This is a genomic window from Anabaena sp. AL93 (assembly GCF_001672085.1).
In the GTDB taxonomy this organism is placed as follows: Bacteria; Cyanobacteriota; Cyanobacteriia; order Cyanobacteriales; family Nostocaceae; genus Dolichospermum; species Dolichospermum heterosporum.
In genome coordinates this window covers 1-46264 of sequence record NZ_LJOU01000045.1, presented here as the reverse complement: position 1 = coordinate 46264, position 46264 = coordinate 1, and the positions used below count along the sequence as shown (strand labels likewise).

Genomic DNA, 46264 nt, shown 5'->3' with positions numbered 1-46264 from the left:
CCCCTACCTCCCCTACCCCCCCTGCTTGCCTTCACCCGTCATTTTCGGGTTGACAGACTACTAGGTCTTCTGGACGAGAACCTGCACGGGGGGCATCGGCGGGGACTCCGTGAGGGTCCATTACGCCTTTAGGTAGGTAAACAAGTTCGCGCAGTGGTGTCACCATTGGATCGTTTGTAACTTTATAGGGTAATCGTCCCAGGGCTACACTATCGTAATTAAGTTCATGGCGATCATAAGTGGCTAGTTCATATTCTTCTGTCATGGATAAACAGTTGGTGGGACAGTATTCCACACAGTTACCACAGAAGATACAAACTCCAAAATCAATACTGTAGTGTTTGAGCTTTTTCTTTTTAGTGCCTTTGTCCATTTCCCAGTCAACGACAGGAAGATTAATGGGACAAACACGCACACAGACTTCACAAGCAATACACTTGTCAAATTCATAGTGAATGCGACCGCGAAATCTTTCCCCAGGAATCAATTTTTCGTAGGGATATTGAACGGTAACAGGTCGCCGTCTCATGTGGTCAAAAGTAACAGATAATCCTTGACCAATATAACGACCTGCTTGGACTGCTTCTTTGGCGTAATCACCAACTTGTTTGAGGAACTTTAACATTGTTTATGACTCTACTTTTGTCAGGTGATTGGTAATTGGTAATTGGTAATTGGTAATTGGTAATTGGTAATTGGTAGAATACTGATCCATTAGCCATTACCTATTAGCCATTACCCATTACCCATTAGCCATTACCCACCGAAGGCGAAGGGAAAGGCTAGTTTGAAGGCTGCGGTTAATAGGAGATTTACCAAGCCTATTGGTAAGAGAAATTTCCATCCTAAGTCTAGCAATTGGTCAATCCGTACCCGTGGTACTGTCCAACGAATGAGGATGGCAAAAAATACTAGTAAGTAGGCTTTAATCACGGTCATGGTAATGCCTATCACCGCTGTGACTACCTGAATGGCTGGGTCACTTTCGCTGACTCCTAACCAACCAGTGATCATCTCCAGGGGTATAGGACAATGCCAACCACCAAGGTACAAAATTGCTACTAGTAAGGCAGAAAGTACCAGGTTAATGTAGGAACTGAGGTAGAAGAGGGCGAATTTCATGCCTGAATATTCAGTTTGATACCCGGCAACTAGTTCTTCTTCTGCTTCTGGTAAGTCAAAGGGTAGGCGCTCGCATTCCGCTAGGGCGGCTATCCAAAAGATCACGAAACCTAATGGTTGTCGCCAAATATTCCAGCCGAGAATGCCAAAGTTAGATTGCTGATTAACGATGTCAACGGTACTAAGACTATTGGACATCATGGCGATCGCTAGTACACTCAATGCTAAGGGAATTTCATAACTGATGGACTGCGCTGCTGCCCGTAAACCTCCCAACAAGGCATATTTATTATTGGAGGCATAACCCGCCATTAATAAGCCAATGGGCTGAATACTCGATAATGCAATCCACAAGAATACGCCCATACCGACGTTAGCAATGATAATATTCTGTCCAAATGGCACAATTAAATAGGACAGAAATACTGGTAAAACGACAATAATTGGACCAATGGTAAATAGCCAAGGATCTGCTTTAGCGGGGATGATATCTTCTTTAAATACCAGCTTCAGACCATCTGCCACAGGCACTAACAATCCAAATGGTCCTTGGTATTCAGGACCAATCCGTTGCTGTGCTGCCGCAGAAATTTTCCGTTCTAGCCATGTGGCCACTAGGACACCTACTGTAGCCCCAATCAGCATCAATACCATTGGTAATGGCATCCATAGGGCTTTGGCCGCTCCTGGGGGTACGCCTAAGTCCTTGACAGATTGAATAAAAGTTCCTTGGAGGTCAATTCCTGGATTCATGTTTGCTGCTCTTTAAGTCAACGTGCTGATGAACTGTGAAGGATGAAATCAGTTATTCTAATTTTCATCTTTTGTCTTCAGCTTTAGTAATAATCTCTGCTGAGATGATGACCGATTGAAGTTCAATACATTTGCCAATTCATGAGTCTAGTATATCCTTGGATGGTTTTCACCATGAGACTCCACAAGACAACTTCTACTTATGGTTGGGATTGGGAATTGATGATTGGTGGGTGAGGAAATGGGCAAAAGTTTCCCCATTAAGTCGTTAAACAAGACAAATTAGCCGCTTCCCAGTTGGTAACGGTTGTCTATGGTCTACAAATTGTCTGATTTTCCCACACTGGCTGCTGTTGTCAAGTTGCCAATTTTAGCGGGTTTTGATTTTGGACGACAAGCCTCAATGGTAGATAGGACAGTTATCAATCTGCCCACTAGAGGACTTGAATTGAACATCCAAAATCTAGAGTTAATTTATTTGTTAGTTAACGTTGGTCAATGGGAGTGTAGGCGATTTCGTGACGACCGTTGTAAATTTGGGTAGGACGGAAAATCCGGTTTTCTACCAGTTGTTCTTTCCAGTGTGCTAACCAACCTGCTACACGAGCGATCGCAAATACTGGTGTAAACAAGTCTGTAGGAATTCCCATTTTCCTATACACTAAACCGGAATAAAAGTCAACATTAGGATAAATCCCTCTGTCACCCAGTTTTTCCGAAACTACCCGTTCCATTTCCACGGCTATTTCATAGTATTCGTCATAGCCAAATTTATCAAACAACTGCTCTGCCAAGCCTTGTAAGATTGTTGCGCGGGGATCTTTGACTTTGTAGACACGATGCCCAAAGCCCATAATTTTAGCTTTGCGTTTGAGAAGATCATCCACATAGGGGACAACATTCTCTACAGAACCAATTGCTTCCAACATCTGAATTACTTCTTCATTCGCTCCACCATGCAATGGACCGCCTAAAGTACCCACCGCACTAGCAACGACAGCATAGGGATCAGTTAAAGTAGAAGCTGTGACTCTAGCACTAAATGTTGAAGCATTCATTGTATGTTCAACATGAAGAATTAAGCAGATATCAAATATTTTGGCTGCTAAAGGATCAGGTTCTTTCTCGTTGAGCATATACAGGAAGTTAGCCGCATAGCCTAAATCATCTCTAGGCTTAACCGGGTCATTACCTTCTCGCATTAACTGGAACGCTGCTACCATTGTGGGAATCGTCGCTATTAAACGAACAGCCGCAGTCCGAATATAGACCGGATTATGTAAATCCCGACGAGAATAGAATAAACCTAAAGCAGCAGCCGAGGCTTGAAGCGCATCCATCGGATGACCGCTTTCAGGGAAACATTTCATCATGTCCCGAATGCGGTATTTGATGCGTCTGTGGAAGAGAACTTCATGCTCAAATGCTTTTAGTTCTTCCTTGTTTGGTAATTCACCCCAAATTAACAGATATGCAGTTTCTAGGAATGTACTTTTTTCGGCTAATTCCTCAATCCTGATACCACGATATTCTAGAATTCCTTTCTGCCCGTCTACATAACTAATACTCGACTGGGCTGCGGGAATGCCTTCTAAACCAGGCTTGTATTCGCATACCGTCATGGCAACACCATTTACTTTGTAAAATATCTGCTCACGCTAACTCACCAGAGACTATTTTCACCACAATAATTGCAGATGTAACAACTATTACAGCAGGTACTTGGGTGATGTCAACCAAAACATTTGACTACGACCCCAAGCTGAACCATCATCTGGTAGTTTTATTCCCATCATACCTGCTTTTTTGAGGATGAGGCTCTCTTTTGCTTCTCCCCACAGGAGAATTTCTGCCCAATGGCTTAAACTAGGCTCATGACCGACTAATGCTAGGTTGGTTTTCTGGGGATAATTCCTGGGTTGAAGCCATTCTTGCCACCAATTTTGAATATTACCATCAAAGCCAAGATGATCTGATGCTTCTAATTGGGAACTCAATCCAGCCGCAATGAGTATTTCTGCTGTTTGGTAAGCGCGGACTAGGGGACTGGTAAGAATTAGATCAAAGTGTAATTCTAGCTTTAGTAATTTTTGAGCTATTTTCTCGGTTTTTTGTCTTCCTTCTGGGGTGAGTTGTCGTTCTTCGTCTTTTAGGTTCGATTGATGTTCTTCGGCAATGCCATGACGGATTAAGTATAGTTCCATGTTTTTAGTTGGGTGTTTTTTATATGATTTTTTATTTCGCGCAAAGACGCAAAGAAGCAAAGGCGCAAAGAAGAGGGTAAAATTAGTAATTTCATATTAATATCTATATCAAAAGAATCTATATCTCTCATATTTTAGCCTTTGCTAATAATCCATATAACATTTCAATCCGTTTGTAATTAACTATATCAATAATAGTTACTTTTTTAGATTGAAATTCAAAAATGATTCGATATATTCCTACCTTGGCAATAAAATCATTATCTGAGCTTGAATTCAGTTGAGAAACTTCAATTTCTGAACAATCAGGAAATTTTTCTAGACAACTAATAGCATGACTAATCTTGTATTTCTCTTGAGTTGGTAAAGTATCAAGTGCTATTTGTGCGTTATCATCTAAAACTATTTCATTTTTGTTTAGCTGTTGATTTTTAGAGTCAGTAGAAAGATCGCAATACTCATCAGATAAGTGTTGAACTTCATTGAAAAAATTAGTTCCTCCTTCTACTTTTTCCAATATGTGCTTAATCTTTGCAAATATTTCATCTTTTTTTTCTGTTGGTTCGTCGTTTAACACAGAAACTAATATTTCTTGAAATTTCTGATTCCTTTGTGCTGTAGTTTCCTGAGTATTTTCGGTCATACTAACCATAATTTGCCCGAAAACCTGTAAAATTGCTATTTCTTCAGTTATATGAGAAATCCATTCTATCAATAACTTAACAACCAACATTATAAACGTAGGTAAAACCTCCGAATCTAGCTTCTGAATATAACCGTGAGCCAGACGATTACGCTTTTCTAAGTAAGCTTGAATAATATCAAATTCAGAAATTGATAACTCTCCCAAAGAGTACATTGATTTTATTAATTTTATGGCTGGTAAGCGTTCAATAGGAATTGATACATCAAATGCTCTTTTCCTTAATGCTCTCTCAAAAACACTCCAAAGAAAAAGAAAAGCAGGTTCAATATTATTATTTTCAATAAGCTTGCTAACTTGACGAAAATGGTCAGTTATTTCTTCCCAAGAAGGTAGTTCTTCCGATGTTCCTAGTAATGATTCTGCTTGTATATCTTCAGGTGTCACCAATAAAAAACGCCAGCCTGGATGTCTACTTACTTCTTCTGCTACAAATTGTAAACGCTCAACTGAAACTGGACGAATACTGGTTTTTACTTCAATTATTAAACCTATTAAACCAGATTCATTTTCATTCTTAGTAGCAAGAATATCGGGTTGATAATTATCCAAATCAAAGGGTAATTGATCTGCTTTCGGGTTTTGTATAACTGTAAATCCTTGATCACGATACTTCTTGATCAAAGATTCAACTTTCTCATCATGTAAACTTTTAGTATTGTCTATCATAAGTATTTTTCCAATGGTTGAGATTCACTTACTTTGACATAAACACATTCTTTACCAATCATGACACCTTGCTGCAATAATAAAGGTAAATTAGTTATATCAATTGGCTCAGATAAAAACCGACGATGACTCTCTACATCTGATATTAGTCCATCATCTTCATAAACTAACTCATTGAGTGCATCCTGAATGGGTTTAATAATGTTATCGGTGTCAAGTAGATTCAGATCACCATAATTATCACGACAAAGATAAATTAGCGTTAACTGTAAATTAGCATCTTTAATTGGACTGCTACCCGTCCAAACCTTTTGGGCTTCAGCACGAACAACAGTTTTCAATTCATTACGTCCTTTTGAACTTCCTTGTGATGAAACAGGCCCTCTGGGAATGAGAAATTCACAATATATTATTGACATTCCCAGTCCATCTCTTGATTATAACTTAATAAACTTAAAGCACCTTCCACAACTAATTCCTCAAATCTTTGGCATATCTCTAAATTATACCAAATTTATACCTGTTTCTTTGACTATATAGTTTCAAAAATAAATCAAATAAGTCGAGTTGATAGACGTACTGTATAGCTGAAGTATCAACAATAACGATAGAGATGAGCTTATCCCTATAGTTGATCATTTGGCTAAATCTGTATTGAAAATTATCTGAAAATGAAATATTCAACTCATCATGGCGATCGCCTAACTTGTACAATGAAAGATAGATTGTTGCGAATTGTATAGTTAAGGATTATAGCTGTCATGACTGCCGCTGTTTTCATCGAAAATCTCAAAAAAAGCTACGGTAATCTAGTTGCAGTCCAGGATGTTTCCTTTCAAGTCCAACCTGGAGAAATTTTTGGGTTACTTGGACCCAACGGGGCTGGGAAAACGACCACTCTCCGGGCTTTATGTACCCTAACAACGCCTGATACTGGGAAAATTGAGGTTTCCGGCATTTCTGTCTTAAATCACCCCAAGTTGGCTAGGCAAAAGCTGGGTTATGTAGCCCAAGAGGTAGCTTTGGATAAGGTGCTAACTGGACGGGAGTTACTACAATTACAAGCGGCACTGTATCATCTTCCTGGTGCGCTGATTAAACAGCGAATTAATACTATTTTGGATTTGCTGGGGTTACAAGAATACGCAGACAAAAAAACTGGCACTTATTCCGGTGGTTTACGCAAGCGGTTAGATCTAGCGGCTGGTTTACTTCATGCGCCGGATGTGTTGGTATTAGATGAACCAACAGTAGGATTGGATATTGAAAGTCGGGTTGTAGTCTGGAATTTCTTGCGGCAATTACGGGCTGGGGGAACTACTGTGGTAATTACCAGTCATTATTTAGAAGAAGTTGATGCTTTAGCTGACAGGGTGGCAATTATTGATAGAGGTTTAGTTATTGCTAATGGTACACCTTCTCAGTTAAAAGATCAGGTGGGGGGCGATCGCATCACCTTAAGAATCCGTGAATTTTCACCTCTAGAAGAAGCCGAAACCGCCAAAAACCTGTTAGCAGCCTTACCTTTTGTTCAAGAAATCATCATCAACAGCGCCCAAGGTAACTCTCTAAATTTAGTAGTTACTCCGCAAAATGACGTTTTGATCACGATTCAACAGGCGTTAAATCATGCCAATTTACCAATTTTTGGCATCGCTCAATCTCGTCCTAGTTTAGATGATGTTTACCTAGCAGCCACCGGAAAAACCTTAATGGATGCGGAATTAGCCGCTGTAGCCAATCGTGATCCCAAAGCGGAGAAAAAGCAAAATATGAGATAGAGAAAATAGAGAAAATAGCCAGGGCTGTTTCATTCTAAACATAATCCGCCCGGAACTAAGTAGGTGAACACAATAAAACCAAACTGTGTAAAGAAACGTAAAATCGCCCAAAACCTCTTTACTCTTGCCTTTTGCCTCTTGCCTCTTGCCCTGCCATAACGACAATTTTCAACGCCAACCTACTTAATAGGGTAGCGTGGCGTAACCCATAGTTCAGTTCTGGAAGAGACAATCCTACCGTATACTTGGCACAGGTAAGGTAGTATGGGAGAAAGTTAGAGGGTATTTGAAAAGTCTAATTTATTACTTGCAAGGGCAACTAGAAGTCGCGGCTACACAGACGAAACCCACCTTCGTGGGTTCAAAGACCTTGATTTTTCCTTAGTCCACGCAGGTGGACTTTGTTTGTGTAGTAGCGATTTCTAATCGCCGGAAACCTTTCAAACATCCTCTTATGGATTATGGAAACTTATGGTTATCCCATAAAACGAAAATAAACTGATTTTAATTATATTTACATTTACTTATGAAAAAGTTGCAAATTGACTTTAACCATCAAGCCATACATAATAGTCGAGAAGATGGCTATCTCAAATTTCAACTTAATCAACAAACTGGTGCTGTTTTATCCATTGCTCATACGCAGGAAGCAATTATTGTACCTGTGACATCGGTTACGGCTATTCCGAATATGCCTGCTTGTATATTAGGATTGATGAATTGGCGCAGTCATATAATTTGGGTAGTTGATTTACCGAAGATGTTTAATCTAGAATGTCTTGATCACCGGTTGCATCAGTATAATATTATTGTTATTCAAATAGAATCAATGATTTTAGGTTTAGTTGTCCAAGAAATTAAAGGTACAACCAAGTTTATTGCTGATGATATCCGTTCCCCTGTGGGACAAGTAGCATCTAGTTTAGTACCTTACTTATGTGGTTGTGTGGTACAACAAGAAGAAATTTTATTGGTATTAAATGCAGTACATATTTTAAGTTCAGATGTTTTTTGTATTAACTAATAATTAATACTCGAAAAAAGTGGTAATTTTTTATTTTATAGTTGTGGTGTGAGGAATATATGTTGAATAAGACTGATATCAAACAAAGTAGCAATTCTCAAAATAAAGCATCTTTAATTTCTCCAGCTAAAGTTGTTGATAATAGAGGAAAAAGTTCCAGCTATCAGAGGTTTTGGTATGAGGGATTAGAATATTTGCGACAATTTAATTTGAGTACCAAATCTATAATTTTGTCTATCGCTATTGGTACTTTACCAGTTTTGGGAATTGGTGCGATCGCTTATATGTTTGGTAGTAAGTTAATTACAAAGCAAATTATTACATCCCAAGAAAATACAGCAATTAATTTAAGTGATAAAGTTAATAACTTTATTGGACAACGCTATGGAGATATTCAGATCCTATCTAATATATCTTTTTCAAGTCCGATGAAAGCTCGCAAAAAAGCAGGAACAGAAAAATCTAGGCAAATATCGAAAGTTGATACCAGCACAATTAATATAGAAACAAAAGCCTCCTTAGATAGCTTGATCAAAAATAGTAATGTTTATGATAGTGTAGCCATATTTGATCTTAATGGACAAGTGATGATGCAATCATCAGGAGAATCTTTAACTCCAGAAAAAAAACTGACCTATTTTCAAGAGGTAATTAAACAGAATATTCCTATTATTAGTCAACCAGAAATAGTTAAAAATATCGGCACAGTGATTTACATAGCTGCACCAATTAAGGATGCAGTGGCGGGTAATACTATTGGTATAGTCAGAACCCGTTTGCCTATAAAGGCTTTAAAAAAAGTAATCAAAGGTTATATAGATGAGACTCATCAATATTATTTTTTAGATGCAACAGGAAAAATTTTAATTAGTTCTTATGAGGATGTATTAGATGAAAAATTGGTCAATATATATCCGAGTTTAACTAATGTTTTGAGTGCAAAAAATATTGATACATTTACAGCCATTGCCAAAAATAATCAAAAACAGCAACTTATTAGTTACATACCATTTTCCCAAATATCAGGTTTACCGGATATTAAGTGGCAATTAATCGTAGAAAAAGATATAGCGATCGCATTTAAGCAACAAAGAGAATTTTTGACATTAACTGCTAGTACAACACCATTAATCGCATTATTAATGACGTTGCTTGTAGCTTGGTTAAGTCAGCGGATTAATGCTAAGATTGCTAATACATCCATTACAGAAGGTGAGGCAATTCAGGAGCAAATAAATCTAAGTGTATTTAACAAACAAGAAGATCAAGCAAGAGAAATTGAATGGTTAAAATTACTGCTAGAGGTAACTAGAAAAATTCGGCTAAATCTTCAGTCCGAAGCTATTTATCAAACAGCAATTTCTGAAGTTAGTCATATTCTAAAAACAGATAGAGTTATCATTTATAAACTCCACCGGAAAACTCAAGCTGTCAAAGTAATTGCTGAATCGGTAATTGATGATTGTCAAAAAATGCTCGGTGTATATAACAATGATTCCCACTGGCGAGAACTTGGCAAAAATCATCAATTTGAGGCCATATCAGACGTTGAACAAGAGGTAAATTTAACTAATAGTTATATCGAGTGGTTAAAGAAGTTTTCTGTACAAAGTAGTTTAACAGCACCAATTTTAAGTCATGGAGAAATTCAAGGATTCTTGATTGCTCATCATTGTCATCATCCTCATGTTTGGCAAGTTGAAGAAATTAATTTTTTAACCCAAATTGCTACCCAAGTCGGCTATGCTTTAGAACAATCTCATCTGTTAGTAGAGATTAGAAAATTGAAAGCTAATAGTCAAACAAATATTAATCAAGACTCTCTAGAACTTCAGAATTTTCAGGATAGTATTCAGCCAATTGTTAACCAAATTCAACAAGCTGTTAGTGAAGTAAATGGTTATTTAGAAAAATTCACCACAGAGGCAATCATAGAACCTGAAAAAATGCACCAAAGCTTAGAAACTATTGAAAATATGACCATTGCTATTCAATCTATCGCTGATATAGCACAGCAAGCTGCAATCATTGTTAATGATGCTAACCATACAGCTACTAAAACTGGAGCAGAGATGGATTTAACACTGCAAAATATTGGCTATGTCCAAGAAACGGTTGATGAAATAACTAAAAAAGTAAGACGTTTAGGGGACTCCTCTCAACAAATTTCTCGTGTGGTTTCCATAATTAATCAAATTTCCATGCAAACTAATTTATTAGCAATTAATGCGGGAATTGAAGCTGCAAGAGCCGGAGAAGAAGGTCAAGGTTTTGCAGTGGTCGCTGAAGAAGTTGGCGAATTAGCCGCCAGAAGTGCAGCCGCTACTCAAGAAATTGAGGAAATAATTGCCAAAATTCAACAAGAAACAGGTGAAGTATTAAAAACTATGTCAATGGGAACTAATCAAGTTACCCAAAGCAGTAATATTATTGAAAATGCCAAGCATAATTTACAACAAATCGTTGATGTATCTCAGCAAATATATACCTTAGTTCAGTCAATTTTAAGTTCTACTCAATCTCAAGTTCAAACATCACAAATTGTGAGTCAAACTATTAAAGATATTACCCTTGTATCAGCACGTAATATTCATAATTCGCGTCAAGTTTCCCAATCTTTACAAAAAGCAGTAGATATTTCTCAAGAGTTAAAAGATACTATTGAGACTTTCCCACCTAATTGATATTCTCATTTGTTCTGAATTAATAAATAATGACTAAGGACTAATGACTAATGACTAAAGATAAAGAATTGGAAATCCAGATGCAATTTCTGGAAGAAGCAACTGATTATCTCAATACTTTAGAAGGGGTATTACTGGAAATTGACATCAGCAAACGTATTGAATTAGAACATATCAACGCTGCAATGCGAGCCGCCCATTCTATTAAAGGTGGAGCAGCAATGATGGGATTTCGCGTATTAAGTGATTTAGCTCATAAATTGGAAGATGCCTTTAAAGTTTTAAAGACTCAAAAAGATTCTTTGGAACTTGATACTCATTTACAAAGTTTATTACTATCTAGTGTTGATTGGCTACGACAGATTGTTGAGTTACTGGCAAAGGGTAATAATCTGGATGATAGTTGGTTAAGAAAATTTTGTTATCCCGTTTTTGACGAACTTTATGAGCGTTTAGGTGAACCGACTCCAGAAAATATCACAACTTTGCTATCATCCGAAGATGATACAGAAATTATCCCTTTATTATTTGAAACTGAAGTTGAAGAGTATTTACAACACCTAGAAGCTAGATTAAAAAATAGTAATAAATCGGGATTAAGAGCAGAGTTGGTAATGATGGCAACTGAGTTAGGTGGGTTAGGAGAAATGCTGCAATTAACAGCTTTTACCCAACTATGTCAATCAGTTAGCCATTATTTAGAAACTTACCCTGATAGTTGTTTAGAAATTGCTAATTTAGCATTAAAAGCATGGCGACAATCTCAAAATTTAGTATTAAGTAATCAACGAGATAATTTACCAACTAGAATTGATTTTGGTGAAGTTATTCATGATCGTCCTCTGATTTTAGCAAATCAGCAAGATCATTTATTGTATAAATCAGCTATTTCTGATTTTGATTTATTAGAAAATGTTGAATTATCTCCAGAAAGTGCTGATAGAGTATCAACCTCAGAAAATATCCCCATAGATTATAAATATACTGAACGTAAAAGTGATATTAATTCACCGCCTAAAGAAAGGGAAAACCAGGAAAATACAGTTAGAGTTCCTAGTAAACATTTAGAAAAAATTAATGATTTATTTGGAGAAGTTATTATTCAACGTAATGGGTTAAATGTGCAAATGGAAAGATTACGTAAATTGGTGCGTAATCTCAGTCAAAGAGTCCAAATTCTTGATCAAGAAAATCAAGAACTGCGAACAGCTTACGCAAAAATAATAACTCATAATCATGGTAATCAAGAAGTAGAAAATAATTTTATAGAACAAGATAGCTATCAAAAATTGAATTTATTATCTCAAAATGTGATGGAAACTATTGTCCAAGTTGCAGAAGTTACCAGTGATATCCAATTAAGTGTGGACGATACAGACCAAATAGCAAGAAAACTAAATAAAACTTCTAAACAATTACAAAGACAATTAACCCAGGTGAGAATGCGTCCTTTTTCCGATTTAGTAGAACGTTTTCCTAGAGCTATTAGGGATTTAAACGTTGAGTATGGAAAAAATGTGCAATTAAAAATTGAAGGTGGAAATACTTTAATTGAAAGAGGTATTTTGGAGGCTTTAAATGAGCCTTTAATGCACTTGTTACGCAATGCTTTTGATCATGGAATTGAAGATCCTATTACTCGGAAAAAGCAAGGAAAAAGTGAACAAGGTTTGATTGAAATGAAAGCTGTCTATCATAGTAATCGCACGATTATTACTATTCGTGATGATGGTCAAGGTATTTCTTTAGAAAAAATTCGTCACCGCGCCTTAAAAATGGGTTTGGACGATTCTTTATTAGCGAGCGCTAGTGATGAAGATCTACTATCATTAATTTTTGAACCAGGATTTAGCACCTCAGAACAGGTAACAGCGTTGTCTGGTCGGGGTGTAGGCATGGATGTAGTCCGTAATAACCTGAAATTAGCGCGAGGAGATGTGAATGTTGACACCCAAGCTGGAGTGGGGACGAAGTTTACCTTATCAGTACCATTTACCCTGTCAGTTGCGCGGGTTTTATTGGTTGAGAGCGATCGCTTGGTGTTAGCATTTTTTACAGACGTAATTGAGGAAATTTTCTTGCTAGAACAGGAACAAATCTTCTCCCAAAACGGGAAAGAATTTATTAACTGGCAAAACAATCAATTACCATTACTGCGTCTCAATAGTTACTTTGAATTTAATTGCTCCCGCTACAATAACCTGGAATTAGAAACTCTGCCGATCATTAATGCTATAAGTGTATTGATAGTCAAACATGATCATCAACAAGTCGCAGTTCAAGTAGAACGTTGCTGGGGTGAACAAGAAGTAGCTATTCGTCAAGTAGAAGGTAATATTCCCCTTCCCAGTGGTTTTAACAACTGTACAATTCTGGGTGATGGTCGAGTAGTTCCCCTCATTAACACTAATGATTTAATATCATGGATTACAAAAAATGAACGTCCCCACATCAGTAATAAATTACCAACAACAAGACTACAAACTGCATTCCTCAAACCGCCAAAAGTACCCACTATCAATCAACCTAGTCGCCAAAAAGGCATAATTTTGATTGTTGATGATTCCATTAATGTCCGTCGTTATCTAGCACTAACCCTGGAAAAAGGTGGATATCAAGTAGAACAGGCTAAAGATGGTCAAGAAGCTTTAGAAAAGCTAGAAAGTGGTTTGCAAGTCCAAGCAGTGATCTGTGATATTGAAATGCCTCGTATTGACGGTTATAGCTTTTTAGAGCGAATCAACAACAATACAGAGTTGAGAAATATTCCTGTCGCTATGTTAACCTCCCGTAGTAGTAGTAAGCATCGTCAGTTAGCTATGCAATTAGGAGCAAAAGCTTATTTTTCTAAACCGTACAATGAGCAAGAATTATTACGGACATTAGAAGAAATAATTTTCCAGATTGCAGAAACAACATTAATTCGTAATTCGTAATTTGGAATTCGGGCGTTGCTGAATCGAGGTATGAAATTTCCAAATTGAACCTTTAAAAATCTTACCTTTGCGTCTACTCTTCGAGATCACGAAGCGTGATTGCGCCTTTGCGTGAGACTAAAATTCATACCCTTAATCAGCAACGCCGGAATTCGTAATTCGTAAGTAGGTGAACACAATAAAACCAAACTGTGTAAAGAAACGTAAAATCGCCCAAACCCTCTTGCCTCTTGCCTTTTGCCTTGTCATAACGACAATTTTCAATGTTAACCTACTTAGAATACAACAAAGTAATTTTCAACTTGAACATTCTTGCTTTTTTTACACCAATGATTCAGTCCACACGAAGTTTATGGCATTTTGGACAAACGGTACTGGGTATTATATTCCGCCACCCCATTACTGGTACAAGTATTATTCCTATTTTACCTGATGGTCAGATTGTCCTCATTAGGAGAAAGGATGATGGTCGTTGGTCATTACCTGGTGGTATGGTGGATTGGGGAGAAGATGTTCCTCATGCAGTCCGTCGGGAATTGATAGAGGAAACAGGGTTAGAAGTAGTTAAAATCCGCCGTTTAGTGGGGGTTTACTCTTCACCAGATCGTGATCCTCGGATTCACTCTATCTGTATTACTGTTGAAGCTGAAGTTCAAGGAGAAATGGCAGTCAAAGATACTTTAGAAGTTATGGAAATTCAAGCTTTTCCTCCTAGTTCTTTGCCAAAACCAGATATGTCTCATGATCATTTTCGTCAGTTACAAGACTACTTAAATGGTTTAACAACACTTGCGTAAAAGATGGAAAATTTAAAATTCTGGGTTGGGAAATTAACTCTAAAGTCTATAATTGGAAATTGCACAACTTAGACACCTAAATTAGTAAGTTAAAATAAATGAATATTTTATTTCGTAACTCCCGAATAAAACTTAGTCAAGGGGTATTGTTTTGGCGTGAAGTTGGTACAGGAATACCCGTAGTTTTTCTACATGGTGCATGGAATGATGGTAGCGAATGGGTATCCACAATGGAATTATTAGCTGAAAACATCCATTGCTTTTCACCTGATTTGTTAGGTTTTGGTGAATCAGCAAATCCTAAAATTCACCATTCCATAGATTTACAAGTCGAGTGTTTAGCTGATTTTTTAAAAGCTTTAAAATTAGAAAAGGTCTATTTAGCTGGTAATTCTCTAGGAGGTTGGATTGCGGCTAGTTATGCTTTAAAATATCCAGAACAAATATCTGGCTTAATATTGTTATCACCAGAGGGTGTTGCAGCGGAAGATAAAAAAGAGGAATGGCAAAAAAAACGGCGGTTATTTAATTGTTCACCCTTAATAATTAAATTTTTACGCTTAATTATGCCTTTTATCAAATTGATTGGTTGGGAGGGAAAAATTGCTAGAGATTTAGAATTAAGACAAACATTGTTACAATCTTCCACAGCTTGTCAATTACTTTTTAATCGCCAGCAACCAGAAATAGCAGCAGAATTATTAGAAAAACGCTTACCGGAAATCAATGTTCCCTGTTTGATTTTGCAAGGTGGTCAAGATACACAATCTGCTATATCAAAAAGTAATACTTATGCCCGATTAATTCCCGAAGTTCAGTTACATAATATTGCTCATGGAGAAAGTAATTTACCAGAAACTTGTGCCAGTGTTGTCGCTGAAGCTATTTGGGATTTTATTAATCAGTAGTCAGGAGTCAGGAGTCAGGAGGAAGAATTGGTAAGATTTTTGGAATAATTGAACGCAGATAAACGCAGATAAACGCAGATAAATACTAAATTGACTCTAAGTATCGGCGTAATTTACTACTAAACCAATCAATAACTGTGACTACTACTAATAGCACTAACATCATGGTTGTGGCTTTGGTATATTCAAAACCATCTATATAGCTTTTTAATTGAAATCCTATTCCCCCAGCACCAACTACTCCTAAAACTGAAGCAGCACGAATGTTATATTCAAACATCCATAGGGTATAACCTAATCCTAAAGGTAATATTTGCGGCAATATCCCATACTGAGCAATTTGTATTTTTGATGCTCCAATTACCTGTAAAGACTCTAAGGAATGATAATCTACTGATTCTATCGCTTGTTGATAAAATTTAGCAAGATAGCCAATAGTATATATTGATAATGCCAATGTTCCAGCGGGTGCGCCTAAACCTGTAGCAGCTACAAAGATTAAACCTAAGATAATTGAAGGTACGGAACGCACAGCATTTTGCAGTAAGTTTGCTATCCATCTTAACCATAAAGGGGCGATATTATTAGAACTGGCTATGGCAATTGGTAAGGATAAAACTGCACCTATGGATGTTCCCCAGACGGACATCTGCACGGTTTCAATTAATCCTTTAATGGCAATGTCTAAAACTTGCAAGTTGGGAGGAAATAACCGAGAAATGAAGTCTGTGATAAAAGGCCAGCTATCTTTTAATAATTTCAGATCAACTTTTAATCCTTGTAATGCCCAAGTGTAAACTCCTATCATTAATAGGAAGACAAGTGAAGGCATAAACCAAGGATAACGATGAAAAATTTGTGAATTAGAAAATTTTTTCATTTTTTAAATTACTCCATATAATTTTAATTATTTTATTTAGGGTTTGCTGATAGCGCAGCGTGGCGTTAGGGAACACCAAAAAATAAATTACCCAATTTTGTGGGATGGGCATCCTGCCTGTCCTTGATGATTAGCAGGCAAGATGCCCGCACCACAAGAAATTTTTGGGTATTTTTTTAATTGGAAGTCCCTTAGAGGATGTTTGAAACCCACATTCAGCATGAGTAAATATACTCAAAATATTTTCCCCAGCAGGTTATTTTGTCAAAAAAAGAATTTCATAAAACAGCTAAAACCCAATCATAATAACCACTTTATGCTTTTTGCCATACATGGAGGTATTCAATGAATTTAATCTCAAACCAACTAATTTATTGACATTATTCTCAATAAACTTGATTCTAACTTTAAGTATATCGGCGATGGCTACGCCGCGCCGAAGGCATCGCCCTAATATAGAATTGCGTGTCATTGTCTGAAAGCCTTGTTATCATTGGGTTATGGATAATTCCGAAAATTCAAAAAACACCTGCTGAATGTGGGTTTTCAGCAAACCCTATTTAGATAAGTAGGTGAACACAATAAAACCAAACTGTGTAAAGAAACGTAAAATCGCCCAAAACCTCTTCACTCTTGCCTCTTGCCTCTTGCCTTTTGCCTTGCCATAACGACAATTTTCAACGCCAACCTACTTAGTTGATAAAAATCGCTGTTGTAAATTTTCACATTTGCCATCATAAACTACTTTTCCATTATCTAAAATAATCGCTCTTTGAGCGTATTCTTTAGCTAGAGCTAAGTCATGTAAAACGGTAATTATAGTTAATCCTTGTTGATGCAATTCTGATAAAGTTGCCATGACTTGTTGTGAGGCTACCACATCTAAACCTGTGGTGGGTTCATCGGCTAAAAGTATTTGTGGAGATTGCATTAATGCTCTAGCGATCGCTACTTTTTGTTGTTGTCCACCGCTTAATTTACTAGTTTTTTGATATGCTTGTTCTTGCAAACCTAGTTGTGTTAATAATTCTAAGGCTAATGGGCGATCGCGTTGCCCAAATCCCCATAAAGTTTGCCTCGTTTTTCTCACCCCCAACCTGCCACACAAAACATTATCAATTGCTGATAATTGGCGAATTAACCCCCCTCCCTGAAATAGCATTCCCACATCTCGACGGATTTGCGGTAAGTTTTGCTCACTTACAGACACACCATTAATTTTAATTTCCCCCTTAATCAAGGGAACTAAACCCACAAGTGATTTTAATAATGTTGATTTACCTGCCCCATTCAATCCTAGCAAGACTACAAATTCACCTTGATCAATTTGGCAATTAATATTATTTAAAATTGGTCGCTGTAGAGATGAAATATAACCTGTTTGCAAATGACAACATTCAATAAAATTCACGTTACTTGTGGATAAATGATAATTTGTAATTACTTGAGAGTCAAGAGTCATAGCTAGTTTTGTGAAAGTTTCATCAAAAAATCATAATTTCGTCAGAATTAAGAATTTTATTGGCAATATTCCTAATTCCTAATTCTTAATGCTGACCTCTAAAGTATTATTCCATTCCCGCATTTTTTAGTGCTTCTCGCACTGGTTGAAGATGACGATTATGATCAACTCTTACCAATTCTGTGGAATTATATAAACTGCTTAGTAATTGATTATTTTCTGATTTATTTAACTTCAACAAAGCATTAATTAGCTTTTCTCTTGTAACAACTGGAACATCATCATCAATGGCAATACCATGAGCCGGAACACCGGAAATTTTATGTAATATCCTGACTTTATCTCTATTTTCAGCCGCCAAATAGGGAGGGAAAAGAGCATATTCTGAGACTACAGCTACATCCGCTTGACCTCTAATTACAGCATCTAAAGCTTTACTATAATTTCCACCATAACTAACTTTACCAAAGAAGCTTTCCAAGCGATCGCGGTTAGGCACGAAACCCTGTTTTACTAACTCACTCACTGGAAAAAGAAACCCGGAACCAGATGTAGGAGAAGTAAAAGCAATAGTTTTTCCTCTGAGTTGTTCTAAAGTTGCTTTTGGAGAATTTTTACTTTTCAATTGGCTGTTACTAGGAACAACAAAAATAGAATTATAAGTATATCTACCAGAGTAATTTTTGCGAACTTCTGCCAAATATAACCGAGAATTTGCTAATTGTTCAGCCTTTAAAGCCGGACGACTACTTAAAAATGCTACATCAGCCCGATTCGCTCTTAAAGCTTCTACTGCGGCTGTCTCATCACCTACTTGCGCTTTAACGGGTATGCCTAATTCCTTAGACAAAAAGGCAGCTACATTATTAGCTTTATTTTGCAAGTCAGTAGAATCAGAGCGAGTGGGAAAAACTATAGTTAAAGGGTTGATTTTCTGAGCAATTAAGCGTGGTGCTGGTTGATTTTGCAAAGGGTTAGCTATGGCTAGATGCGGAGAATCCAAACCGCTCAACACTATTCCTGTCAATGCTAACAATCCGCCACCAACACCCCAAAAGCTTTTTTTACCCACTACCATTTTTTTACCCCACTAAGAATTATGTTCAATACTTTTGCAAATTACTTGCAATTAACTCCATCAAAAACTATAAACTTTTTAAGAATAAAAGTCAATAAGCAAAATTTTTTTACCCTGACTTTCCGTACTTCATTATGTAATATGCGTAAGGTTCTAAAATCTCATTAACAATAGTTAAATAAATAACACAAATTACCAATAAACTTAAGTATTAATATATAGTATAATGGCTATTAGAGACTTCCAATTAAAAAAATATCCCAAAATTTCTTGTGGTGCGGGCATCTTGCCCGCTAATAATACGAGGACACGTGAGTTAGGAGTTCGGAGTTTCTCCTTCGGAGACGCTACGCGAACGGAGTTATGATTTTTTCAACGAGAGAATAAGGGCTTGAGACTCCTACGTGGGGTGAGTTTTCCACAAATTATCGTTATGTCGAACTCACGTGAGGACCGGCAAGACTTGTACTGAGCTTGTCGTTAGCGTAGCGTGGCGTTAGCCATAGTATGCCCATCATCCCACATCCCACAAGATTGGATAGCTTCGCTATCGCACAACTATAATCTAATAATATGCTCTTAGTTTTATCCTAGATGCTATTTATCAGATAGATTATTCATAATGGCTATATGATAAGCTTGAATTATATAAAATTAATAATACTTTTGATATTTATAAGTTTTAGCAATTGCCTTTAGATTTTCTTAATAATTAATTGATAATCTTTTCTATTTATCAACGAGGTTGCTATAAGTAGGTTAGCATTGAAAATCGTCGTTATGGCAAGGCAAGAGGCAATCATGCAAGAGTGAAGAGGGTTTGGGCGATTTTACTTTTCTTTACATAGATTGGTTTTATTGTGTTCACCTACTCAGAAATGATCTAATTTGAGCGATCGCCAAAATTACCTAGAGGCAGAGCCTCATCAACTGCATTCCTAGTCAGAGACTAGGAACGAGATGTGGTAGGGATTTGAGCTTAAGTTGACACCAATGAAGCTCTTGCTTTACCCCTACAAATATAGGTTTTTCCTGATTGTTCACAACCGCAGATGCCCGTATCCGTCTTAAGCGTCTTTATCCACAAATAGAAAAATGACAGACCACTAGGGTAATATTATCAATCGCCCAAGTATCATCACCCGTATTGGTAAAATTAGTTTGTTGCCAACGGAATTGAGTATGATCAGTTTTAGCTGCATCGGGTAAAGCGATCGCTTGGGGAGTCCAATTAGTGTATTTAGTGGCGTAATTACTAGCTAATAAGGTGGTTAAAGTCGTCCAAGTTTGACCGCCATTGGTGGAATAGGAAACTAACACATCTTCCCCTGCTTCTGGTGCATCTCCTGTGGTTGATATTACATCTTCATCACCATAGGTAGAGCCTTCGTAACTGAAAGGATTTCCCGCTGTATATTTTTGTCCAAAAACAAAGTCAAACTGTAACGCTTTTGTGTCAGTGGTATTTAAAGATTGGGTAGTAGCATAACGCTGATTTGTTTGATTTAGCTTAGAAAGATAGGTTTGGTAAGTATTAGCATAGTCATCACCCCAAGTCCCTCTTTCTTGACGGAGAAAGTCACCTGCACCATCGCCGTTGTAGTCTCCTACAATATCCGGTAATGATATTTACGCCTGGATCAGACCGTAAAGAATCTTGATAGGGATCTCCATTAAAATCCCCTGTTTGAATTATAGCTGAAAAGTCATTAGCAACAGAGGACGGGTAATTAGTATTTACAGTATTAAAAGTACCATCACCTTGAGAAAGATAAGTCGTAACTAATTGGTTATCATAACTCCATTGGAATTTTTGTTGACGAAGAAAATCTGTTTTACCATCACCATTAAAGTCTCCCGTAATCAAGTTAGCAAAGGAATCTTTTAATAGAGATAGAGATACATCTGGCAGAGGAGTGACAATTGCAAAGGGTTTACCAGTAAAATAAAGGGCTTCGCCATTACCGATGGTAGTTCCATTATCTTTTTGTGCTTTTAATACGTCTGCACCTTTGATATCCGCCCATACATTATTGGAGTTGGTGACTACACCAACATTATCAATTGCCCAATTATCTAGGACATAACTAGGTTGTGACCATTTAAACCGAGTAGATTGAGTTTGCGCTTTCGTCGGTAAGTCTATAACGACATTATGCCAGTTTCCGCCCTCTGACTTAGAAGTAAAGCTATCCAACAATACCCAGGTATTGCCATTATCAATAGAATATTCCAGTTTAATGGCCTTATTGTCGTCTACAGTATCTCCATTGGTTGAACCATTGGCAACTGACTGAACACCACTTACGTTATTAATGGTGCTGTTACCACCTAAAATTAAACTAAAACTTAGGTTTCCACCTTGACTAAGATCATAAGGCTGTGAAATGGCATAGCGATCGCCTGTGGTATTGAAAAATTCTAACGCTCCATCTGCATCAGTATTAAGAAAGCTAGTCCCGATTTTACCACCACTAACTTTCCAATCTGTCTCTACTTGAGCATCGGTAAATAAAGCAGAAGTAGGAATAATTTGATTACTTACTCCAGTATAATTCCATTGCAGTTGAGGTGTGCTAACTCCATTTAAACTTTGTGCATCTAATTCAACTTTATAGAGTTTTCCAGCTACTAAATCAATGGTATTTGTACCTGATTGGGTAGTAGGAGTGAAAACACTGCTATAGTCATTTTTGTAAGCTACAAGTTTACTACTCCAAGAATTTACTTGAGATTGATCAGGAGATACAACACCTCGAAAATAACCATTGTTGTGATTAGAACTTTGATCCACAATGGTTTTTAATCCTTGAGGATGATCACCTGCTAAATTAATATTATTAAAAGTTTCAACTTTTAAGCCTTGGGTAAATCCGCTTGCATAATTAGCGATCGCTCTTTCAGGAGATAACCCCACATTATAGAGGGCTACTTCATCAATTACGCCATTAAAATAATTACCATCACCCGTAAGCCTCACAGTATCGGATAAACGGGTATCTTGTTTCATGTAACCAATACCAATATCCTCACTATGGACAGGTATGCTGGTAAAGTTGGTGGTGACAGTCCCAAATGATGCCCCATTGAGATAACCTGTTAAGTTACCTTGATCAAAACTCAAGACAACGTGATATTTATTGTCTTTAACTACTTGAGTCGCTAACCATTCTCCTGCATTTCCAGACCATGCACTGAGTTTTAATTGATCACCATCGAGATAAATATTGAGACCACTTCCTGTGCCACCTTCTTCATAGATAACCTGTTTACCTGTGAGATCATCGGCTTTAAACCAAAGTTCAATACTCCGGGCGGTGGTAAACTTGAGAACCGGAAATTTGTTGTTGGGAAGCACTGCAACCGCTTAAGGCTTTCCATAGACCTGTATTCCGATCTACGACATAAGATAATACAGCTTTTTTAGACATGGAATTTTATGTGGATTATCCACAGACTAGAAGGTATAAAAATTGTAAAATATCCTTTTAGCATAGATACAAGAATTTAAGAATTACTCAATTATTCTTAACGCCCCTTCTGATTAATGAAGGGGATATGGGGTTTTTACTTACATCCTAAAGATTGACGAGTATCTACACCAGTTTTAGAATTTACACCACTGGCATTAACACAGAGCTTTTTCACCTGTAGCATATCTAAAATTGCATTGGTAAAATCAGCACCAGTGACATCAACTGCATCAAAAGTAGAACGCAACATCATCGCCTCTGTAAAAACTGCATCACTTAAATCGGCATCTTTGAATCTTGATAAATAAGCAATTCCTTGACTAAAATCCACACCATGAAAATTTACAGTATCCAATAAAACACCGTTAAATACAGCACCACGTAAATCAGCAGTGCTAAAATTAGTATTTTCTAATTTCACGCTTGTAAACTCAATCCCAATTAAACTTTGTCCAGAAAAGTCCTTCCCCCCGACTCCCTTATTTACAAGAGAATTAGTAACACTAGAAGAACTTGCTGCTTGCGCTGATAAGGGAAACACAAACAACACTAGAGCTAAAATCACACTAGCCAAGATTGAGCGATACTTCATAATTTTTGCTTAATAAATCTCAACAATTCCACCATTAATCATTAAACCGCAGGAAGGATGCAGAAGTGATTTTCTGCTAAATTAACAACGATCTCGTAGGATAGATAAATGTTGAGATGCGATCGCACGTAAACGTCAATATAAATAACTACCTGTGGCTAATCAAGAAAATATTACCTCGTTGCCAGTTGCTCATGGGGAAACCCCCCAAAATTTCCCTGCTTCCCAATCTCTGACACGAACCCCTTTATATCAAATGAGTGTAGAACTCAAAGCCAGATTTACCAGCTTTGGGGGCTGGGAAATGCCCATACAATATAGCAGTATCACCCAAGAACACCATGCCGTTAGGAATACCGCTGGAATGTTCGATATTTCTCACATGGGCAAATTTACCCTCCAAGGTAAAAACCTGATTTCCCAACTGGAGTATTTAGTTCCCTCCGATTTAAGTCGGTTACAACCTGGACAAGCACAATATACCGTATTGCTTAACCCCCAAGGCGGAATCATTGACGACATCATTATTTATTACCAAGATATAGACAGCACTGGTACGCAAAATTTAGTCATCATCGTCAACGCCTCAACTACCGACAAAGACAAAAAATGGCTATTGGCACATCTTGATCTTGATGTAGTCCAATTTCAAGACCTATCACGGGATAAAATCTTAATTGCCGTTCAAGGACCAACAGCAACTCATCATCTGCAATCCCTAGTCACAACAGACTTATCACCCATTAAGGCTTTTGGGCATTTAGAAACGACCATTTTTGGCAAACACGCATTCCTCGCCCGCACAGGTTACACTGGCGAAGATGGTTTTGAAGTGATGGTGGATGCCTCCGTTGGGATAGATTTGTGGCAAAGTTTATATAATGCTGGTGTTATTCCCTGCGGACTTGGTTGTAGAGATACCCTTCGCTTAGAAGCTGCAATGGCACTTTATGGGCAAGATATTGACGATACCACCACACCGCTAGAAGCTGGCTTAGGTTGGTTGGTACATTTAGATACCAAAAGTGATTTTATTGGCAGAGAGGTTTTAATCCAGCAGCAAGCCCAAGGAATATCTCGTAAACTGGTCGGTTTGCAAACACAAGGACGCAATATTCCTCGTCATGGCTACCCCGTATTATCATCTAAACAAGTCGTAGGAGAAGTGACAAGTGGTACTATCTCCCTGACACTCGGTTATCCCATAGCCTTAGCTTACGTTCCCACCCAATTAGCAAAGCTTAAGCAGCAGCTAGATGTGGAAATTCGCGGTAAAGCTTACCCTGCGGTGGTTGTGAAACGCCCATTTTATCGCTCAAAGAATCGTGTTATTAACTGATAATCTTTGAGGTTTTTGAGGAATAATGTCTTTTAGGTTACTCTTGTAACACTATTTTTTTAACGTGGAAGAGAAAGTGATATGTCTTTAGAATATCCCCAGGATTTTCGCTACTTAGATTCCCATGAATATGTTCGTTTAGATGGAGAAATTGCCACTATTGGTATTACTGCGTTTGCTATAGAACAATTAGGTGATATTGTCTTTTTGGAACTGCCAGATATTGGTGATGTTATTACCAAGGGAGAGACATTTGGTTCTATTGAATCCGTGAAGGCTGTTGAAGACTTGAATTCACCTGTTACTGGTACAGTTGTAGAACGCAATGAAGCTTTAATAAATGATCCAGAACAAGTAACTGAAGATCCTTACGGTGAGGGTTGGTTCTTAAAAGTTCGTATCAATGACCCTGATGAAGTGAATGAGGATACATTAACAGCAGATGAATATAGTGCTTTGGTAGAGGGTGTGTAAATAAGTTCATTTACACATTCCCGAAAATGAAAAGAAAGGCTATCAATTAAACTATATCTCAGCTTTTTTGGCAACTTGAAAGGCTGAGATATAGGCGATTTGTATATTTCCTCCATAGTTATTTTCAATCTTTCTTCGTAATTCTGTAAATAAACAATTTCTAGTTTCTATATCTAGTTTTAAGTATGGAGTGTAAGTGCTTAAAAGTAATATAAAGTCATCCATACAATAATTAGCCTTACAGACAACTTGTTCGGAAACTAAATTTTTGAATTTACCTGAGTCAATAGCTTTTTGTCCTAAAGACTGTACTATCTCTTTTTGAGTTTCTATATCTTCATATCTATCCAAGGTTGGAGCATATTTTTGATAAATTTCTCGGAAACTTTGATATATTTCATATTCTGGTTGTGGTATCATATTCCACAGCAAAATTAAAGACCCATCATTCTGTAAAGCTTGATTAATCTTGAGATTACCAAATTCAGGATTAATCCAATGGTAAGAAGTTGCTGCTAAAACAGCATCAAATTTTCCAGGTTCTAGTTCCCATTCTTCAAAGGTTGTCTGATGTATTTCTACCTGTGGATACATTTCACAGTTTTTTCTTGCTAAATTACAAGCTGCTAAATTTGGTTCTAGACAGATCATAGAAAAACCTAATTGAGCAAATGCTAAAGTTGCATTTCCTGGTCCACAACCTAATTCTAGAATATTAGCTTTGCTGGAAAGTTGGGCTGCTTGTACAGCACCATTAATAATTTCTTGTGGATAGCGAGGTCTGAATTTATTATAAGTTTCTGCTACATGAGAATACCAGTTTTTTCTGGTTTCTAAGTCTTGAGAATATAAGTTTTTAAGTATTTCTAGTTCTTTCATGATTGATCCTTAATTCCCTAAAGCTATCACAGCATTTTGTCCACCAAAACCAAAGCTAAAACATAGGACTTGCTGAATTTTACTTTCTTGTGCTGAAGGGATGAAGTTTAAATTAAATTCTGGTTGCTGAAGTCCTACGCAGGGGGGCAAAATTTGCTGTTGCAATGCCATGAGTGAAAAGGCTACACCTAAAGCTCCTGATGCTCCTAATGTATGACCTGTGCTACCTTTGGTGGAACTAATCGCTAATTTTGGTGAAAATAAGTGTTGAATAATTTTACTTTCTATCCGGTCATTTAACTGGGTGGCTGTACCATGAGTGTGAATATAGTCTATGTCTGTGAGTGAAATATGACTACGTTCTAAACATTGCTTAATGGCTATGATGGCACTTTTACCTAATGGTTCTGGTGAGTTTCCATGATATGCGTCTGCTGTCAAGCCAAAACCTAATATTTCTCCATAAATTTTAGCTTGTCGTTGGGCTGCTAACTCCGCAGATTCAAGAATCAAAATAGCACCACCTTCACCTAGTACCAAGCCTTCTCGCTGTAAGTCAAAGGGATAAGCACCTGTTTTGGCTAAAGCCCCCATTTGCCTAAATCCGGCAATTGTTAGGGGGGTTATGGGTGCTTCTATTGCCCCTGTAATTACTCGTTGGTATTGCCCGGTTTTAATTAACATTGTAGCCTGAGCGATCGCCCAAATTCCCGTTGCACAAGCAGCCATTGGTGCTAAAACTGCTGCTGTTGAGCCTATTTTTCGGGCTATAGCGATCGCATTCATTTGCGGTAGAGTATTTAACCAATTGTCTAAGTTTGATTCTGCCTCTTCCTGATACATCTGTCGTGCCATGATCTCCCAAGATGCTTGATAACCCCGACTAGAACCAATTACTACAGCACAATCAAACAAAGGTGCTACCAATTCGGCATCTTGTAGGGCTGAATTAACAACTATTTCTGCGAGTGTATTTAATAAAGAGGGTTTTTCAGCAATTAATCCCAGGGGAAATATTCCCAATTCTGGAAATATTTGATGTAATTTAATCCCCGTTTTTCCTAATAATAAATTTTGCCAACTATCTTCTAAGCTTTTACCTAAAGCAGAAACTAAACCAATCCCAGTAACAACAACTTTAACCAATTTTAGATTTTATATAATAACTGAGGAGTCAGGAGGTAGGGGCGCAGGGCCTGCGCCCTTTCTCAGGAGTCAGAAGTCAGAAGTCAGAATACTTATAAAATCACAAATCAACAACTGACAACTGACCACTAACTACTGAGGAATTTTCAGATTTTCTGCACCTTTCGTGACTTTAGCAGACTCAATGCGATCGCCTTGCTGGATTTTGTTAACTACCTCAAAACCTTTAGTAACATTACCAAACACGGCATAGTTACCATCCAAGAACGATAAATCTGCTAAAGCAAAGTAAAATTGAGAAGAAGCAGAATCCGGGGATTGTGATCTAGCCATAGCGATCGCTCCTTGCTTGTGCTGTAACACAGGCTTCTCAGTAATAGTCTTACTGTAAATAGGATCTTTTGCGCCTTTTGGTTTAATTTCTAACGGTATCCGACGCTCATTTCCAGTTTGAGGATCAATATAACCACCGGTTCCCAATCTACTTTCGGGAAATTTGGGGTCTTTACCTTGTGGATCTCCACCTTGAACTACAAAAGGCTGAGGTTCGCGCACAACACGATGGAATACTAAACCGTCATAAACACCTTTTTGTACCAAATCCACAAAATTACCGCCAGTAATTGGTGCATTTGTCCCATCTATTTCAATCTCAATTTGTGTGGGATTAACTACTTCTCCACGCTTCACCGTCATCACCACCGTAGCCTTACCTTCAAGACGTGGTAAACCTTTGATTCCAGGAACACTCTCGCTAATAGTTTCTGATACTGTTTTTGCACTAGTAGTCGTGTCTGAGGTAGCTGTTGCAGTTGGGGATGCACTAGACGATGTTGTATTACTCGCACATCCTCCCAAAGTTAAAGCGCCAATCATCAATAGAACTACAAAAAATTGTGGAAATTTAAACCGCATTGTTAGTGACTGCATTAATCAAAATATCTTAATTTGTTCTTGCCCATTCCTGAAGTTTGGATTTTAAATTGTGAAAATAACTTGACCTCAGATCCCCGACTTCTCTAAGAAGTCGGGGATCTGATTCTTATTGTTCACCAATCCAAAATCCAAAATTCCTAGAGTCCTTCTAAAGATACTCCTAAAAAACGAGCTAATTCCGCACCTTGGGTTTCCAAATCTGCCAAAGATAAGGGTTGACCTACTCGTGTAAGGGGAATATCCCGTCTACCTTTAACCCGAAGATATAAAGCGCGTTGAGGATTCAGACCTTCCTTAATCAAAATCTTGACAGATTGTACATCTGAAATCCTGCCGTCAATTTGGATTTGACGATTTTTTCCGGGAAACCCCCAACGAAAGATTTTTAATGTCCCCGTTTCCCGATTGAACTCATTATAACCACCACCTAAATCCCATAGAACTACAAGCCACAGATATGTAGCTAATAGCAAGCCAGCAGCACCATATAGTCCCATCACCAATCCTTGAGGGACAAATATTAGTTGTGTTGCATCAGTAACTATGAGTAAATTAACTTTGAGATAACTAGAAATACTAGCTAAGAAAAAACCACTGGCTCCCATAGTCACAATACTTGCCCACCAGTAGTTACTAAACCGACGTGAACCAAGAACCTTTTGAGAGAGGATGTTCTCGCTTTTATTAATTGTTGTTGATACGGTCATTAAACTACCTTGGACTATCTTTCTCAAGTCTGCCACTGAAGCAGTCTGGATTGCAAGTTATCGAAGAGATGACAATGAATTTTATCCTCAACTTGCAGGATTTCAGGGCGCAGGCCATTCAGAGAATTTAGGGCGCAGGCCATTCAGAGAATTTAGGGCGCAGGCCATTCAGAGAATTTAGGGCGCAGGCCCTGCGCCCCTACGAAGATTTATGAGAAAATCTGTGTCAAATTGTTAAAATTCTGATATTGATAGAAAATATTTAACTTCCTGTTCTATATCCAGCCCAAATTCTGACTAATGTGATAAGTTAAGAATCATTACGTTACCAAAACCTAGATTGCTGGTTAACGGTAGCCGATCATGTCATAATTTATGAGAAATGATCACTTTGTCAAGCAATCAGTTCTCACAATCTTAGCGTCTGTAAAGCTGCTAGGATTGAAAAAAAACGTTGAATTCCTCACGGCAGATGATATAAATCAGTAAACTTGCTGAAACACTGCTTAAAAAACGTTGAAATTTTAGTAAAAACGAGGATTTTAGTAAATGACCATCGCAGTTGGACGCGCCCCCAGTAGAGGGTGGTTTGACGTATTAGACGACTGGCTAAAGCGCGATCGCTTTGTATTCGTAGGTTGGTCAGGAATATTACTATTCCCCTGTGCCTTCCTCGCATTAGGCGGTTGGCTAACCGGTACAACCTTCGTCACCTCCTGGTACACCCACGGACTAGCATCTTCTTACTTAGAAGGAGCTAACTTTTTAACAGTAGCAGTATCCACACCAGCAAACAGCATGGGACATTCCCTGTTGTTCCTGTGGGGTCCTGAAGCTCAAGGTGACTTCACCCGTTGGATTCAACTCGGTGGTTTGTGGCCTTTCGTCGCCCTACATGGCGCATTCGGTTTGATTGGCTTCATGTTACGCCAATTTGAAGTAGCCCGTCTCGTCGGTCTTCGTCCTTATAACGCCCTTGCTTTCTCCGGTCCTATCGCCGTATTCGTCAGCGTGTTCCTGATGTATCCTTTAGGACAATCTAGCTGGTTCTTTGCACCTAGCTTTGGAGTAGCCGCAATTTTCCGTTTCCTCCTATTCCTACAAGGTTTCCACAACTGGACACTCAACCCCTTCCACATGATGGGTGTAGCGGGAATCTTAGGTGGAGCTTTACTTTGTGCCATTCACGGTGCCACAGTAGAAAACACCCTATTTGAAGACGGCGAAGGTTCAAACACTTTCCGCGCCTTCAACCCTACCCAAGCTGAAGAAACCTACTCCATGGTGACAGCAAACCGTTTCTGGTCACAGATTTTCGGAGTTGCTTTCTCCAACAAACGTTGGTTACACTTCTTCATGTTGTTTGTCCCTGTGACAGGCTTGTGGATGAGTTCCATTGGGATCGTTGGTTTAGCATTAAACCTCCGGGCTTATGACTTCGTTTCCCAAGAATTACGGGCAGCAGAAGACCCAGAGTTTGAAACTTTCTATACCAAAAACATTTTACTAAACGAGGGTATCCGCGCTTGGATGGCTCCTCAAGATCAACCCCACGAACAGTTCGTATTCCCAGAGGAGGTACTTCCACGTGGTAACGCTCTCTAATAGAGTTATTAGTGGTGGACGCGACCAAGAATCAAGCGGCTTCGCTTGGTGGTCCGGCAACGCCCGTTTAATCAATTTGTCTGGTAAACTACTTGGCGCACACGTTGCCCATGCTGGTTTAATCGTCTTCTGGGCTGGAGCAATGACTTTGTTTGAAGTCTCTCACTTCGTCCCAGAGAAGCCTATGTATGAACAAGGCTTGATTCTGCTTCCTCACCTCGCCACACTGGGTTGGGGCGTTGGTCCAGGTGGTGAAGTTTTTGATACATTCCCCTACTTCGTTGTCGGTGTACTTCACCTGATTTCCTCCGCAGTTCTAGGCTTTGGCGGTATTTATCATGCCGTTCGTGGTCCTGAAACCTTAGAAGAATATTCTGCCTTCTTTGGTTATGACTGGAAAGACAAGAACAAGATGACCAACATCATCGGCTTCCACCTGATCATCCTGGGATGCGGTGCGTTGTTATTGGTGCTGAAGGCTATGTTCTTCGGTGGAGTTTATGATACATGGGCCCCAGGTGGTGGTGATGTGCGTGTGATTACTAATCCCACACTCAACCCTGCAATCATCTTCGGTTATCTAATCAAAGCTCCCTTCGGTGGCGAAGGCTGGATTATTAGCGTTGATAACATGGAAGATGTTATCGGTGGTCACATTTGGATTGGTTTAACTTGTATTGCCGGTGGTATTTGGCACATCTTCACCAAGCCTTTTGCTTGGTCACGTCGTGCCTCCATTTGGTCTGGTGAAGCTTATCTATCCTATAGCTTAGGTGCGCTCTCCTTAATGGGGTTCATCGCTTGCGTTATGGTGTGGTTTAACAACACCGTTTACCCTAGCGAATTTTACGGTCCTACTGGTCCTGAAGCTTCTCAAGCTCAAGCTTTAACCTTCTTGATTCGTGACCAACGTTTGGGTGCTAACGTCGGTTCTGCCCAAGGTCCTACCGGTCTAGGTAAATACTTGATGCGCTCTCCTACTGGTGAAATCATCTTCGGTGGTGAAACCATGCGCTTCTGGGATTTTCGTGGTCCTTGGTTAGAGCCTCTTCGTGGACCTAACGGTCTTGATTTGGAAAAAATCAAGAATGATATTCAGCCTTGGCAAGCTCGTCGCGCCGCTGAATACATGACCCACGCGCCTTTGGGTTCTTTGAACTCTGTGGGTGGTGTGGCTACGGAAATTAACTCCTTCAACTATGTGTCTCCTCGTGCTTGGTTGGCGACTTCACACTTCGTTTTAGGATTCTTCTTCCTCATTGGTCACTTATGGCACGCAGGTCGCGCCCGGGCTGCTGCTGGTGGTTTTGAGAAGGGTATTAACCGTGAAACAGAACCAGCAATGTTTATGCCTGACCTTGACTAGGTTTTTCTAGGCTTAATTACTGACAATATAATGCTTTTGATAGCTCTTGCCTAACCGCAAGGGCTTTTTTTGTATTTTTCTGTGTAAGTTCACACATTAAGCTTTGTTAAGCAAGAGTAAAAATTTAAAATAAATTTTGCACAGGTACTTACAATAATTAAACATTGCTGCTAATATACAATGTAACAAATAAATCTTACTAAGGGTCAAGTAATGAATAAGCTAAAGTTCAGCACTTCTGTATTGACAGTTGCTGCTGGTTTGGTAATGGGGACATCAATAAATCAAGTTGTTATTGCTGAGGAAGTTGTTGCAGAACCAATTACTCAGCCAGTAGTTACAAATGAAGTTATTGCCACATCAATCACTCCTGAAAAAACTGAAACTCATCCTCAACCAGGAACTTTCAGTTATAGTGCTGGTGATTTACTGGCAAAAAGACCACTGGATTTAGATATATTTTGCAAAAGTTATCCTTTAAATTCTCGCTGTACTGAGCGTTCTACTCCATCAAAACCACAGCCAGAAGAATCTAAACCTACCGAAGAAGCAAGCCAAACTCCTGTAAAAACTAGCGGTTGGGCAATTACACCTGAAATTAGTACATTAGGTGTTGGTGCAACAGTCACTAAGTCCATAACACCTAATGTCAATGCTAAATTAGGCATTAATGGCTTAGGTATAAGTAGAGATGTTAGCTTGTCCGATGTTGATTATAAGGCTAACCTCAACCTATTTAATGTGTCTACCTTAATTGACTACCTACCTTGGAAAAATGGTGGTTTTCATTTGACCGGAGGTTTGGTATTTCAAGATAATAATTTGGAAGGAACTGGGAAACCCAAGAATGGTGTGACCATTAGGATCAATGACAAAGACTATAACAGCACAACTGTGCTTACATCATTGAACTCTAAAGTTTCCTTTCCCAATAGTGTCGCACCATATATTGGACTGGGTTGGGGTAATGCTGTGAAGCCTGGTAAACATTGGGGATTCTCCACAAATTTAGGTGTAATGTTTGCTGGCTCCCCAAAGGTATCATTAACACCTGGGTTTGGTCCAGATGCAACGCCTGCTTTACAACAGGAAATTAATACTAACATCGAAGCAGAAAGGAAAAAACAAGAAAGCGATCTGAATTGGTTAAGTGTTTATCCTGTTTTTTCTCTTGGTATTTCTTACCAATTCTAGTTGACAATTTAGGGTGTGTCAGATGTTGAAAATATGTTTATTGTTACTGAGTTATCAACCTTGACGCACCCTAAAAGAGATGTTTAGTATCACATTTGCATAAATTCTACTTTTAATTTTCCTCTATACCAGTTGCTATAATTAAATTAACTTGTATTTTATTCTTAGATATACAAATGCTCATCACCAAACATCGCGCTGATAGAGTCATGCTTCATAACATCAGTTGGCAACAGTTTGAAAATCTTCTCCAAGATTTGGGAGAAAATCGGGCTGCTAGGGTGGCTTATGATGATGGAAATTTGGAAATTATGACCCCTTTACCAGAACACGAACAATATAAAGAAGTAATTAGTGATGCAGTTAAAGATATCGCTGAAGAGTTGGATTTAGACTATGAAAGTTTAGGTTCAACTACCTGGAAAAAAGAACGCAAAATGGCAGGAATAGAGGCAGATAATTGCTTTTATTTTCAAAATGAACCATTAGTTAGAGGTAGATTAGATTTAGATTTGCAAAAAGATCCACCTCCTGACTTAGCTTTAGAAATTGATGTTACGAGTAAGTCTTTAGACCGTTTTCCTATTTATGCTCGTTTGGGAGTTTCTGAAATTTGGTGTTATGATTCTGGTGAGTTGAAAATCTATCTTTTGCAAGCTGGGGAATATCTAGAATCCGAGAAAAGTTCAGTATTTCCTAGTTTAGAAATTCGGGATTTACCAAAAATAATTGAACAAAATCGGGCAAATGGTAGACGGTCAATTAGGAAGGCTGTTAGGGAATGGGTACATCAGAAATAATTAAAAATATTCATCTCCCTACATTCATCGCTGCTAAAAAAGCTTTTTGACTGACATCTTGATAAAGGGATTTTAAATATTTCATCACCAATTCACCAGCAGGAGAATTAGTTGGATTTTCTTCATCTTTTGCTAAAGGAATTGTCCCTAATGTATCTAATACTGTTTCACTAACCGCAGGTGAAATTACTACTAAAGACGATTCTAACGGCTGATTATATTGCCAAAAATCATCTATTTTAACGGGATATTTATTTCCAGAAACTTCTGGTTGAATTGCCGATGTTTCCTGAATTGTCTCGACATTTTTAGTGCTGCGTAATTGGCGTAAGTCGCTGATAATTTGCTCTTTGGTGCGTCCACGTAGTTGAAATAATACAAAGGGGGTCTTCACTAAAGCGATCGCCTAATTGATAATATACTGCACCTATATGTTTACAAGGAACAGCCTTATCAGGACAAGAACATTTACTGTGAACATCAGTAAGAGTAAAGGGAAACAACGATAAACCATTACTGATAAAAACTTCTTCAATATTTTGTGGCATTTCTCCCGCTAATAACTTAGCCGCAAAAATCGCCTTTTGGGACATAGTTTCCACCACATAACCCCATTCTTCATCACTAAAAGCATCAAGAGATAAAGAAACCTTATAAGGTTCTGCTTCACTACCTTGTACCCTCGCTAATACTTTCGCAGCTTTAAATTTAATACTGAGAACATTTCCTTGTCGAGAATAATTTCTTGCCCGTTCTAATCGCTTTTTAAATCGGTAAGAATCTAGTAGATCTAACCATCTTTGTGACCACCATTCCCGACTTGCTTGTAAGGTTTCGTTACTCATAATCTTTGATCTTTTTGTGGTGTCATAATCCAGTTCCCTCCCCGATGCTTTGGGGAGGGTTAGGGTGGGGTAAAAAATATTTGATACATCAACCATAACTTTTCAAACACCCTCTTAGCCATACTCCTGAATGGGCGCAAGCCCTGCGCCCCTGCCTCTTGCCTTGCTATAACGACAATTTTCAGTATAGATAAGATATATGAAGAATATGGGCAAATAGATAATCACAGTATTAAAGTACAAATGTCACCGATTAAAAGATTGAAAAAAAGGGGCTATAGTATTATGGCTATCTCCAAAATGTTTGCTGATATGGCTCAGTTTATTTCTGAAGCCTTCATGCGGATTTTCACCCCTGCTAATGATGCCTATCCTGTGATTGGGGTACAGCCCTTTACAGGGAAAATATATAAAAAAGGTAAAGCAGCTTGGTAACACTGAAGATTTTCCTCCATCCTAAAAGTAGGGACATGGTAAAAATTTTGATACCATGTCCCTGTTTTTAATTGATTCTAACCGCCTATTTCTTGCAGCATTGCTTGTATTCTTGCAGCACCTTCCGCGTCATTTCCCTGCTGATATAAATCTAATGCCTTTTTGAAAACTTTGTTTGCTTGTGTCGTTTGTCGTCGTTGTTTAAACATAGAACCAATTAACTCATAGGTGCGGGGATTATTTTTATCCAAATTAATTGCTTGTTCATAAGCCCACATGGCTGATTTATAATCACCTAAGCTAGTTTGAGCAACTCCTAATCCTAAATAAGCGTTGAGATTATTCCGATTTAACTGGATAGCCCGACGGTAAGCTTCTTTTGCGCCTTTGTTATCTTTTGTACTACTTTTCAGATAACCAACAGCATAGTAAAAATCACTATTATTAGGATTAATGGCAATAGCTCGACGATAAGCATCTAAAGCGGAGGTGAAATTGCCTTGTTGAGTATATAAGTAGCCAATCCCAGCATAAATTCTTTCATTTTTGGGATCTAATTTTGCGGCTTTTTGATAAATAGCGATCGCTCCATTATAATCTTTAGAATCTACCAGTCTTTTCCCCTCATCTATCAAGTTTTTCAACTCTGGATTATTCACCTGTGTCAGTAGGACATCAGCTTTTGCTACTACAGGTGTGCTAGTAAATAAACATCCTAATAATAAGGCACTTAACAGGACTGATGTTTTTTTGTACATAGTAAATTTTCCTAAATTTTCTTAACCCGTTTTTATTAGTACATTAAAACAAAAATATTGATCTTTGTAATCTGTATTTATTCACATTTATAGAATATTAATAATTTATTAAAATTACTTGACATCTTCATAACTATAGGAATCCGGTTTGATTCCTGAATTTTCCGTTGAGTTAGGGAACAGGGAACAGGGAACAGGGAAGAAGGATTTCAGTATGTACCGAGTTCTGTATGGCTACGCCACGCAAGCTATCAAAAATCAAATAGGAGTCCTATATAACAATAAATTAATCCTTTCGCCAACCAATACTGATAAATTACACAAAATTGCAGGTATAATGGAGTGTGGAACGAGGGTTCCCCCTGAATTTGGCTATAGTCATCTAATTTCTCCATAAATGTATGCTTTTAACTACTACTGATGTGATTCAAGGTGCTGTAATTCAATCCTACTTAGGTATTGTTACAGCAGAAGTTGTCTATGGTAGCAATTTTCTCCGGGATTTTTTAGCGAGTATTCGGGATATTGTTGGTGGACGCACTGGCAGCTATGAGCGTCTCTTTGAAGAAGGGCAGCGGAAAGCAATGGAGGAATTAGAACAAAGAGCGCAACGTTTAGGCGCAGATGCTGTTGTCGGTATTGCTGTTGATACTGGGACAATTAATGTTGATCAATCTGGTGTTTTATTAGTAATTACAGCCACAGGAACAGCGGTCAAAATTCGTTAATATTTTGATAATTTTGCCATTTTCAAACATTTCTCATCTAGCCAATTTATAACTAAAGAAAGGGTAAACAACTCTTTCTATTGATAGAGATTGAGAATTATAATTAGCGATTTAATTTTAAATATGGGCATAAAAAAGATTTGATATAGCGGTATGCACTCTTGGTGAGATACAGTCAGCAAATCGTAAAGCCTGTAGGGGTTTTCCCTCACTCGATTGTATTGCACCCTAAAGATAACTGCTATAAGAAAAAATTCAAAACCAAAGATTTTTCAGGAAAAATATCCAAAATATAAGCAACTTTGCCGCAATAGCAAGGGAGAAAATAGCTATGTCATACGTAAATCGAGTCGGTGAGGAAATAAGTCCTTCTGAGTCTTTGATAGCTAGTAGAGTCACTGAATATCGGGACAGAGTGCGCTGGGGGCCAATAGTTTCCGGTGTGTTAGTGGCTTTAGCAACTCAATTAATATTGAGTTCATTTTTTAGCGCCCTTGGTGCAGGGAGAATTGCTGAATCCTTAGCACCAAGAACAGTTGCTCCTACTATTATTAGTAATGTCGGAATTTGGTCAACAATTGCATTATTACTATCCCTATTTATTGGTGCTTGGATCACTACCCGTGCTTGTGGACCCATGCACCGAGATACAGCAATACTCAACGGGGCAATTCTTTGGGCAACAACTTTAGCACTTAGCTCTTTTCTATTAGCAAATGGAGTCTGGGGTGCTTTTGGGGTAGTGGCTTATAATGCAGCACAAGTTATTAATCAACTACAGCAACAAGGTAATGTCATAGCACCAAATGCACCGATATTAACTGCTGAACAAACTCGTGATGTTGCTGCTGCTACTTCGAGAACTTTGTGGTTTTATGTTTTTGGTTCTTTATTAGGTTTACTTACTGCTTTAGTAGGAGCAGTTGCCGGCGCACGTACCACCTCTAGAACTAATAATTACAATTCTTGATTGAAAGGATTAAAGATGTTCCATTTTTAAAGTTTTGGTAAAATTTGTTGGAATTCTCCTTGATTGAGAGTTGCAAAATACAGTTCAACTTTAAGATCAGGATAGCGATCGCAAATTGATGAATAAGCTTGATTTAAATAATCTGTATGTACTTGCAACTCTCGTTCTGGATCTTTGCTTAAATTAGGGTCAATCATCATTGCATAAGCCCCACAATCCTGATGATCAATGATAATCACTTTGTTGATATGATGGAGTTTATAGGATATGTCTAACTGATCCCAAAATGCTTCAGCATCAGACTTGTGGGGGAATCCTGTTAAAGCTAATGAAGCACCAGCTAAAGCTGTTAAATCATATTTATCTGTGAGATTTTTATTCCTTAAAAAAGACTGTTCTGCTGTCAAAAACCGGAAGTCAATACAACTCAGAACTAAAGCTTGGGATTGATTGACTGTGGCTTTTGCTGGTGTCGCTGATTGCAGAACAGTAAATCCCACTGCTGCGGGAAGGAAAGATCTAAGAAAATGACGACGACTAGAACAACAAAGACATTGATTGATATTTTTATTCATGTTTTACAAAAGAAGGGAACAGGGAACAGGGAACAGGGAGCAAATAAGAAACACTCATTTGCACCAGTTTAAAGCTCAGTCAAAAAAAGGATGTTTTTAAAAGATGCGTAGCACGAAGAAAACAGTGTCATTATTTCAATCTCATGTTTGTAAACATGAGTTTTTCCTGTTCCCTGTTGCCCGTTCCCTGTTCCCTCTGAATTAGTCATTTAATTCCATTAATTCTTTTGATTTCAAATCAATTGCTCCTGGTTGCGAATATTCTATAATTTCAGGAGAGATAGAATAAATAGCATCTGTGGTTGTTTCAAAACAATTGGACAAACCAATAGTTTTTAATAATCCCGAACGTTCTAGCAGTTGTTTAACTTCCGGTTGTAAACCTGTGAGAATTAAACGACAATTATGGCGTTCTAAGTCGTGGTAAATATCCTCTAAAGCCACTAACCCAGTTGTATCCATATTTGGCACAAACCGCAACCGCAGAATTAAATATTTGACTTCTGGTTCATCTCGAATAAAGGTAGCAAATCTCTCCGCAGCCCCAAAAAATACCGGACCATCTACTCGATAAACAGCAATTTCTTTCCCTAATTCTAGCGAAGTTCCGGGGGGGAATACTTCGGTTTCGGGAATCTTCACTAAACTTAAATCACTCATGCGTTTGATGAACAAAGCGCCGGCAGCAATTAATCCTACCTCGACAGCGAGAACTAAGTCAAATAAGATTGTCACCAACCAAGTCAGAATCATCACCGCAAAGTCGGAATAGGTAGCCCGCATTAACAAGCCAATGGCTTCCCATTCAATCATTCGCACACTAACTACCATCAGGATTCCCGCTAATGCCGCTAGGGGAATCTGTGCCGCTAGGGGTGCTAAAGTTAGCACAATCATGGCTAATGCAGCGCCGTGAATTACTCCAGATAGTCGGGTTTTTCCACCAGAACGGACATTAACAGCAGTTCGCGCAATTGCCCCTGTGGCAGGAATACCAGCAAAAAATGGGACAATGATATTTGCTAACCCTTGACCAATTAATTCGCGATCGCTATTATGTTTCTCACTGACCGTCATACCGTCAGCTACAACCGCTGATAATAAAGATTCAATACTTCCCAATGCGGCTAAAGCCAAAGCTGGATTAATTAGTTCTCGAATTACACTAAAATCATTCCAGTGGGGAATCCCTTGGGGCATGGGTAAAGATTGGGGAATCGCGCCAATTGTGGGAATATTCAAATGGAAATAAGTAGCTATTCCCGTTGCTAACACCAACCCCACTAAAGAACCGGGTATGGTATTATTTATTTTTGGCCATAAAACTGTAGTGACAATTACCACAATTGCCAGTCCCACTGCTGCCCAATTTAAAGCTTCTACATGAGTTAAACTTTGCCAAACTCCCGGCAAAAAATGTTCACTTCGGGGTAGTTTTAAACCAAAGAAATTATTTAATTGACCACAAAAAATAATAACAGCAATCCCATTAGTAAAACCTGCTGTCACTGGGTAGGGAATAAACTTCACTAGCTGTCCGAGTTTGGCTACACCCAAAGCAATTTGGATCATACCAGCCATTACTCCAGCAATCCAAACTTTCTCAATCCCGTATTTAGCAACAATTCCCACCAAAACCACGGCCATTGCCCCCGTTGGTCCGGTAATCTGGACTGGAGAACCGCCAAAAATGGCCGCCACAATTCCCGCAACAATAGCAGTATAGAGTCCCGCTTTTGGTTCGACTCCACTGGCTACAGCAAAAGCTAAAGCCAAAGGTAATGCTACTACTGCTGCTGTTAATCCTCCCGTCAAATCGCCACGCAGATTACTAAACCAGCGCCTCAGACGCAAAAGCTTTGATTCTTGGAGGGTATTTGCGATCGCCATATTGTTATTTCAACTCTTATACAAAATTAGTTGATACACGCAGTAATAGTTATTTACTTGTTAGTAAGGTTTAATTTTGCTCTCTAAAACATCGCTGTCTACCAAACACGCGATTTTTTATTGTATTTATTACAAGATAGTTCTTCCTTATCGAAACCACCATAGCAAATTTTAAATCAATTGTCAACCCCCAATACTTCATATTGGCGTTGAACAGTGAAAAGATTACTGCAAGACACAACTTACCACTTCAAAAACGCTTCCTCAATCCCTTTCTCTCTTCTAATTTTGGCATCAATTTCAAACCAGGTAATAATTTGCTTTGTCGTCAATTCCTCAATAGAAACATCATATTCCTTGGCAATATGTTGTAAAATCCGCAAAGAAGAAATTGTCAATCTACTTAAAAACTTTTCAGGAGAAGATAACAAAGCCGCGTCAACTTGAGCGGATTCTTCTGAAGATAAAAATTGAGTTGATGATTGATTAGGTGAGATATCCATAAAAATTCAAAGTTCTGTTTAATTGCCTTTCTACCATTAAATCATATTATTGTCACCCCTGAGCAATAAAAGCCGAGCAATAAGTAACTCAACCTTAAAAAACATAATACGCAGATCACCGACTTCTTAATTTAATCAAGAAATTTGTGTTTTTAACCAACTCCGAAAATTTTTAATCATTGACACCTCACCCACTTGTAAACTAGAAGCTAAAAACTGAGGAACTTCTGTATTTAAAGGTAAATTTGCAAAGGTTGGTGAACCATTGCAAGGAATATATTTATCCTCAGATAAACTATAAATTTGCATCACAGGTTCATCATAACGCCAAACTTCAGGAACACCTAAAGCTAAATAAATCGGTAATTTATCAATAGAAGAACTAGCATAATCAACTTCTATGACTAAATCAGGTGGAGGATCTTGAGTTAAATCTAAACTGGTTTTATTTCTCATGATTGGTTCATTTTGAATATAGAAACTGGAATCAGGTTCTACACCTCTAGCTAAATCTTCTCTTTTGCAAGTTAATGAACCAGTGCTTTTGACATTGAGATTTAACTCTTCAACTAAAACAATAATTAGATTTTGTAACAAACGGTTATTATGTTCATGGGGCATTAATGGAGTCATAATTTCTAGAATTCCCTGATTATAAGTAAACCTGTTATGGCGATCATCACCTGTTTCTAATAAAATTCGTTCAAATGTCTGCCAAGAAATATGATGGAGAATGACGCTATTGGTGTGAGTGTCGCTGTGAGTAGGTGCTAGAGTTACCATAGAAATTTACCTCGCAGTTTTAATTGTTCTATTATATCACTTTAGGGAATATGGAAAATTCTCCCTAAGAACTAATTTAAAAGTTCTATCAATTCATCTTTAGTTAAATCTGCATCTCGAATTATTTTTACTAATAAACCTTTTCCGATAGTTTTACCACTATGAGAAGGAATAGAAACAACTCGATTATCTTCATGTTTCATTCTGACATGACTTCCCTTTTGTCTGACTATATAAAAACCTACTTTTTCTAATGCAGCAATCAGTTCTTCTCCTGTAATTGTTGGTAATTTAGTCATGATAATACTACTTTTTGCACACCAATAAATTCTGTGGTTAATTCCTCTTCTAGTTCTTCTAAACACATTTCAATAACTTCTTTAATATTTTTAATGAGTTCATCAATAGTTTCTCCTTGACTATAACAGGCTTTAAGTTGGGGAACTTCACCAATATACATACCATCTTCATCTCTTTCAATTACTACATAAAATTCTTTGTTTTTCATGATTTTATTTGTCATTGCGATAGTTTACTAATAGGGTTAGCAATATTCAACTCTTATTATAACACAAAGGAAAGTTCTATAGATCCTTCCATGCTTCGTCTTCCTCTGGAACAAGCCAAATTTTATTTAATGATGATTCACTCATTTCTAAAAATTCTTTAACCAATATTTTATCATCATCTGTATGAACAGATTGTAAATTTTTAACTACTTCTAATGGCAGTCCAGTTAGTTTGACGATAAAATCTAAATCAATACCTTCTCGTAACATATTTACCGCAACTTGGGTTAAACCTTTCTGTAAACCTTTTTCCCATGCTTCTTGTAATGTTTGTGCTGGAATTGATAGGTTGTTCATATTTTTTATATTTATGTAGTTGTATTTTTGTAACCCGATTATATTGTATCATAAAATGATTGATAACCCTGAGTTGATAAGAAAAGGTTATCAATTTTTAACTTTGACTTATGAACATTCAAATAAAAATTTATCGAAAGCGATCGCAGAAGTTTTAATACAGTTATCAGGTGGGGGAAGTTGGTTTAATAAGCATTTTGCAATCTTAAAAAATAACCATCTGAAAATCTAAAATAGAGCCAAAGGCATAAATTTATATCTGCTGTTATTTTAAGTTTACCTGTAATAATTCCTTGAATAGTAGGATAAGTTAAACCTAAATTAACAGCTAAAGTATTTTCGCTGATATCTAATTCTTCTAAAAATTGATATTTTAAAATTTCACCAGCATGGGGATTATATAGTAAGTTGTTTTCCATGACTTTTTCTCCTAATGGTAATCCACTATTTCTACATTATAAGCATTTCCATTTTCCCAAATGAAACAGACCCGCTTAAAACCGTTAAAACTCTTGCCTCCAAGATTCTACCAAGTTTCTATCTACCAGTTGATCTCCCTCATCCCAACTATATTGTCTGATAGGTTCTCCTACAGATACAACTTGATAATGAAGCAACTTCTCTTTTGAAACTACAAGTAACCCAACATTCAGTTGCCATTTTTCTTTTATTTCGTTCTCTTTTTGACCCCATAGATAAAACGTATCATTGAGCAGAAGATGTACACCAATTCCTTTTTCAGTTGCTTTTTGTGCCACATCGCTCACAAGGGAATGTAAGTCACAGGTAACTGATATACTCACAACACCTAAAACTACTACTTTTGCGCTTACAAGAACTGCTGTTTCAATTAATTTTTCAAGATGCGCTATTATTTTTTGTACGTTTTCTTCATTGATGATTCGCCAAAACTTACATTCAACAAGTATGAAAACATTTTTCACAATTATGAATAGATCAATGTCAGAGAATTTATCTTTTTCCCCTATTTTGTGAAGGTCTCCTCCTAGTTGAATGTGTCCAGAAGAAGCAAGCCAGGATAAAAAAACTGCTGCTGATAGTACAGCTTCTCCACCAGTTTTAAGAAAACGGGCTGCTAATTCATTAGGTTTATATGCAAATTCTAACTTATCCAAATTGTCAAACTGAAAATTTTCTTTACAACCTAACTGGAAATTTTCTGCACAACCATTACATTCAACAAATTCATTAATTTTTTCCAATTTGTACCAGTCTTTTAACCCACAATATGGGCATTTTAGGGCATATCCTCGGTATAATAAACCTGCTTCCAATAATGCCGGAAGATTTTGCTCTACTATATTCTTTGCATCTTTCGTATTCTTTGCATCTTTCCGGATCAGATTTAATTCTCGTTCTAAATATCCTTTTATTTCCGAAAATTTTAATCCACTTTGTTCAGATTTATGTGAATACTTTAATTTATTTCCATCTAATTTATTGATTTCCGAGGATTCACTAGTACCAAAAGCCCTAAATATTTTCGCTCCACCTGACATAATTAAATCTCTAGTTTTATCAAAACCTCCAAAACGCTTAATAAAACCTTTAGCATAGCGAGTATGATCATTTAATTCAAAAAATAAACCTTTAATTTTTAACCATCTTGCAATAATTTCTTCGCTTTCAGGTAAATATATACGGCATTCTTCGTTAGAGTAAACTAACCCCGTAACACCCTTGTTAGCAGGTCGTACAGGTTGTGTTTTCCCCTGTTGCCAATCTTTGAATAGAGGGTCTTGAGCATTTTCTGAATATTCGACTTGTCGTATGTGATTAGATAGGAGTACAGCAGAAGTTTGTGTAAAAGGTGCAGAAAACGATTCACCAGAGGCAAAGTCAATTTCTGCATCATATCCAAAAAGATAATTAGAATTTTCGTGTCCAGAGGGTATGATAGGACTAAAGCGTATGGATTTATCTAATGATGAAATTTCTCGTGTTGTAATAACTGGTTTGCTAGAGTAAACGTTACCTGGCTGAAAATCAAACCCGGAATTATTATAAAAAACTCTTACAAAAATATTTCTATCAAATTTATTAAAATTATTATGAATTTGGTTTGCTAAATTTATCGCTTCATCATTTGATAAATTAACATAAATTCTCAATTCCTGCATTGAGAGAAAAAATTTAGACAAAATTGAAATACATTCTTCTAAGTTTTGCAGGAAGTCTTTTTTAGGCAAACAGAACTTATTAATATAACCTATATCTAAACGGCGGTAGTTCCAAAAAATAGCTGCGATATTAATATCATTAGATTCATAAAGGAATAAATTGCAAACTTTTTCATGATCTCGAACTGACCAGCCACCTGAAGACTGTGTATGTACAATCTCCATTTTCGTCATAGAGAGTGAGTTTGTGAATATTCTTGTTGCTGTTAGTAAGCTTGCCTTGAGCAAAAATTCAATAGAATCAATGGTAATTGACCGAGCATTTAGATGGTTTTTTAGGTATCCTTGATATTGATTCGATGGTTTACCAAATTGCAGAAATATCTCATGTCCAAATGTAGAATTATCTGAAATCAAGCAAATATTAGTGTCCGATAAGGGATTTTTGTATATAGAATTTAAAACACGAATAATATGTGGAAATTCTCGAATTTGAGAACCATTTACTGTCTGCAATGGAAGACGAAGAAGATGATCATTCAAATTAGCTATGTCTTCAATTCGCTCTGATAAAAGTTTTAAACAACGACTTGGAAACTCATCTAAGATTTCAGTGACATTTTCTGGAATGTCTTGCTCTGGCAAGAAAATATAATCAGGATTAATTGACTCTAAGGCGTACTGCAAAAGGATAAGTTTATCAGTATCATCAGGTACTGGAAAGATAGCATTTGAAAAGCCACCCCATAAATGTGTGTAAAGTGTCACCGCATTTTTCAGGTCTGTTGTTGTATTCACTAAGTAAACTAAGCGGAGAGGGCGCGGTTTGAGTTTCAGTATTGCCTCATGCTGCATAATAAAGTAATGCCTGTAAATTTTTTGAGTAATTCATATTACTTAATTATCATACTAAATTGCATAGTTTTCAGTTTCCGATCAGAAATTAATTTAGTAACACTTTGAGACAACACCGTAAACCATAATATCAGCAGTTAGAGAGTAGGAAAGAGATAAGAGCGAGCTGATGAAGAAGACCGGCTGCGTTTAAATTGTATTGGCACAATTGAAGATTTAGCACGTCAAAAAATTGAATTACAAGATGCTCAAATACTGACCTTTTATAGCGAAGATTTAGAAGTAGAGGGAATGGTTAAACATTCTCCAGAAGAGAATATTTGGGTTGCGGTGATTGATTGGGATAACATTAGACAAGTAGAAGATATATCTAAATTGATTAAAATATAAAAATTACCCCAAAATATCCGTCAACTTCTCCATCAAATCTTCCGCTAATTCCAACAACTTAACTTCATCAATATCACTATTACCAGAAGCGCGACAACTTCCAGAAACCACAACATCACCAACTAAAAAATCCTTAGCAGCAAAAATCCGATCTTTATCCGTTAATTGACTCAAACAATATTCTAAACCACCAATAATTTCATCAATAGACTTATCCTGTAAACGTTCCTTTACCTTTACTGCAACCACATCATTACTTTCTAAGAAAGTAGTAAGTTTCTCAATATAACCGGGTTCATCGTCATCATCCCCCCAAGTTTCCAACCAATCACCATCTATATCTTCAAAATATAAATCAGCCGCTTCTAACCCATATTTAATAATATCATCTTCTAATTGACGGGCTGATTCTAAATGCTGTAAAAACTGTTCTAGTCTTTTTTGACGTTCAGTAATTTCTTGGTTAATCATAATTACCTCTGTGAGAATTTTTGCTATACAGAATCAAACTAACGAAACACTATAAATTTATTTTTTGATAAATACCATTGTTCAGATTATCACTCTTATCTAGTGCTAAATTAACTATCTGATTGATAAAATCACTTTCACCAGGATTAAAACTTAAAAATAATCCTCTCTCTATTCCCCAAGAAATCAAAGTATCTTCCCAATCATCAGCTTTTGTTTGTGTAAATTCTTGAGATTGGCTAGCAGCAATTCTCATTTTGAAAAAAATAAAGTATTAGCCCCGATTTTGGAATTCAAAATATAGTACAAAGTAACTATTTTTTAGCCATTGCCTCTGGCTAAAAAAACAGTCGGGTTGAAAAATAAGTATGAATACTCAATAAACTAGAGAGATTGCTTGACAACGAATGGGGAAAATCCAGTTTATCGTTCGGGTTTTAGAATAGGGAATCCAAGGGAAATAAAAATTTATAATTGTTGTCAGATGATGTAAAATCGGTGAGTTAAAAATCTGATAGTGCATCAAATTACTCAAACATGAC

45 protein-coding genes and 1 pseudogene are annotated in these 46264 nt (G+C 37.5%); 15 read left to right on the top strand and 31 right to left on the bottom strand.

The window, feature by feature from the left end:
- Positions 1 to 31: 31 nt before the first annotated feature.
- The 6 genes from ndhI to AN486_RS13470 form a co-directional block, all read right to left on the bottom strand.
- Positions 32 to 625 (bottom strand): NAD(P)H-quinone oxidoreductase subunit I, encoded by a 594-nt coding sequence (gene ndhI / locus AN486_RS13495; RefSeq protein WP_027402454.1) that lies wholly within the window; start codon positions 623 to 625, stop codon positions 32 to 34.
- Positions 626 to 756: 131 nt separating this feature from the next.
- Positions 757 to 1875 (bottom strand): NADH-quinone oxidoreductase subunit NuoH, encoded by a 1119-nt coding sequence (nuoH, locus tag AN486_RS13490; protein ID WP_015080283.1) that lies wholly within the window; start codon positions 1873 to 1875, stop codon positions 757 to 759.
- Between the two features lie 485 nt (positions 1876 to 2360).
- Positions 2361 to 3497 (bottom strand): citrate synthase, encoded by a 1137-nt coding sequence (locus AN486_RS13485; RefSeq protein ID WP_053538216.1) that lies wholly within the window; start codon positions 3495 to 3497, stop codon positions 2361 to 2363.
- Positions 3498 to 3584: 87 nt separating this feature from the next.
- Positions 3585 to 4079: a phosphohistidine phosphatase SixA gene (sixA, locus tag AN486_RS13480; protein ID WP_053538217.1), complete on the bottom strand. Its 495-nt coding sequence runs from the start codon at positions 4077 to 4079 to the stop codon at positions 3585 to 3587.
- A 127-nt stretch (positions 4080 to 4206) separates the two neighbouring features.
- Positions 4207 to 5451, bottom strand: a complete 1245-nt coding sequence (locus AN486_RS13475; protein ID WP_290601046.1) for a hypothetical protein — start codon at positions 5449 to 5451, stop codon at positions 4207 to 4209.
- Positions 5448 to 5870 (bottom strand): RusA family crossover junction endodeoxyribonuclease, encoded by a 423-nt coding sequence (locus AN486_RS13470; RefSeq protein WP_290601044.1) that lies wholly within the window; start codon positions 5868 to 5870, stop codon positions 5448 to 5450. The genes AN486_RS13475 and AN486_RS13470 overlap by 4 nt, the downstream gene beginning before the upstream one ends.
- Before the next feature lie 342 nt (positions 5871 to 6212).
- On the opposite strand from AN486_RS13470, the gene AN486_RS13465 reads away from it, so the two are divergent.
- The 6 genes from AN486_RS13465 to AN486_RS13440 all read left to right on the top strand — a co-directional run bounded on the left by AN486_RS13465 (position 6213) and on the right by AN486_RS13440 (position 15581).
- Entirely contained in the window at positions 6213 to 7232 is a 1020-nt protein-coding gene (locus AN486_RS13465) for an ABC transporter ATP-binding protein (protein ID WP_190382675.1), read from the top strand.
- 526 nt (positions 7233 to 7758) lie between these two features.
- Positions 7759 to 8256: a chemotaxis protein CheW gene (locus tag AN486_RS13460; RefSeq protein WP_053538220.1), complete on the top strand. Its 498-nt coding sequence runs from the start codon at positions 7759 to 7761 to the stop codon at positions 8254 to 8256.
- Positions 8257 to 8315: 59 nt separating this feature from the next.
- Positions 8316 to 10940, top strand: coding sequence for a methyl-accepting chemotaxis protein (locus AN486_RS13455; RefSeq protein WP_190382674.1), 2625 nt, complete (start codon positions 8316 to 8318; stop codon positions 10938 to 10940).
- Between the two features lie 50 nt (positions 10941 to 10990).
- The gene (locus AN486_RS13450; protein WP_053538222.1) at positions 10991 to 13876 is read left to right on the top strand and encodes a hybrid sensor histidine kinase/response regulator; all 2886 of its coding nucleotides are present in this window, start codon (positions 10991 to 10993) and stop codon (positions 13874 to 13876) included.
- Between the two features lie 302 nt (positions 13877 to 14178).
- Positions 14179 to 14673, top strand: a complete 495-nt coding sequence (locus AN486_RS13445) for an NUDIX hydrolase (protein WP_053541190.1) — start codon at positions 14179 to 14181, stop codon at positions 14671 to 14673.
- A 98-nt stretch (positions 14674 to 14771) separates the two neighbouring features.
- A complete protein-coding gene (locus AN486_RS13440; RefSeq protein WP_053538223.1) occupies positions 14772 to 15581 on the top strand; it encodes an alpha/beta hydrolase in 810 nt (269 codons plus the stop codon).
- 85 nt (positions 15582 to 15666) lie between these two features.
- On the opposite strand, the gene phnE is transcribed toward AN486_RS13440, so the two are convergent.
- The 8 genes from phnE to AN486_RS13400 form a co-directional block, all read right to left on the bottom strand.
- Entirely contained in the window at positions 15667 to 16461 is a 795-nt protein-coding gene (gene phnE / locus AN486_RS13435; RefSeq protein ID WP_053538224.1) for a phosphonate ABC transporter, permease protein PhnE, read from the bottom strand.
- A gap of 289 nt (positions 16462 to 16750) precedes the next feature.
- Positions 16751 to 16933, bottom strand: coding sequence for a hypothetical protein (locus AN486_RS13430; RefSeq protein ID WP_199924385.1), 183 nt, complete (start codon positions 16931 to 16933; stop codon positions 16751 to 16753).
- Between the two features lie 216 nt (positions 16934 to 17149).
- On the bottom strand, positions 17150 to 17923 hold the full coding sequence (locus AN486_RS13425; RefSeq protein ID WP_053538226.1) for a phosphonate ABC transporter ATP-binding protein: 774 nt from the start codon (positions 17921 to 17923) through the stop codon (positions 17150 to 17152).
- 106 nt (positions 17924 to 18029) lie between these two features.
- Positions 18030 to 19001 (bottom strand): phosphate/phosphite/phosphonate ABC transporter substrate-binding protein, encoded by a 972-nt coding sequence (locus AN486_RS13420; protein WP_053538227.1) that lies wholly within the window; start codon positions 18999 to 19001, stop codon positions 18030 to 18032.
- 1077 nt (positions 19002 to 20078) lie between these two features.
- Positions 20079 to 20615 (bottom strand): hypothetical protein, encoded by a 537-nt coding sequence (locus AN486_RS26680; RefSeq protein ID WP_325064642.1) that lies wholly within the window; start codon positions 20613 to 20615, stop codon positions 20079 to 20081.
- Positions 20581 to 22359: a LamG-like jellyroll fold domain-containing protein gene (locus AN486_RS13410; protein WP_290601041.1), complete on the bottom strand. Its 1779-nt coding sequence runs from the start codon at positions 22357 to 22359 to the stop codon at positions 20581 to 20583. Before AN486_RS13410 ends, AN486_RS26680 begins: the two co-directional genes overlap by 35 nt.
- On the bottom strand, positions 22304 to 22432 hold the full coding sequence (locus tag AN486_RS13405) for a hypothetical protein (protein ID WP_290601039.1): 129 nt from the start codon (positions 22430 to 22432) through the stop codon (positions 22304 to 22306). Before AN486_RS13405 ends, AN486_RS13410 begins: the two co-directional genes overlap by 56 nt.
- Before the next feature lie 136 nt (positions 22433 to 22568).
- The gene (locus AN486_RS13400; RefSeq protein WP_053538230.1) at positions 22569 to 23066 is read right to left on the bottom strand and encodes a pentapeptide repeat-containing protein; all 498 of its coding nucleotides are present in this window, start codon (positions 23064 to 23066) and stop codon (positions 22569 to 22571) included.
- Between the two features lie 181 nt (positions 23067 to 23247).
- Here AN486_RS13400 and gcvT point away from each other — a divergent pair, with 181 nt between their 5' ends.
- Together gcvT and gcvH are read left to right on the top strand one after the other, a co-directional pair.
- The gene (gcvT, locus tag AN486_RS13395) at positions 23248 to 24405 is read left to right on the top strand and encodes a glycine cleavage system aminomethyltransferase GcvT (protein WP_205748657.1); all 1158 of its coding nucleotides are present in this window, start codon (positions 23248 to 23250) and stop codon (positions 24403 to 24405) included.
- Positions 24406 to 24486: 81 nt separating this feature from the next.
- On the top strand, positions 24487 to 24879 hold the full coding sequence (gene gcvH, locus AN486_RS13390; protein WP_053538231.1) for a glycine cleavage system protein GcvH: 393 nt from the start codon (positions 24487 to 24489) through the stop codon (positions 24877 to 24879).
- Positions 24880 to 24930: 51 nt separating this feature from the next.
- Here the strand turns inward: gcvH and AN486_RS13385 are convergent, their stop codons facing one another.
- The 4 genes from AN486_RS13385 to AN486_RS13370 all read right to left on the bottom strand — a co-directional run bounded on the left by AN486_RS13385 (position 24931) and on the right by AN486_RS13370 (position 28547).
- On the bottom strand, positions 24931 to 25758 hold the full coding sequence (locus tag AN486_RS13385) for a class I SAM-dependent methyltransferase (RefSeq protein WP_053538232.1): 828 nt from the start codon (positions 25756 to 25758) through the stop codon (positions 24931 to 24933).
- A gap of 9 nt (positions 25759 to 25767) precedes the next feature.
- A complete protein-coding gene (locus tag AN486_RS13380; RefSeq protein ID WP_053538233.1) occupies positions 25768 to 26904 on the bottom strand; it encodes a beta-ketoacyl-ACP synthase in 1137 nt (378 codons plus the stop codon).
- Positions 26905 to 27036: 132 nt separating this feature from the next.
- On the bottom strand, positions 27037 to 27819 hold the full coding sequence (locus AN486_RS13375; protein ID WP_053538234.1) for a peptidylprolyl isomerase: 783 nt from the start codon (positions 27817 to 27819) through the stop codon (positions 27037 to 27039).
- A gap of 158 nt (positions 27820 to 27977) precedes the next feature.
- The gene (locus tag AN486_RS13370; protein WP_027402431.1) at positions 27978 to 28547 is read right to left on the bottom strand and encodes a photosystem I assembly protein Ycf4; all 570 of its coding nucleotides are present in this window, start codon (positions 28545 to 28547) and stop codon (positions 27978 to 27980) included.
- A gap of 549 nt (positions 28548 to 29096) precedes the next feature.
- Between AN486_RS13370 and psbD the strand changes: the two genes are divergently transcribed.
- From psbD to AN486_RS13350, 4 genes are all read left to right on the top strand, one after another.
- A complete protein-coding gene (gene psbD, locus AN486_RS13365) occupies positions 29097 to 30152 on the top strand; it encodes a photosystem II D2 protein (photosystem q(a) protein) (protein WP_015080309.1) in 1056 nt (351 codons plus the stop codon).
- Positions 30136 to 31518: a photosystem II reaction center protein CP43 gene (gene psbC, locus AN486_RS13360; RefSeq protein ID WP_168637227.1), complete on the top strand. Its 1383-nt coding sequence runs from the start codon at positions 30136 to 30138 to the stop codon at positions 31516 to 31518. The genes psbD and psbC overlap by 17 nt, the downstream gene beginning before the upstream one ends.
- Before the next feature lie 213 nt (positions 31519 to 31731).
- Positions 31732 to 32712, top strand: coding sequence for a hypothetical protein (locus tag AN486_RS13355; protein ID WP_053538236.1), 981 nt, complete (start codon positions 31732 to 31734; stop codon positions 32710 to 32712).
- A 176-nt stretch (positions 32713 to 32888) separates the two neighbouring features.
- Entirely contained in the window at positions 32889 to 33512 is a 624-nt protein-coding gene (locus tag AN486_RS13350) for a Uma2 family endonuclease (RefSeq protein WP_290601031.1), read from the top strand.
- 10 nt (positions 33513 to 33522) lie between these two features.
- Here the strand turns inward: AN486_RS13350 and AN486_RS13345 are convergent.
- Positions 33523 to 34357, bottom strand: a pseudogene (locus AN486_RS13345) (SWIM zinc finger family protein).
- Positions 34358 to 34642: 285 nt separating this feature from the next.
- Between AN486_RS13345 and AN486_RS13340 the strand changes: the two are divergent.
- Positions 34643 to 34792: a hypothetical protein gene (locus AN486_RS13340; RefSeq protein WP_027402426.1), complete on the top strand. Its 150-nt coding sequence runs from the start codon at positions 34643 to 34645 to the stop codon at positions 34790 to 34792.
- A gap of 77 nt (positions 34793 to 34869) precedes the next feature.
- On the opposite strand, the gene AN486_RS13335 is transcribed toward AN486_RS13340, so the two are convergent.
- Positions 34870 to 35550 carry a tetratricopeptide repeat protein gene (locus tag AN486_RS13335; protein ID WP_168637226.1) on the bottom strand — a complete coding sequence of 227 codons (681 nt, stop codon included), beginning with the start codon at positions 35548 to 35550 and terminating at the stop codon, positions 34870 to 34872.
- A 401-nt stretch (positions 35551 to 35951) separates the two neighbouring features.
- Here AN486_RS13335 and AN486_RS13330 point away from each other — a divergent pair, with 401 nt between their 5' ends.
- Both AN486_RS13330 and AN486_RS13325 read left to right on the top strand, forming a co-directional pair.
- Entirely contained in the window at positions 35952 to 36278 is a 327-nt protein-coding gene (locus AN486_RS13330) for a YbjQ family protein (RefSeq protein ID WP_027402424.1), read from the top strand.
- A gap of 331 nt (positions 36279 to 36609) precedes the next feature.
- On the top strand, positions 36610 to 37248 hold the full coding sequence (locus tag AN486_RS13325) for a hypothetical protein (protein WP_053538239.1): 639 nt from the start codon (positions 36610 to 36612) through the stop codon (positions 37246 to 37248).
- Positions 37249 to 37274: 26 nt separating this feature from the next.
- Here AN486_RS13325 and AN486_RS13320 read toward each other — a convergent pair whose 3' ends face one another.
- The 11 genes from AN486_RS13320 to AN486_RS13270 all read right to left on the bottom strand — a co-directional run bounded on the left by AN486_RS13320 (position 37275) and on the right by AN486_RS13270 (position 45978).
- Positions 37275 to 37823 (bottom strand): carbonic anhydrase, encoded by a 549-nt coding sequence (locus tag AN486_RS13320; RefSeq protein WP_053538240.1) that lies wholly within the window; start codon positions 37821 to 37823, stop codon positions 37275 to 37277.
- A gap of 201 nt (positions 37824 to 38024) precedes the next feature.
- Entirely contained in the window at positions 38025 to 39713 is a 1689-nt protein-coding gene (locus AN486_RS13315; RefSeq protein ID WP_053538241.1) for a SulP family inorganic anion transporter, read from the bottom strand.
- A gap of 242 nt (positions 39714 to 39955) precedes the next feature.
- Positions 39956 to 40216 (bottom strand): hypothetical protein, encoded by a 261-nt coding sequence (locus AN486_RS13310; protein ID WP_053538242.1) that lies wholly within the window; start codon positions 40214 to 40216, stop codon positions 39956 to 39958.
- A gap of 135 nt (positions 40217 to 40351) precedes the next feature.
- The gene (locus AN486_RS13305; RefSeq protein WP_081424152.1) at positions 40352 to 40999 is read right to left on the bottom strand and encodes a Uma2 family endonuclease; all 648 of its coding nucleotides are present in this window, start codon (positions 40997 to 40999) and stop codon (positions 40352 to 40354) included.
- A 71-nt stretch (positions 41000 to 41070) separates the two neighbouring features.
- Positions 41071 to 41298 (bottom strand): type II toxin-antitoxin system HicA family toxin, encoded by a 228-nt coding sequence (locus tag AN486_RS13300; RefSeq protein ID WP_015080921.1) that lies wholly within the window; start codon positions 41296 to 41298, stop codon positions 41071 to 41073.
- Positions 41295 to 41507: a type II toxin-antitoxin system HicB family antitoxin gene (locus tag AN486_RS13295; protein WP_053541194.1), complete on the bottom strand. Its 213-nt coding sequence runs from the start codon at positions 41505 to 41507 to the stop codon at positions 41295 to 41297. Before AN486_RS13295 ends, AN486_RS13300 begins: the two co-directional genes overlap by 4 nt.
- Positions 41508 to 41583: 76 nt before the next feature.
- Positions 41584 to 41865, bottom strand: coding sequence for a hypothetical protein (locus AN486_RS13290; RefSeq protein WP_053538243.1), 282 nt, complete (start codon positions 41863 to 41865; stop codon positions 41584 to 41586).
- 185 nt (positions 41866 to 42050) lie between these two features.
- On the bottom strand, positions 42051 to 42284 hold the full coding sequence (locus tag AN486_RS13285; protein ID WP_053538244.1) for a HigA family addiction module antitoxin: 234 nt from the start codon (positions 42282 to 42284) through the stop codon (positions 42051 to 42053).
- Positions 42285 to 42368: 84 nt separating this feature from the next.
- Positions 42369 to 44804, bottom strand: coding sequence for a hypothetical protein (locus tag AN486_RS13280; RefSeq protein ID WP_199924386.1), 2436 nt, complete (start codon positions 44802 to 44804; stop codon positions 42369 to 42371).
- Between the two features lie 450 nt (positions 44805 to 45254).
- Positions 45255 to 45722, bottom strand: a complete 468-nt coding sequence (locus AN486_RS13275; RefSeq protein WP_053538247.1) for a hypothetical protein — start codon at positions 45720 to 45722, stop codon at positions 45255 to 45257.
- A gap of 49 nt (positions 45723 to 45771) precedes the next feature.
- Positions 45772 to 45978: a hypothetical protein gene (locus AN486_RS13270; protein WP_053538248.1), complete on the bottom strand. Its 207-nt coding sequence runs from the start codon at positions 45976 to 45978 to the stop codon at positions 45772 to 45774.
- Positions 45979 to 46264: the final 286 nt, after the last annotated feature.

Coding starts and splice junctions, on each gene's coding strand:
- AN486_RS13285 (WP_053538244.1), bottom strand. CDS start 42,284: ATGGAAAACAACTTACTATATAATCCCCATGCTGGTGAAATTTTAAAA.
- AN486_RS13290 (WP_053538243.1), bottom strand. CDS start 41,865: ATGAACAACCTATCAATTCCAGCACAAACATTACAAGAAGCATGGGAA.
- AN486_RS13310 (WP_053538242.1), bottom strand. CDS start 40,216: ATGGATATCTCACCTAATCAATCATCAACTCAATTTTTATCTTCAGAA.
- AN486_RS13320 (WP_053538240.1), bottom strand. CDS start 37,823: ATGAATAAAAATATCAATCAATGTCTTTGTTGTTCTAGTCGTCGTCAT.
- AN486_RS13275 (WP_053538247.1), bottom strand. CDS start 45,722: ATGATTAACCAAGAAATTACTGAACGTCAAAAAAGACTAGAACAGTTT.
- AN486_RS13300 (WP_015080921.1), bottom strand. CDS start 41,298: ATGACTAAATTACCAACAATTACAGGAGAAGAACTGATTGCTGCATTA.
- AN486_RS13305 (WP_081424152.1), bottom strand. CDS start 40,999: ATGGTAACTCTAGCACCTACTCACAGCGACACTCACACCAATAGCGTC.
- AN486_RS13475 (WP_290601046.1), bottom strand. CDS start 5,451: ATGATAGACAATACTAAAAGTTTACATGATGAGAAAGTTGAATCTTTG.
- AN486_RS13485 (WP_053538216.1), bottom strand. CDS start 3,497: ATGACGGTATGCGAATACAAGCCTGGTTTAGAAGGCATTCCCGCAGCC.
- AN486_RS13355 (WP_053538236.1), top strand. CDS start 31,732: ATGAATAAGCTAAAGTTCAGCACTTCTGTATTGACAGTTGCTGCTGGT.
- AN486_RS13425 (WP_053538226.1), bottom strand. CDS start 17,923: ATGACTCTTGACTCTCAAGTAATTACAAATTATCATTTATCCACAAGT.
- AN486_RS13460 (WP_053538220.1), top strand. CDS start 7,759: ATGAAAAAGTTGCAAATTGACTTTAACCATCAAGCCATACATAATAGT.
- AN486_RS13350 (WP_290601031.1), top strand. CDS start 32,889: ATGCTCATCACCAAACATCGCGCTGATAGAGTCATGCTTCATAACATC.
- AN486_RS13270 (WP_053538248.1), bottom strand. CDS start 45,978: ATGAGAATTGCTGCTAGCCAATCTCAAGAATTTACACAAACAAAAGCT.
- AN486_RS13450 (WP_053538222.1), top strand. CDS start 10,991: ATGACTAAAGATAAAGAATTGGAAATCCAGATGCAATTTCTGGAAGAA.
- AN486_RS13430 (WP_199924385.1), bottom strand. CDS start 16,933: ATGACACGCAATTCTATATTAGGGCGATGCCTTCGGCGCGGCGTAGCC.
- AN486_RS13470 (WP_290601044.1), bottom strand. CDS start 5,870: ATGTCAATAATATATTGTGAATTTCTCATTCCCAGAGGGCCTGTTTCA.
- AN486_RS13295 (WP_053541194.1), bottom strand. CDS start 41,507: ATGAAAAACAAAGAATTTTATGTAGTAATTGAAAGAGATGAAGATGGT.
- AN486_RS13400 (WP_053538230.1), bottom strand. CDS start 23,066: ATGAAGTATCGCTCAATCTTGGCTAGTGTGATTTTAGCTCTAGTGTTG.
- AN486_RS13465 (WP_190382675.1), top strand. CDS start 6,213: ATGACTGCCGCTGTTTTCATCGAAAATCTCAAAAAAAGCTACGGTAAT.
- phnE (WP_053538224.1), bottom strand. CDS start 16,461: ATGAAAAAATTTTCTAATTCACAAATTTTTCATCGTTATCCTTGGTTT.
- nuoH (WP_015080283.1), bottom strand. CDS start 1,875: ATGAATCCAGGAATTGACCTCCAAGGAACTTTTATTCAATCTGTCAAG.
- AN486_RS13370 (WP_027402431.1), bottom strand. CDS start 28,547: ATGACCGTATCAACAACAATTAATAAAAGCGAGAACATCCTCTCTCAA.
- AN486_RS13315 (WP_053538241.1), bottom strand. CDS start 39,713: ATGGCGATCGCAAATACCCTCCAAGAATCAAAGCTTTTGCGTCTGAGG.
- AN486_RS13330 (WP_027402424.1), top strand. CDS start 35,952: ATGCTTTTAACTACTACTGATGTGATTCAAGGTGCTGTAATTCAATCC.
- AN486_RS13340 (WP_027402426.1), top strand. CDS start 34,643: ATGGCTATCTCCAAAATGTTTGCTGATATGGCTCAGTTTATTTCTGAA.
- AN486_RS13375 (WP_053538234.1), bottom strand. CDS start 27,819: ATGCGGTTTAAATTTCCACAATTTTTTGTAGTTCTATTGATGATTGGC.
- gcvH (WP_053538231.1), top strand. CDS start 24,487: ATGTCTTTAGAATATCCCCAGGATTTTCGCTACTTAGATTCCCATGAA.
- AN486_RS13440 (WP_053538223.1), top strand. CDS start 14,772: ATGAATATTTTATTTCGTAACTCCCGAATAAAACTTAGTCAAGGGGTA.
- AN486_RS13405 (WP_290601039.1), bottom strand. CDS start 22,432: ATGTCTAAAAAAGCTGTATTATCTTATGTCGTAGATCGGAATACAGGT.
- AN486_RS13455 (WP_190382674.1), top strand. CDS start 8,316: ATGTTGAATAAGACTGATATCAAACAAAGTAGCAATTCTCAAAATAAA.
- AN486_RS13420 (WP_053538227.1), bottom strand. CDS start 19,001: ATGGTAGTGGGTAAAAAAAGCTTTTGGGGTGTTGGTGGCGGATTGTTA.
- psbD (WP_015080309.1), top strand. CDS start 29,097: ATGACCATCGCAGTTGGACGCGCCCCCAGTAGAGGGTGGTTTGACGTA.
- AN486_RS13325 (WP_053538239.1), top strand. CDS start 36,610: ATGTCATACGTAAATCGAGTCGGTGAGGAAATAAGTCCTTCTGAGTCT.
- AN486_RS13385 (WP_053538232.1), bottom strand. CDS start 25,758: ATGAAAGAACTAGAAATACTTAAAAACTTATATTCTCAAGACTTAGAA.
- sixA (WP_053538217.1), bottom strand. CDS start 4,079: ATGGAACTATACTTAATCCGTCATGGCATTGCCGAAGAACATCAATCG.
- ndhI (WP_027402454.1), bottom strand. CDS start 625: ATGTTAAAGTTCCTCAAACAAGTTGGTGATTACGCCAAAGAAGCAGTC.
- AN486_RS13335 (WP_168637226.1), bottom strand. CDS start 35,550: ATGTACAAAAAAACATCAGTCCTGTTAAGTGCCTTATTATTAGGATGT.